Raw genomic sequence first — 54,352 nt, forward strand, 5'->3', positions numbered from 1 at the left:
TTCGAGGAAACTTCGCATTGTAGCAGAAATTTTGAGTCAGTCAACTAACCTCAAACCATCTGCCACCGCAACCACCCAACAGAGCAGCTGCAATCAAGCGAAGGCGTGACTATAACATAAGTTTTTCAACGCACGCAAGTGGTCTGATGTTTTGCAAGAAAAGCTCTGTGCCCAACACCGCAAAGCACATTGCAAGATAGGGGTGTATTCCCTACGGGCTTTCTCTCTTAGTCCTCGCTCAGTGCGGCCCCGTGGCTACAGGCCTACTGGGATCGCTGGCCCATTCACTCCAGCTTCCGGCGTACAGGCTGCTGCCTGTCAGGCCGGCAACTTCCATTGCCAACATGTTGACGGCGGCTGACACTCCACTGCCGCACTGATGCACCAGATGCGTGGCTGGTCGCCCTTGGAGCAGCGCTTCGAATTCACGTTTCAGTTGTAGCGCTGGCTTGAACTTGCCGTCAGGCAGAAGGTTCTGCATAAATGGGCGATTCATCGCACCTGGGATGTGTCCGGCCACCGGGTCCAACGGCTCGACTTCACCCCGAAAACGCTCTTCTGCGCGAGCATCAAGAAGAATTTGATCGTCTCGATCCAATGCTTGCAGAACTTGATCGGCAGAGCGCAACATGTCTGGCTGCAGGCTCGGCTCGAATGGTTCAGCTTCTGCTGATTTCTGCGCTTTTGCTAAATCGCTACCTGAGTCTGAAAGCGGGAGGCCTGCAGCCTGCCATGCGGCCAGCCCGCCATCCAGCACCCGCACGTTGCGGCAGCCAACCCAGCGCAGCATCCACCACAGCCTCGCTGCCATCATTGCTACGCCCTGATCGTACGCCACCACCAGACTTTCATTGCTGACCCCAATGCGTGTCAACGTGGCAGCAAAGTGCTGTGGCGATGGCAGGGGATGCCGGCCATTGCTGCCAGTCAATGGGGCAGACAAGTCGGTATCCAGTGACAGATATATGGCGCCTGGCAGGTGCTCTCGCTGGTAGGCTTCATGGCCCCACTCGGGTTGGGCCAGGTCAAACCGGCAATCAATCAGCACAAGGCGGCTTGGGGGCTGGGTCTTGGCCAACAGCGCGCTCAGCTCTGAAACATCGATGAGGTGGCTTTGCGACATGAAAATTCCTACAAGTCATCACTTGAACAAAGCGTATTGTGCGCGACGCCCATCCAGCAAAGCCTCTTCGGTTGCTGCTGCGGGCTGTCCTGCTGCGACGCGCGCCCACATTGCCGCAAAGCAAAGCACATACACTGAAGAATTCGAGTTTGAGCTGCGCTGACAGCCACCCACTCAACGCCAGCGCCCTCCTCCGCAAGCTCCGATCCGCTCACCAACCACCTTTTGCACATGCATGCTTTTCATCAAGATTCGGACGAGGCCTTGATGCTGGCTTACGCAGCAGGCGATTCAAAAAGTTTCGACACCTTGTACAGCCGCCACGAAGCAGGCATGCTGCGTTTCATTACTCGCACATTAGGCAAGGCGCAAGAAGCGCATGTGGAAGAGGTCTTTCAAGAAACTTGGCTACGCATCATCAATGGGCGTAACAGCTTTCGTCCACAAGGGGCCCAGTGGCGCACTTGGGCATTTGCCATCGCACACCACACGGCCATGGATCACATGCGCCACATGAAGCGCCAGCCTGCCGCAGAGGCTTCGCTTCAAGTGCTGGGGGAAGCAAACTCCGAAGCCAACGCACCTGAAATTTGTGCGCTGTCGATTCATCCCCATACAGCGCACCCCCCTAGCTCAATCTCTACTGAAGAGCAGGTTTTCTGGCGTGCCGCAGGCCAGCAACTGTTGCGCTGTCTTGAAGAGTTGCCCGTCGAGCAGCGTGCCGCCTTCTTGCTCAAGCATGAAGAAGACTGCTCCCTTCAAGAGCTTGCCGCCCACCTTGGGATAGGCTTCGAGACGCTGCGCAGCCGCTTGCGCTACAGCCTGCAAAAGCTTCGCCAATGCATGGGCAGTTATTTGAACGCCTTTCAAAGCCAGCCATGAGAGTCAAAGCCGCCAATATCGCTTGGGGGCCAAGGGCCTGCTCAGAGCCCCTGTGGAGGAAATCGCATGACTGAATCCCCCCCTCCAAGCCCCGCCGCTGCTAGCCAAGCCGATATGCTTTCGGAACAAGGGGTTCATGACGCCAGGCTTCAAGCCTTCTGGAAACAGGCTCTTGCATCAGCCCCGGCGACGGGCCTCTCGCCCGAGCGCCTCGCGGCCTTGCGCCAGCGCGTCCTGGCCGATGCCGCGCATGCATTGACAGCACCTGGGCCTGTTCAGCCCGCAGTTCTCCCACCATCGGCATGGCTGCGGCTGCGCCACACCTTACAGAAGCTGATGCAGCCTCAATGGACTGCTAGCCTGGCCTCCGTATGCATAGCCTGTCTGATACTGGTGATTTGGCATGGTCGCTGGCCGGAAGCCGCTTTGGAGGACAGCCGCCTTGCGCACCAGGCGCCACCGGCCAACAGCGCGCCCGCGCCTGTGCAGACGACCGACCAGCGCAGCGCAGCACGCGAACCCCAAATACCTCCACAGCCTGAGCCTCTGCCAGCCCCTGCCCACGCCCCTAGCGCACCTGCATCAACAGCGGCCACGCAATCCGAAGACGCCATGCAGGCACAACCGGCACAGACCGAAGCCATTATGGCTGACGCCATCACAGCCAACACACAGCCGCATCGGCAGCGCGACGCTTTCAGCGCACCGATGGAAACTGCGGCATTGGCTCAACCGCTGGCACAAGCAACGCATTGGCGCTGGGCTGGCGCCAATGGACAAGACCAGGCTGCAACCACAACACTTTCAGAAACCGCGCGCGCTGCCTTGCAGCAGATCCTGCTCATCACACAGCCGCTCGCCGCCCCTGCCTCTGCGCCGGAACAAGCCCAGCGCATGTTGCTGCTGCATGAACAGCAGGTGCTGCTCCAGCTTTGGATCGCTCCTGGGCACATCCAATGGCAGCAGGCCGCTGGCGATGGGCTGATCTGGCTGGCCCAGCCCAGTGCCCATGCCTACAATCAGCTCATGCGTGCCTTAGCCACCGATGCCTCGCAGCCAAAGTCACAGTAATAGCCTGCCCTCAAACTCGCCGCCAATAGCGCTCGCCCCAGGTCAAGACGGACTGCAAACGACAAGGCGCAGTCAAGATCCCGTGCCATTGGCCGCGCTCTGCAACGCCGCAGACTTTCGATCCTGGGGATAAGTAGCGGCGTGAGAATCTCAGGCAAGAGACCATGAACGCGCCGACCTGCTGAAACACCTTCTTGGCTGGATGTGAAGTTTTGCCCGTCTGCAGGATGGCAAACTTTTTGGCCGCCCAAAGCACCATCATGACCATCGAGCAAAGCGACTCCCCCGACGCACCGTCTGCCGATACCCGCCCAACGCCAGCCAGCCCTGACAAGGCTTGCGCTACCCAAGTCGGCATGGACGAAACGACAACGCAGCCACCGAACACCAGCCAGCTCGACACCCCACCGGCCTCAAAGCCCTTGCGCCCACTGGCGCCAATCGCGCGGGCGTTGCTGTATTTGCTGGCCATGTGCTCGCTGCTGCTGGGCATCATCGGAGCATTCACGCCCGGCATGCCGACGACGGTGTTCATCCTCATTTCGGCCTGGGCTGCAGCTCGCAGCTCGCCACGCCTGCATCAGTGGCTGCGCATGCACCGCATGTTCGGCCCCATGCTGCGCAACTGGGAGGACGGCGGCTACGTGCATCGCCGCGCCAAACGCGCTGCCAGCCTGACCATGCTGGCCAGTGCGCTGCTGATGCTGCTTGTGGGCGTGCCCACGGGCGTATTCTGGATTGCCTCAGCCTGCATGGCTGCAGTGGCTGCATGGCTGTGGCTGCGTCCAGAGCCCCCCGAAAACCGCGAATGATGGTCGTACAGGCCAGCGGCGGCACCATCAGGAGCTAAACGCCCCAAGCCCTGGCACGCCATTGCAGCGCGCTAACTGTAGTTTCTCAACACATTGTTCCCGTCAAAGCCCAGGCGAGTAGCGGGAGGTTTGTGCGCAGTAGCTGAGTGAGGGCGATAGAAGTTGTAATGATGCATCCAAGGTGCCAGCTCCTTGGCGCGATGCTCTGAAGTGGGATAGCGATAAGCGCAGGCCCCCTCGCGCAGCAAGGTCTGGATGAAGCGCTCGGCCTTGCCATTGGTTCTGGGCGTGTAAGGCCGGGTTCGCAGGTGCTTGATCTTCAGCCTTTGCAGCAGCTTGGCAAAGCGCCTGGATTTGTAGGCCGAGCCGTTGTCAGTCATCACCCGTTGAACCTTGACACCCAGCGCCTTGTAGTAGCGCAGTGCCGCCAGCAGGTGCTGACAGGCGCTTTTGGCCGTCTGATCGGGCAACACAAGACTGAACCCCACGCGCGAATGGTCATCGATGGCCACGTGCAGCGCCTGCCAGCCGGCGCCGGATGTGTAGCCGGTTCGATCGCCTGTCACCCGATGGCCGGGTTGATCAAAACGTGCGAACTTTTTGGTATCCAGGTACAGCAGCTGGCCTGCTGACGGGCGCTCGTAGCGCCGCACGGGCGGCGCTTCTTGCAGCGGTGGCAGACGCGCCACACCAGCGTGCTGGCAGGCTCGTGCCACGGAGCTGCGAGAGGCGAGAGATATGCCCACCCGCTGGGCGATCTGCGCGTAATTCAAGCGCTGGGTGCGCCGCAAGGCCACGGCGCACTCGATCTTGTTCGGATCGCTGCGCAGAGGGCTGCGCCTGGGTCTTGAGCTGCGGTCAAGCAAGCCGCAAGTGCCTTCGCGTTATGAAAGCGGCGCTGCCACTTGCGGGCGGTACGGGTGCTGATGCCGGCGGCCTGGGCTGCCGGCTTCAAGCCGATCAAGGCAATTTGAGCAATCAAATGGGCTCGCCCTTTGGGCGTCAATGAGGCATTCTTATGGGTGTTCATCTGGGGATCTCTGAAGTTGATGTGGCTTGAGAACCCCATCTTGCTTCACCTCGGGTGAACAACCTATTGGGAAACGACAGCACAGACTGAGCTTTGCAGAATACGATGTATTGGGAACTGCACTTAATTCACAGAAGCACCGGACTGCTTGACCGCTTGGCTCCACTGCTGAATTTCACTGGCGACGAAGGCATCCATTTCCTTTGGAGATGTCGGCACAGCCTCCGCACCTCGCTCTTCGATAAATCGACGTAGCTTTGCAGTGTTCAAGGCTTCAACAGCAGCTTGATTGAGCTTCTCAATGACTAACGTTGGGGTCGCCTTAGGGGCCATCAACCCTAACCACCCCACAGCCTCAAACCCTTGCAACTCAGGGATGCCAGACTCGGCAATAGTGGGCACTTGCGGCAATTGCGCTGAGCGCTTCAGCGATGTCACACCCAAAGGGATGGCCTTGCCAGCCTGGACATTGGCCAAAGCCGCGGTGACCGAATCCACCATCAGTGGCACTTGACCACTCAAAAAGTCGGACTGGGCAGGCCCACTTCCTTTATAGGGAATGTGCTCAATTTGGATTTTGGTGCGTGCTTTGATCATTTCAGCACTTAAGTGCTGCGTGCCGCCAATGCCCGCACTGGCGTAATTGAGCTTGCCTGGCTCGGCACGTGCCTTCCCTAAAAGATCCTGCATGGATGCAATCTGCGCGTCTGGATGGGCCAAAAAAATCAGAGGCACCTTGGCGATCATGGTGATGCCTGCCAGGTCTTTGGTGGGATCGAAGCCGACGTTTTTATAGAGCGTCTGATTGACAGCCATGGCACTGCCGGCCACCAACAGCGTGTAGCCATCAGCCGGGCTACGAACCACCAGTTCTGAACCAATATTGCTGCCAGCACCCGCTTTGTTTTCCACTACGAATGCTTGCCCGAGACGCTTGGACATCTCTTCAGCCAAGGCCCGAGCAAAGATGTCTGTGGCTTGGCCAGGAGGAAATGGCACAACCAATCTGACTGGACGGCTCGGATAGTCGGCCCGAGCCGGGGACGAGACTGCGAAGAAACAAGCCAAAACAGCGACAAAAATGCTTGGTTTCATGGATTTCCTGCAATGACAAACAAACAATAGTAAGGGCAGCCCAAGCTACCCATGCTTTGCGCAAGCCACGGAAGCTGGTGCCTAAGAACACCGAAAGCGCTAACAATTTCGCCTTGGACTCCTCCTCCCCGATACCCCCTGTTGCAGCAATAGAAGATCACTGAGACCCCGAGAAAAGGCACTCCTCTAGCAATATCAATGCGCGTGCTCTTCAGCCTCCTGCTTGCAGTTGATGCACAGCGTCGATTCGGGCCGTGCCAGCAGACGCTGCTCGGAGATGGACTGACCGCATTGCGCGCACTGGCCGTATTCGCCGGCATCGATGCGTGCCAGCGCACGGCCGATGGAGGCGTGCTCGGCCTGATCGCGCGCCAGCTCAGCCTGGCGCACTTCCTTGGCCTCCAGGCGCTGGGCAGCATCGCCTGGCTCCTCGGGGCTGTTTTGCGCGTCCTGCTCAATTTCTGCGCGAGCGGCGCTGATTTCACGTTCGAGCTCCTCCTGGCGCTGCAGCAGCTTGGCCTTGATGGCCTGCCAGCGCTGGGAGTCTTGGGGGGCGGGATGTGTCATGTTCAATTCCTTTTTGATGGGTCAAAACCAATGGCGCGGATGATGCATGAAACCGCGCGGCGCTGGGCAATGTCCTACGAATGGCATCGGATGCCGTAGGGCCGCCGCCTCGGCGGTACGCACTTTGCATGGCCTGCCCCATTGCAGACGGCGTGCCCGCACCAAGACACCGAACAGGCTCTAAGATGCAGGGCATCGCACAATCAGCTGCCTGCGGCTGACGCTGCGGTCTTTTTTTCATCCCCGCCCTCACGGAGTCATACATGAGCCAAAAACCCGTCGTTCAAGACATCGGCCCTCAACCCAACGCCTTCGATCTTGAAAACGCCACCAAGGACAACAGCAACTACCGCACCGTCGTCTGGAGCGGCAAGTACCTGCAGGTCACGCTGATGTCCATCGAGCCAGGCCAGTCCATCGGCCTGGAGGCCCACCCCGATACCGACCAGTTCCTGCGCCTGGATGCCGGCCAGGGCAAGTGCAAGATGGGCCCGTCCAAGGACAACCTGAATTTCGAGCAGGACGTGGAAGACGGCTGGTGCATTCTCGTGCCCGCTGGCATGTGGCACGACGTCATCAACACTGGCGACAGCCCGATGCGCCTGTATGCCATCTACGCGCCGGTGCACCACGCCGCTGGCAAAGTCCACGCCACTTTCGAAGAGTCCGAACACGATGAGGACAGCGGCAATGACGAGCCGCCCAGCTGGTCGGTGCAACCGCCCAGCACTCAGGCGGACAAGCACGCCTGATTCTTGATCCTTGGCACAGCACTTGTGCCCGCCAAGCCGCCCATGGTCGCCGCCATGTGGCGGCTTTTGCATCACACGCTCTACACCCGCCAGGCGCCGAGCCCATCCTCATGCCAGTGACTTTGCGGCGGCGATAGAATCGCGCCCCTGAAAATCCCCACGAACTTTGCTTTTTTGCTTTTTCCTGCGGCCAGCGCCATGACCCACGTCGTCACCGAAAACTGTATCAAGTGCAAGTACACCGATTGCGTGGATGTGTGCCCGGTCGACTGCTTCAAGGAAGGCCCGAACTTTCTGATCATCGACCCTGAAGAGTGCATCGACTGCGCCGTGTGCGTGCCCGAATGCCCGGCAGAAGCCATCTTCGCCGAAGAAGACGTGCCAGCCGATCAGCAGGAGTTCATCCAGATCAACGCCGAGCTGTGCGCCAGCGAGAACTACAAGACCATCACCAAGCGCAAGGCCGCCTTGGAGGACGCTGACGAATGGAACGGCCAGAGCGACAAGCTGCAATACCTGGTGCGCTGAGGCCCGCGCCGCCGCCGGCCGCCCCAGATGATGGCCAGCCGGTGTGCGATGCCGTGGTCGTCGGCGCTGGGCCAGCCGGCCTGTACCAACTGTTCCAACTGGGCCTGCAAGGGCTGCGCTGCCATGCCGTTGAGGCCCTGCCCCAGCCTGGCGGCCAGTGCGCCCAGCTCTACCCGCAAAAGCCCATTTACGACATTCCGGCGCTGCAACAAGTCAGCGGCACGGAGCTGAGCGAGCGCCTATGGCAGCAGCTCTCGCCCTTTGCCATCGACTGGCATTGGGGGCAAACCGTCACCGCCATCGAGCCGCATGCGCCCCCCACTGCAGACAGCAGCGCGCCGCTGTGGTGCGTGCGTACCGACGCTGGCGAGCAGATCCTCACCCGTGCCGTTGTGTTGGCCTTGGGGGTAGGCGCCTTCGCGCCCCGCAGCCTGCGCCTGGAAGGGCTGGAAGCCCTGCTGGCCCAAGGAGAGCAGGTGTTTTTGCAAACCCGTGATGGCTCTGCCACCGTGGCAGGCCGGCATGTGGTGCTGCATGGCGGCGGCGAGGATGCCGTGCGCAAAGCCTTGCAGCTGGCTGCCCTGCCAGCTGCGCAGGCCCCCAGCCGCCTGACGCTGCTGCACCGGCGTGACGTGTTCACTGCCGAGGCCGACGAGTTACAGCAGTTGCGAGCGCTGCAGGCGCAAGGCTGCATCCACATCGCCACTGGCCAGCTGCAGGCATTGACGCTGACCGAAGCCCCCGGCGCGGCCCCCAGGCTGCAAGCCCTGCAGCTGCTCAATGCACAGGGCCAACGCGAAGAGCTGGCCTTGGATGTTTTGTTGCTCTACCAAGGCATTGCACCCAAGCTGGGGGCAGCGCTGGAGTGGGACGTAGGCTGGGATGCCAAGCACATCCGCGTCGATCCAGCCACGATGCGCAGCTGCCGCGCCGGCATTTACGCCATTGGCGACATCGCCAGCTACCCCGGCAAGCGCAAACTCATCGCCTGCAGCTTTCACGAGGCCACGCTGGCGGCTTTTGCCATTGCCGAACAGCACCACCAGCAGGCCTTGCCCACGCCCTACACCACCACCAGCAAGCAGTTGCTGGCCCGCCTGGGGCGGCTGGATGCGGCATAGCGCGCGATTGCACCAACGAAGGAGCCGCGCACGCTGTGCGCCAAGGGCGCGCAAGGCACGGGGCACGGCGGCGCCAACGGCTGGGGCTTGAAGCAGGATTTCGAGGCCAGGCGCTTACTTCTGCGACGGCTGTGCTGCTGGCCCAGGGGGCTCGGGCGAGTCGGGTAAATCGGGCGTCTGCAGCGCCTGGCGGTAAGCGCCCAGGATGTCGTCCAACGCCGCATCGTTGCGCGCGAAATCCCGGCAGTGGCGACACACCAGCCGATGCAAAGCGGCTTGCGCCCGCTCGCTGGCCGGGGCATCTTCGCCCAGCTGGCCCGAGGTGAGCTTGAAGATGTACTGCGCGCATTTCATGGCTGGCGTCCCTCTTGTGGTTGCTCGAACCAGTGCTGGCTCAGGCACAGCTGCAATTGCTTGCGAGCACGGCTCATACACTGCCAGTAATCGCTCTTGCTCAGCCCCAGGGTGTCGCACACCTCGGCGGCATCGCATTCGAGCAGCTCTTTCATGCTGAACACGCGGGCAATCTTGGGCGGCAGGCGGTGCACGCAGGCATCGACCACGGCCAGAAATTGCTGATTTTGCAGCTGGCCCTCTGGGCTGCTCCACAGAGCCGGCGCTACACCATCGTGCCAATGGTCGCGCGCATCGAACAGCGCCTGGTCCAAATCGTCTTCCTCGAAAGCATCCTGATAGGCCACCTCGGGCCGATACTTGGCGCGCAGGCGGTCGGTAATCTTGTGTTTGAGGATGCCAAACAGATAATGCCGCGCGTCACCTTGCGTGAGTGTGGCGGGCTTCGCGCCCAGCAGGGCGAGCAAGGCGTCCTGCACCGCGTCCTCGGCTTCTTCAGGCGGCTGCAGATGCAGCAGCGCAAAGCGCAGCATGGGCTGGCGCCAAGTCTGCGCCAGGGCCTGCACGTCCAGCGCCGCAGGGTTTAAAGGGGAAGGAGCAGTCATAGGGCGGGCATGATAGTCGGCGCGGTCAACACCCTACTGCGCGGCCACTCAACACTACCTGAGCTGCACCGACTATGCGCTGCGGCAATGGCGGCGCAGCAGCAGCCGATCCAGCGCCCAGCGCCCGCCGCCCTGGGTGAGCACGGCAAACAGCATCAGGCCCAGCATCAGCGGCACCTTGAAGCCCTGGCCCGCGTCGGTGTCGATCTGGTTCCAGCCGGCCCAGCCCAAGTCGAAATGCACGGTGTACACGGCCACCCAGGTGATGTAGAGCAGGCCCAGCGCGGCCAGGCGGCTACCCAGGCCCAGCGCCAGGGCCGCGCCCAGCAGCAGCTCGCCCCATCCGGCGGCCAGCCAGTTGAAGTCGGCGCTCAGCAGGCTGTTGGGAAAGGGGAAGTCCAGCCCGGCAAACCATTCGGGCGCGCCGCCGCTGCCTTGCAGCTTGGTCAGGCCGGCGCGGATGAATTCCTGCCCGGCCCACAGGCGCAGGCCCAGCAGGCCGGCGTCTTGCAGCAGGCAGCGCAGGCCGCCGAGCACGGCGCAGCCTTGGCAGGCCAAGGTATTACTGGCTGGCGCGGGCGAGAAAGTCGGTGAATGCATCGTTGAGGTCTTCATAGAAATTCGATTGCCATTGCGAGTCACGCACGAAGGCTTCGATCAGGGTGCGCCAGTCTTGCTCGCCCAATTGCGCGCGCAGCGCGGGGTGGTGGGCTTCGATCATCTGGCTGGCGCCCAGGTACACGAGGTAGCGGTACACGCGCAGGCCCGCTTCGGTGTAGCCGGGCGGCACGGTGTCCGTGCGGCCGCGCACGTAGTCGTAGAAGGCGGCGGTGCTGGCTTCGGTCTGGTTTTGTTGGGCCTGGGGCGGCAGCGGCAGGGTGGCGGCGGCGTTCATGCCAGCTCCTTGGTGCGGCGGCGGGCAGGGGTGTTGCGAGCCGTGCCAGGCGCAGCGGCGGGGGCAGAAACCACAGGGGCCACAGGGGCCACAGGGGCCGCCGGCAGCGGCTGGCGCAGGCTGGCCAGTTCGCGGTTGAGCGTGGCGGCGTCAGGAATATCGTTGTCCCACTCCAGCAGGATGGGCAGGCCGTGGGCGGCGTGCAGCGCGCGCGCCTTGCGCGCGGTGTGCGGCTCCACGGGCTGGCTGTGGGTGTCCACATGCATGCCAAAGCGTTCGTCGAACTCGTGCCCGGCCACGTGCATGTAGCTCACGCGCGAGAGATCCACCTGCGCCACGTAGGCATCCAGGTCGGGGCCGCCGTGGTTCTTGCGGTTGACGTCGATGTTGTTCAGATCGAGCAGGATGCGGCAGTCGGCGCGGCGCACCACTTCCATCAGAAATTCCGGCTCGCTCATCTCGCCCACGTTGGTGTACCAACTGCTGTTTTCGATGGCCATGCGCTGGCCCAGCAGGTCTTGCACGCGGCTGATGCGCTCGGCCACGCGCCTCGCCTCGCCCAGCGTGAAGGGGATGGGAAACAGGTCGTAGAGCTGGTGCGCGTCGCCGCTGGCGGCCAGGTGGTCGGAATAGCGGTCGGTGCCCAGCTCAGCCAGCAGGTCGCGCACGCCACGCACGAAGTCGGCAGAAATCTCCGAAGTGCCGCCCAGATTGAGCGACACGCCATGCAAAAACACGGGCCGGCCCAGCGCCAGCAATTGGTGCAGCGGCTCGCGCGAGCGGCGCAGCCAGTTCTCCGGCGCCACTTCAAAGAAGTCAGCGTCCAAGGCGGCGATGTCCCAATCGCGCATTTCGCGCCGGTAGCCCAGTCCAATCATGGTGATTCCTGCCTGTGTGACTTGCGTGCGTGGTGATGCGATGCGGCGATTACTTCTTGGAGCAGGCCGCTTCTTTCTTGGAGCAAGCAGCTTCCTTTTTCGAGCAAGCCGCTTCCTTGCCTTCCTTCTTGGAGCAAGCTGCTTCTTTCTTGGAGCAGGCTGCTTCCTTGCCCTCTTCCTTCTTCGCGCAGGCTGCATCCTTGGCGGGGGCCGAGCTTTCCTTCTTGCCGCAGGTGCCAGCGCCGCACTTTTGCTCGGCAGCCTGGGCGGTGGCAAAGGTCGAGGCAGCAATCAGCGAAGCGGCCAGGGCAGCGATGTTTTTCAGTTGGCTCATGGGGTTCTCCCGATCAAAAAAAGTTGAAAAAACATGCGGCAAACACGCCGCACACCTGCCATGTCGGGCCAGGCGAAAAAACCTGACACGGGCGACGAAAAAAATTTCAAATTTTTTGGGAGCCTGTTCAAAGTCGCGGCGCAAGTGGGCAACAAGCGGTTTGGGGTGGGGCCGTGATCGAGCCCATGGCCGGGGCTGTTACCCGGCCTCGGCCCCATCCAACTCGGCCAAGGACTGGGCCAGATTGGCACGGGCGCGCCCCTCCAGCCGTGCGTGGAACCAGGGCGTGCCATAAATGGCCGCGCGCTGGGCGAAGCCTTGCAGCACGGCACGGCGGCCCTGGCGGTACTGCGCCTCGGGCACCCAGCCGTATTCCTGCCGCACCTGCCGTTGGTACTGCGCAAAGCGCGCCGGCGCAGCGCCGAGGATGGCCAGGTCAATGTCCACCACCAGCTGCGCATCGCCTGGCGCGGGCTGCGCGGTGTGGCAGGTGGCCATGATCAGCGCCTGAACTTGCTCGGCCATCGCCGCCGGAGAGCCCGCCGCCTGCAAGGCCTGCATTGCCCATTGCGCACTGCGCAGCTCGTTGTCTTTGGCCTGGGGGTCGTACACCGCGTCGTGAAACCACAGGGCCAGCGCCACCAGCGTCGGGCGGTCTGCCAGGTGTTGCACCTGCTGCCAGTGCCACAGGCATTCATGCAAGTGCTGCAAACCGTGGTAGTGGCGCTGCGGCTGGCCATAGGCGGCCAGCAACTGAGGCAGCAAGTCGGCCTCGGGCTGCAAACCCAGCCCCGCCCAGCTTTGCTGCCAAAGGGCTTGCCACGGCGCAGGCCCAGTCTGCTGTAGCCATAGCTCTTGGCCTGGGGGGATGGATGTCGATGGGGATAGCATGCTGCGCTCTCTCATCAAAACTGTGCGTGAAGGCTGTGCATGGGAAGTCGCCTGGGCGTCACATCCCGCGCCTGACGGCACCGTGAATTGGGGAAAACCAGAGGCGTCCAATATCGGCATTGGCAGCCGATCTCGCCCACAATAACTGCCGCTTGGCGCAGCCGTTGTACCACCACCAGCGGCGCGCCGCACACCAGTGCAGCTTGCCCAGCCCTGCTGCCAGCGGTCCACGGGGGTGATGTGCTGCCCCCTGGGCCGCTGAATGTTTCGACCACCATCGCGGTGGCCGGCCCATGCGCACCGCCTGCGCAGCGCCAGGCCGCCCCAGCCCCTAAGGAGACACCCCATGAGCACTTCTCGCCGCCCGCGCCACGCTCTGCGCATCACCGCCCTGGCCGCCGGCCTGCTGGGCCTTGGCAGCCTGCTGCCGGCCCATGCCCAATCGAGCGTGCAGCTCTACGGCATCATCGATGCCGCCGTGCGCTACACCACCAACGAAGGCCCGGCTGGCGATCACAAGCAATCGCAGACCAAGATGATCGGCGGCGGCATGTCGCAAAGCCGCCTGGGCATCAACGTCACCGAACAGCTGGGCGATGGCTTCAAAGTGCTGGCCAATCTGGAGCAGCGCATTGACAGCACCAGCGGCAACATTGTCGGCGCAGGCTACCAGCAGGCCTGGGTCGGCCTGCAGCACAAGCGCTTTGGCCGCCTGACAGCCGGGCGCCAGTACAACGCCCTGTTCGATCTGTACACCAGCACTTTTGCCTCCTATCCATACTCGCCCTACATGGAGGCCTTCAAGCCCGAGATTGGCATGTCGCTGGGCGCGCGCAACAATGAGCTGCTCAAATACCTGGCCGAGTTCGGCAAGGTGCGCGTGAGCCTTCAGGCCACGCTCGACGGCGAAGGCAGCACCAGCGTGCCCGGCGTGCCCGGCACCTACTCCACCGGCGGCAAATCGCGCGGCGGCTACGTGCGCTATGCCGATGGCGGCCTGGCCATCGGTGCTGGCTACATGGAGCGCAGCTTCGGCAGCAGTGGCAAGAAGATCAAGGCCTATGCCGTGGGCGGCTCCTACCGCACCGGCCCCTGGTATCTGAATGCAGCTTACGCGCAGAACAAGCACAACCTCGACGGCCAGGCCAACTGCGGCGCCAACATCCAGTGCAACGTCGACTACGCCACGCTCAGCTCGCTGTGGACTGGCACCAGCAACGGCGGCTTCAGCGGCCCGGCCTTCACCGTGGCCAACAAGCGCCAGATGATCACTGCCGGCGTGGGCTATCAGATCACGCCGCAGCTGAATTGGGGCACGCACTACTGGTATGCCAAGCAGTCCGGGCGCAGTGCAGTGGCCGACGGCACGGCACACTTTCTCTCCACCGTGCTGGACTACGCCTTCTCCAAGCGCACCGACGCCTACATCGGGCTCGATCACATCAAGATCAGCAGCGATCACGCCTCGCTCACCGACAGCCGCGGCGCCGTCAATGGCGCCAAGAGCCGCACCGGCTTGACCGTCGGCATCCGCCATCGCTTCTAAGGCAGGGCCCAACACGGCCGTGCACCACAGGGCGCCAGCTGGCGCCCTTTTTCATGTTCACGCTGAACCCGCAAGAGCAGCCTCGCCGTCTGTGCCTGCGAATTGGGGCAGGTTACAGCCCACCACCCGCCCCAACCCACAGCATTCGCGCCAAGCCCAATTAATACTCAAATTGAGTATTACAATCTCGCAAATTTTCCACCCACTGCCCTGCACACAGCACCTGGCCATGTCACTCAAGTCCTTTCTCCAGTCCCGCAACATCGAGTTCTCGCTGCGCCGCTATGGCATCGAGGCGCTCAACTACATGACCCTGGGCCTGTTCGGCTCGCTGATCATCGGGCTGATCCTCAAGACCGTGGGCGGCTGGACAGGCCAGCCCTGGCTGATCGAGGCCGGCACCATGGCCCAGCAAAGCATGGGCGCGGCCATTGGCGTGGCTGTGGCCTATGGGCTGCAAGGCCCGCCCATCGTCGTCTTTGCCAGCGCCGCCATCGGCGCATTGGGGGCCAAGCTCGGCGGGCCGGTGGGCTGCTTCGTGGCCGTGGCTGCCGCCACCGAGGCCAGCAAACTGGTGAGCAAGACCACCCCCATCGACATCATCGTCACCCCGGCCACAGCGCTGGCTGTGGGCTTTCTGACGGCCAAGGGCCTGGCCCCCTTCATCGGCAACGTGCTGGAGGTCACCGGCAACACCATCCAGTGGGCCATGACGCTGCAACCCCTGCTGATGAGCATCATCCTGGCCGTGGTCATGGGCATGATCCTCACAGGCCCCACCTCCAGCGCCGCGCTGGCCATCTCGCTGAACCTCGGCGGCCTGGCAGGCGGCGCAGCCACAGTCGGCTGCGCTGCGCAAATGATCGGTTTTGCCGCCATGAGCTACCGCGAAAACGGCGTCTCCGGCCTGCTCAGCCAGGGCCTGGGCACCAGCATGCTGCAACTGCCCAACATCGTGCGCAACCCGCGCATCTGGATCCCGCCCATCCTCAGCGCCGCCATCCTCGGGCCTGTGGCCACGCTGGGCTTTGGCATGCAGAACATCCCCACCGGCTCAGGCATGGGCACCAGCGGTTTCGTCGGCCAGGTCGGCACCCTGGCCGCCATGGGCGAGAGCGGTCAAGTCTGGCTGTCCATCGCCTTGCTGCACTTCATCCTGCCGGCCGCTCTGGCCCTGCTGTTTGCCAGCGTGCTGCGCCGCTGGGGCTGGATTCGCCCGGGCGATCTGAAGATCGATCCGCGGATGTAAAAAGCTGCGCAAGGCCGCCGATGGCTGGCTCACTGCCCCTGCGCATCCAGCCACTGCACCGCCCCCTGCGTGGCATCGGCAATGGCTTGGCGCAGATCCTGGGCCTGGTTTTCCTGCACCTGGGCGGTGATGGTGACGCGCTCGCCGTGCGCCACTTCCAACTGCTGCACGCCGTGCTGGGCTAGCAGGTGGCGCAACAGGCCTTCCTGTGGGTAGTGCACACTGAAAGCCAGTGTGGCCAGGGCTTGCAGCGGTACGCGCTCGGCCTGCAGCAGGGCCTGGGCCACGGCATCGGTGTAGGCGCGCACCAGGCCGCCAGCGCCCAGCTTGACGCCGCCAAAGTAGCGCACCACGGTGGCCAGCACGCCTTCGAGCTGCTGGTGGCGCAGCACTTCCAGCATGGGGCGGCCGGCCGTGCCGCTGGGCTCGCCATCATCCACCGCCGCAGATTGCCCGCCGGCCATCAGCGCCCAACAAACGTGGCGCGCGCCAGGATGCTGCTGCCACAGCTGCGCCACGATGCTCTGCGCCTGGGCGCGGTCGGCCACGGGCTGCACGCAGCCAATGAAGCGGCTTTTCTTGATCAAAAGTTCGCTGTGTACGGAATGTTTGAGCGTCTGGCGCATGCAGAAGATCGGCACTTGCGCCCTGGCACGGCATGAGCGCATTGAAAAGAAATTTTGCAATTAGGATAGCGCACCTGGCCTTGCCCAGGCCCGTGTTGGCCCTGGGCCCTTCCATTGGACCACCATGCATTCTTCCACCCCTTCCGATTTGACCGCCTGCGTTGCAGCCATTGCCGATTTGCACGATGCGCAGCTGGCCAGCCAGCTGCAAACGGTGCTGGACAACAAGACCAAGCCGCTGGGCTCGCTGGGCCGGTTGGAGGCCCTGGCCCACCAGATCGGCATGCTGCAAGGCAGCACCACGCCCGTGCTGCGCCAGCCCCATGCGCTGATCTTCGCTGGCGATCACGGCCTGGCGCAGCAGGGCGTCTCGGCCTTCCCGCAGGAGGTCACCTGGCAGATGGTGGCCAATATGCTCAGCGGCGGCGCGGCCATCAGCGTGCTCACGCGCCAGCATGGCATCGCGCTGAAGCTGGTGGACTGTGGCGTGGCCCGGCTGTTGCCGCCCCACCCGGATCTGCTCGATTACAAGGTAGCGCCCGGCACAGCCGATGCCAGCGAGCACCCAGCCATGAGCGCCGAGCAATGCCAGGCAGCCATCGCCGCCGGGCGGCGCGCCGTGCAGGCCGTGCCTGGCAATGCCATCCTGTTGGGCGAGATGGGCATTGGCAACACCTCGTCTGCCGCCCTGCTGCTGGCGCGGCTGAGCGGCCAACCCATCGAGGCCTGCGCCGGCGCAGGCAGCGGCGTGCATGGCGCTGCCATGGCGCACAAGCTCAACGTGCTGCAGCGCACGCTGCAACGCCATGCCGATGCCCAAAGCCCCTTGCAGGCGCTCAGCGCCCTGGGCGGGCTGGAGATTGCCGGCATGGTCGGCGCCGTATTGCAAGCCGCGCAGGAGCAGCGCCTGATCGTGGTGGACGGCTTCGTCACCAGCGCCGCCGTGCTGGTGGCGGCGCGGCTGGCGCCGCACGTGTTGCAGCGCTGTGTGTTCTCGCACCGCTCGCATGAGCAAGGCCATCGCCTGATGCTCGAAGAACTGGGGGCCACCCCCTTGCTGCAGCTGGACATGCGCCTGGGCGAGGGCTCGGGCGCGGCGTTGGCCTGGCCGCTGCTGGAGTCGGCCTGCCGCATCCTGCGCGACATGGCCAGCTTCGATTCGGCACAGGTCTCGGGCCAGCTGCCGGGCTGAGTCCAAGCAGCGCCACATGCCACATCAGCCACACCAGCCCCGCGCGCAGCCCAGCGACCACGTCCGGCAGCCCCTATGGCAAGGGCTGCGCCACTTCCTGCTGGCGTTGCAGTATTTCACGCGCATTCCGGTCACAGGCGCGCTGGCGCGCTGGGTTGGCTATCACCCACAGATGCTGCGCCATGCGCTGGGCCACCTGCCTGGCATCGGCCTGCTCATCGGCTTGTTGAGCGCCGCCGCCATGCTGCTGGCGCTGACCCTGCTGCCCAGCATGCAACAGGCCCCGGCGCTGGCCTGGGTGGCCGCGCTGCTCTCCACCGTGGCCAGCCTGTGGCTGACCGGGGCCTTCCATGAGGACGGCCTGGCCGACCTGGCCGATGGCCTGGGCGGCGGCAGCGACCGCGAGCGCATCCTGCTCATCATGAAGGACTCGCGCATTGGCTCCTTTGCCGCCGTCACGCTGATCGTGGCGCTGCTGCTGAAAACCGCGCTGCTGGCCGCATTGCTGCAACTGGGCCCTGCGCTGCTGGCCGCCAGCGCCCTGCCCGCCGCGCACGTGTGCTCGCGGCTGATGCCCCTGCTGCTCACAGCCTGGCTGCCGCACGTGGGCGACAGCGCGCAATCCAAATCCAAGCCCATTGCCACGGGCCTGCAGACCAGCGCGCTGCGCACGGCGCTGCTCTGGCTGGCTGTGAGCGCCCTGGCCGTGGGCGCGCTGCTGCGCAGCGGGCCTGTGGCCGCGCCGGCCAGCGCCTGGCTGTGGGCGGGCCTGGGCGCCTTGATCTGCGGCGGTCTGGTCGGCTGGCGCTTGCGCGTGCGCCTGGGCGGTTTTACCGGCGATGGCCTGGGCGCCGCCCAGCAAGTGGGCGAGTTGGGCTTTTACCTGGCGCTGCTGATGGCCCTGGCCCCGCACAGCGCAGCCCTTGCGGCCAGCGCCGCCAGCGCATGAGTGCCAGCGCGCCACTGCCGCCCGCGCCGCTGTGGCTGGCGCGCCACCCTCGCGTGCAACTGCCCGAGCCCCTGTGCTATGGCGCCAGCGAGGTGCCCTTGGAGCCGGCGCACCTGGCGCAATCGGCCCTGGCGCTGGCGGCGTTGCTGCCCACAGGCTGCCAGCTGCTGACCTCCGAGCGCCAGCGCACCCAGGCCCTGGCGCAGGCCTTGTGCGTACTGCGCCCCGACCTGCCCGCCTGGCAGGTCGAGCCACTGCTCAATGAAATGGATTTCGGCTGCTGGGAACAACAGCCCTGGCGCAGCATCCCCCGCGCCGCCATTGACGCCTGGACACAGGACTTCGCGCAGCACCGCTTCGGCGGCAGGGAGTGCGTGGCCGACGTGCTGGCGCGAGCCCAGGCGCTGCGCCTGCGCTGGGCCCAAACGCCTTCGCCCACGGCGCAACTGTGGATCACCCATGCTGGGCTGTTCAATGCCTGGGCCTATCTGCAGCGCGCCGGCGTGCCCTGTACGCCTCAAGCGCCCATCCCCATGCCCCAGGCCGCGCAATGGCCGGCCACGCGCATCGGCTTTGGCCAGTGGTTGCAGGCCCAGGCACTGGGCTGGTAGCGTCCGCTTGTCACGTCGGGGGGGGGGCACGTCGGGGAACAGCGTAAAAAGCACAGGCAAAAGAAAAGGCGCGATCTGCATCGCGCCTTGTTCTGTGCCTGCGGGCATGGCCTGTTGGCCTGTCTCATTTGGCTCCCCGACCTGGGCTCGAACCAGGGACCTGCGGATTAACAGTCCGTCGCTCTACCGACTGAGCTATCGGGGAAAACTGGTGCGCAGCTGCCGCTGCCTACTGTTGTGCGCCAACGGGCACGCCAACTGCGCTTGGAATCGGTGGCTCCCCGACCTGGGCTCGAACCAGGGACCTGCGGATTAACAGTCCGTCGCTCTACCGACTGAGCTATCGGGGAATAAGCGCGAGATTATATAGCGAAAAAACCGCACCAAAAAAACGTCGTGCAGTCCAAAGCCGCAAGTCTGCGGGTTCATCTCTATCGACAAGCCCGCCCAGCGGCCCGAAAGTGCCCGCCAGCACTGCCCGGCGCGCCCGGCCCGCTGGTGGCAGGCCCACGCAGAGGATTTGGCATGACAGAGTCTCCCCCCGCCACAGATGCGGCCGCTGGCCAGCGCGCCGTGGCCCAGAACGTGCAGGCGCTGGCGGCGTTCCTGCAGCAGCACGCGCCTTTTGACGCCATGGAGCCAGCCCATGTGTTGCATTTGCTGCAGCACAGCGCGCTGGTTTTTTTCGCTGCGGGCCAGCAAATCCTGGGCCCCGAGGCGCCGCGCGTGGCGCATTGGTACATCGTGCGCCAGGGCCACGTGGTCGGCCAGCGCGCTGAGCTGGCGCAGCCGGTGCAGCAGCAGGAGCCCGACACCCCGGTGCAGCTGTTGCCCGGCGACGCCTTTCCGTTTGCCGCCATTCTGGGCGAGCGCCCCACGCGCCGCCGCTATACCGCCGCCGAGGACAGCTTCTGCCTACAGCTGCCGGTGGCGCAGTTCGTGCAATTGCTGGAGATCTCGCCCGTGTTCCGGCAGTTTGCGCTGCGCGGCGTCAGCGGGCTGCTGGCGCGCGTGGGCCAGCACATGCAGCTGGGCGCACTGCAAACCCTGCACGAGGCCGATGCGCTCAACACCCCGCTGCGCAGCCTGGCCACGCGCGCGCCGCTGACCTGCAGCCCAGCCACCAGCGTGCGCGAAGCCGTCGGCCTGATGCACGGCCAGCGCACCAGCAGTATTGCCATCACCGATGCCGATCTGCACCTGCAGGGCATCTTCACGTTGCGCGACCTGCGCGCGCTGGTCATCGCCCCGCACGCCGACCTGGATGCGCCCATCGGCCAGGTCATGACCGCCGCGCCCATGTCCCTGCACCCGGACGACAGCGCTTTTGACGCCACCATGCTGATGGCGCGCCACCACTTCGGCCACCTGTGCCTGGTCGAAGACGGCGTGCTGCGCGGCGTGATCTCCGAGCGCGACCTGTTCGCGCTGCAGCGCGTCGATCTGGTGCACCTGGCGCGCGCCATTCGCAGCGCCGCCTCGGTGGCCGATCTGGCCACGCTGCGCGCCGACATCGGCCGCCTGGTGGCCAACATGCTGGCGCATGGGGCCAGCGCGGAGCAGGTGCTGCGCATCGTCACCCAGCTCAACGACCACAGCGTTGAGCGCGTGATCGAGCTGATGCTGGCCGAGCATGGCGACCCTGGCTTGCCCTTTGCCTGGCTGGCCTTTGGCAGCGAGGCGCGCGGCGAGCAAACCCTGCTGAGCGACCAGGACAACGGCCTGCTGTTCCTGGCCGACGAGCCGGCCCAGGCGCAACAGGCTCAGGCCCGGCTGCTGCCGCTGGCCAAGGCCATCAACCAGACGCTGGACGCCTGCGGCCTGCACTGGTGCCCGGGCGAGATCATGGCCAGCAACCCGGCGCTGTGCCTGGCCGACTTCCAGTGGCGCGACTTTTTCGACCGCATGCTGCTGCAGGCCCAGCCGCAGGACGTGCTCAACGCCACCATCTTCTTTGACATGCGGCTGGCCTGGGCCTCGCCCAGCGCCCATGCGCGGCTGGAGCAGGCCGTGCAGCAGCTGCGCGCCTACAGCCTGGAGCGCTTCCAGCAGGAAAGCGCTTTCCAGCGCCTCATGGCCAGCTTCGCGCTGCAGCGCACGCCGCCGGCCATCGGCGGCGCGCAGGGCCTCAAGCACCGCCTGATCCAAGCCCTGGGCGCGGCCCAGGGCGGCGCCACGCTGGACATCAAAAAGCAGGCCCTGGCCATCTGCGTCGATGCCGTGCGCATCCTGGCGCTGGCCCAGGGCTGCAGCGCAGCCTCCACCGTACAGCGGCTGCGCTGGCTGGGCGAGCGCGGCCATTTGCGCCCAGAGCGCGTCAAGACCTATGAGGACGCCTTCAACTTCCTGCAGCAGCTGCGCCTGCGCCACCACCAGCGCCAGCAGCAACAAGGCCAGCCGCTGGACAACCTGATCGCGCTGCAGCAGTGCAATACGCTGGAGCTGCGCGTGCTGCGCGCCGCGCTGGCCGAGGCCGCCCGCCTGCAGGACGCGCTGCGCCTGAACTACCGCCTATGAGCTCTTCCATGTGGCAAACCCTGCGCCAATGGCTGGGCGCGCGCCAGGCCGCCCCGCTGCCCCCTCTGCTACCGCCGCAGCGCCATGAACTGCAGCAGCGCCTGGCCCAGCTGCAGCCCTTCGCCCAACCCGGCGCGCAGCCGCTGGCCACGCAGGCGCTGGTGGTGTTCGATCTGGAAACCACCGGGCTGGACCGCCAGCGCGACAGCGTGCTGTCCATCGGCGCGGTGCGCATCCAAGCCTGCGGCGCCCAGCCCGGCATCGCCCTGGGCCGCAGCTTTGCGCGCGTGCTCAAGGTGCCGGTGCCCATCAGCCCGCTGGGCCAACTGTTTCACGGCCTGACCCAGGGCGACCTGAGCCAGGGCCAGGACCCGCGCCTGGCCCTGCTGGAGCTGCTCGAATGGGGCCAGGACGCGCTGTGGCTGGCCTGGCACGCCTGGTTCGACCAGGCCATGCTGCACCGCGCCGCGCAGCAATGGCTGGGCGAGCACGCACCCAGCAGCCGCACCGGCAAGCTGCTGCTGCCCCTGCCTGGCGTGTGCGATCTGGCGCAACTGTTGCCAGCCCTGCTCGGCCCCTGCCCAACGGCGCTGCAAGCCGATATGCCGGACAAGGCACCCGTCATCTCCGGCGATCACGACCTGGACGCCTGGCTGCAAGCCCTGGGCCTGGCGCACAGCGCCCGCCACGACGCCGTGGCCGACGCCATGGCCACAGCCGAGCTGGCCCTGATCGCCCTGGCCCATGCCCAGGCCCAAGGGCTGCAGACCTGGGGCCAGCTGGCCAGCCTGGCCTCGCAACGCGAACGCGAGCAACAGCAGCCAGGGTTTTGAGCACCCGTTCGTACGCTTGCCCCGCTGGCGCCCCGCGCAGCTTGCGCCTGGCTGCATCGCCCTGCCCTGCCTTGCCTTCTGGGCGCGCTACCATAGCCGCCGCCCGCGCCCTGAGCGCCTGTTCAAAGTGAGCCTGTTCAAAGCGCCACTGCAACGCACGGCACGGGCTTTCGATGGCCACGCACTCACTCCCCTCATGAACGCTTCCACCCGCCCCCCCGCCGCCTGCGTCATTGCCACGCGCGAAAGCCGCCTGGCACTCTGGCAGGCCCAACATATCCAGCAACGCCTGCAGGCCCAGGGGCTGCAGGCCACGCTGCTGGGCATGACCACCCGCGGCGATCAGATCCTCGACCGCAGCCTGAGCAAGGTCGGCGGCAAAGGCCTGTTCGTCAAGGAGCTGGAAGCCGCGCTGGCCGATGGCCGCGCGCACCTGGCCGTGCACTCGCTCAAAGATGTGCCCATGGAGCTGCCCGCAGGCTTCGCACTGGCCTGCGTGCCCGAGCGCGGCAATCCGCACGATGCCTTCGTCTCCAACCACTACGCGCGGCTGGAAGACCTGCCCGAAGGCGCCGTGGTCGGCACCTCTAGCCTGCGCCGCCAGGTGCTGCTGCAGCACCTGCGCCCGGATCTGCGCATCGAGCCGCTGCGCGGCAACCTGGACACGCGTCTGCGCAAGCTCGACGAAGGCCAGTTCAGCGCCATCGTCCTGGCCGCCGCCGGGCTGGAACGCCTGCAACTGGCCAGGCGCATCCGCATGCAGTTCACGCCCGAACAAATGCTGCCCGCCGCAGGCCAGGGCGCGCTGGGCATCGAAGTGCTGGCCGCCCAGCCGCACACGCCCCAGGCCCAGCAGCTGCAGACCGCCTTGCAAGCCTTGTCGCACCTGCCCACTTGGCTGGCCACTGCCGCCGAGCGCGCCGTCAGCCGCGCCCTGGGCGGCAGCTGCTCCGTACCGCTGGCGGCCCATGCTGTTTGGGCCGAGGCGCCAGACACGCTGTGGCTGCGCGCGGCCTGGGGCGACCCACAAGGCCAGCGCCCCCTGGTGCAGGTGCAGGCCAGCGCAGCCATTGCCACGCTGGCCCAGGCCCAGGCGCTGGGCGAGCAGGTGGCGCAGCTGCTGCGCCAGGCCGGGGCCCAGGTTTAAGAGCCTGTTCAAAATCTCGGCGCGAGTGGGCAAGAAGCGGTTTGGGGTGGGCTGCAAGGCGCAAAACGCAGCCATAGCTGGGGCTATGGCGAGGCTTTGCAACGCAGCAGAGCGCCAAAATCCGCTCTCTTGACCGCCGTGCAAAGATTTTGAACAGGCTCTCAGAACCTGCCTCTCAACTGCTGCGGGATTGACCGGAGGCCCGGGCGGCAGCGCCGGCGGTATGATGCGCGCCGCACTCCGGGGTGCGCGCCTTGGGTGTCGGCTCTGAACACCGGCTCCAAAGGCGCGCTGAGATGGCCCAGCGCCAAACCCGTCAACTTGATCCGGTTAGTACCGGCGTAAGGATGAGCTGGCGGCCGCCAATGCGGCCCATGCAGCCCAGGCCCTTGGAACACAGCTTCCTGGGCCTGGCGACCGCAGTGGGCCGGGCCTCCGGGGTGAAAAAGCGACTTTCCCCCCTGATTGCGAGGCCCCATGAACGCACCTGAAAAACTCTCTTCCCTCAAGCAACTGCTGGCGCTCACGCGCGAGCCGCTGCCCGCCTCCAGCAAAGCCTATCTGCAAGGCTCGCGCGCGGACATCCGCGTGCCCGTGCGCGACATCCAGCTCACCAACGGCGCGCAGGCCAGCGTGTACGACACCAGCGGCCCCTATACCGACCCGCAGGCGCAAATCGATGTGCGCCGTGGCCTGCCCGCGCTGCGCCAGGCGTGGATCGAGGAACGCGGCGACACCGAAACCTACGCCGGCCGCCTGGCCCACATCCTGGACGATGGCGGCAAGCACGAAGGGCGCGATGCCGAGCGCATCGTCCAACTGCGGCAGGAAGCGGCCGGCCTGCAACGCCAGCCGCGCCGCGCCAAGGCTGGAGCCAACGTCACGCAAATGCACTACGCGCGCCAAGGCATCATCACGCCCGAGATGGAATACATCGCCCTGCGCGAAAACGGCCGCATGGAGTGGCTACGCGAGCACCTGGGCGATGCCACGCGCGAGGCGCGCCGCCGGGGCAACCCGATGGGCGCGGTGATCCCCGACGTCATCACGCCCGAATTCGTGCGCGACGAAGTGGCGCGCGGGCGCGCCATCATCCCAGCCAACATCAACCACCCGGAGATCGAGCCGATGATCATCGGCCGCAACTTCCGCGTGAAGATCAACGCCAACATCGGCAACTCGGCTGTGACCAGCAGCATCGAGGAGGAGGTGGAAAAGCTCGTCTGGTCCATCCGCTGGGGCGGCGACACGGTGATGGATCTGTCCACCGGCAAGAACATCCACACCACGCGCGACTGGATCATCCGCAACAGCCCCGTGCCCATCGGCACCGTGCCCATTTACCAGGCGCTGGAAAAAGTGGGCGGCATCGCCGAAGACCTGACCTGGGAAATCTTCCGCGACACGCTGATCGAGCAGGCCGAGCAGGGCGTGGACTACTTCACCATCCACGCTGGCGTGCGCCTGCCCTTCATCCACCTCACCGCCAATCGGGTGACGGGCATCGTCAGCCGCGGCGGCTCCATCATGGCCAAGTGGTGCATCGCGCATCACAAGGAGAGCTTCCTCTACACCCACTTCGAGGAAATCTGCGAAATCATGAAGGCGTATGACGTGAGCTTCAGCCTGGGCGACGGCCTGCGCCCCGGCTGCGCGTCCGATGCCAATGACGAAGCCCAGTTTGCCGAGCTGCGCACCCTGGGCGAGCTGACGCAAATCGCCTGGAAGCACGACGTGCAAACCATGATCGAAGGCCCCGGCCACGTGCCCATGCACATGATCCAGGAGAACATGACCGAGCAGCTCAAGCACTGCCACGAAGCGCCGTTCTACACCCTGGGCCCGCTGACCATCGACATCGCCCCCGGCTACGACCACATCGCCTCGGCAATAGGCGCGGCCATGATCGGCTGGATGGGCACGGCCATGCTGTGCTACGTCACGCCCAAGGAGCACCTGGGCCTGCCCGACCGCGATGATGTGAAGCAAGGCATCATCGCCTACAAGATCGCCGCCCACGCCGCCGACGTGGCCAAGGGCCACCCGGCCGCCCGCGCGCGCGACGACGCCATCAGCAAGGCGCGCTTCGAATTCCGCTGGGAAGACCAGTTCAACCTCGGCCTGGACCCGGACACCGCGCGCGACTTCCACGACGAAACCCTGCCCAAGGACAGCAGCAAGACCGCGCACTTTTGCAGCATGTGCGGCCCCAAGTTCTGCTCCATGAAGATCACGCAGGAAGTGCGCGACTTCGCCGCCGCCAAGGGCTTGAGCGAGCAAGAGGCGCTCAAGGCCGGCATGGATGAAAAATCCAAAGAATTCGCCGCCGGCGGTGGGGAGGTCTATATCCCGATCCAGAAGGCTTGAGCGGGTCTTGGTCGGGCCTTGATCGAACCTACTGACAAAGCCGCACCCGCATGGTCATCCTCGCCACCACCCGCCAGGGCTTTGAATCGCTGCGCGCCCTGATCGACACCGGAGCGCATCCGGTGTGGGTTGGCGCCAGCGTGCTCACGGCAGGCGAAATCCAAGCCTGGCGCGCGCAGGGGCTGGATTTGACCGTCTTCGGCCACGACATCGACCCGCGCCACCCAGGCCAGCTGGCCGCCGCGCTGGACACCGTGGCCGAGCACTACCCTGGCGAAGTGGTCTGGGTCGATGCCCGGTGAATGCAAGCGCCCATCACGCAACAAGTCAGAACAGCTTAGCTTGCCAAGGCGAAACCTTGCCTCTGCACACGGCGTGCCGCCCAGAGCCGTGCAGGCAAGGTCAGTGCCGTGGCGTCAGAGCCTGTTCAAAGTCTCGGCGCGAGCGGGCAAAAAGTGGTTTGGGATGGGCTGCAAGGCGCAAAACACAGCCATAAAACACAGCCATAAAACGCAGCCATAGCTGGGGCTATGGCGAGGCTTTGCGGGCGCAGCAGACCGCCCAAATCCACTTTCTTGCCAGCCGTGCAGAGACTTTGAACAGGCTCTCAGAGTAATCCCCAGGGGATGTGCGCACTGCCGGCGCTGATAATGGGCGCTTCCGGCTGGACGCCGCTTTTTTTGATTTTTGAGGGAGTGATTGATGAATACAGCTCCTGTTGCACCATTGGGCGAGACCCAGGCAAGCCAACCATCCACCCGACAGGCTTCCTGGCACGCCAGCCACCGGCGCTTGCATGCCTTGGCGGCGCTGTTCGCCTCTGCGGCGATGACGGCTTGTGGCGGCGGCGGAGGCGATGAGCAAACGCCAGCGCCCACTCCCGCCCCAGCGCCTGCTCCAACCCCGGCGCCAGTCCCCACTCCAGGGCCGACGCCAACACCTGCCCCAGCGCCTACGCCTGCTCCTGCGCCAACCCCTGCCCCGACACCAGCGCCCACTCCGGCGCCAGCGCCGACGCCACCTGCACCGGCTCCAGCTCCAACGCCGGCTCCAGCTCCAACGCCCGCACCAGCACCAGCACCAGCACCAGCACCAGCACCAGCACCAGCACCAGCACCAGCACCAGCACCAACGCCCGCTCCGGCACCAACGCCTGCGGCCAACCCATGGCGCGCCAGCCAGATGTATGCCCCGGGCGAGGTCCTGGGCGATAACCTGCGGGCGCGCCCCGTGCGGCCTGGCGGGATCGGCGTGGCGGTGGACAACGACAACAACGCCCTGATGCTGGCAGTCAAGCCGCTGCCGCTGCGCGGCCAGACGCCCGTTGCAGGCGAGGCGCAATCGGCCATCCACATCGTGCGCGGCAAGGTGGATGCAACAGGCCAGGTCAGCTGGGACCCTTCTCAAATCCTGGGCAGCAGCACCCTGCCCACGCACGAAGTGCACATTCACGAGCGCGCCGCCTATACCCGCGTGGCCATGTCGCCCGCCAATGGCCATGCCGCCGTGGCCTGGGCCAGCAGCGATGTGTGCAGCGCCACGGCCTACGACAAGGCGCCCAACCGGTGCTACTACCTGTACCTGTCGCAATACGACCCCGCCACCAGCACCTGGAGCGCGCCGCAGGTGGTGACCGACCTGCCGCTCAAGGCCGATATCCGGGCCGCCTACTTGACCGACCCCGTGCAGCTGCGCGTGGACAACGCCGGCAACGTGGCCATCATGCACACCTACTGGATGCAGCGCCGCGGCACCCCGCCCCTGATTGACCCCACCGTGGCGCACACCGCCGTGAGCTGGCGCCTGGCCAGCGCCCCCGTCTGGCGGCGCCACATCTTTGCCGAGCACAGCAGAGAGACCTTCAACGTGCGCGCCAGCTTTGACCTGGACAACAACGGCAACATGGTCTGGGCCGGCACCGTGCCGCGCGACAGCAAGCACAGTCAGGTCGTAGTGGCGCGCGGCACGCTCAGCGCAGGCTTTGGAGTGGCGCAGCGCATCGATACGGCGGGCCCCTCCGCCAGCGCCCTGCTGGGCCGCGTGCGCGTGCACCGCGGCCTGGCGGCGGTGGACTGGGCGCAGTCCGTCTCGGACGGCCCGGTGTACCGCTTCGACCGCCACCTGGCCGTCTCCCCCGCCGCTGGCCAGCCCTGGCAGGCCAGTCAGGTCCGGCAGCAAATCCATGGCAAAACCGACTCCGACATCCGCAGCAGCTTCCACCGCGACGCCCTCTACCTGCTGGGCATCACCAACGCGGGCGAAGTGCTGGCCTACGACTTCATTCGCTACGCCCTGGAGCCCAGCCAGACCTGCGGCGTGTACGTGCGCACACCCGACGGCGCCATCAACCGCAAGGATCTGCCACAGCCGCTGTGCAGCGCCACGCGGCTGTCCAGCCTCGACCGCCGCACCATCAACCGACGCGGCGACGTGCTGTACCTGAGGGAAGATGGTTTGTGGCGCCACTACACCGCGGCCACCCACAGCCTCGTCAGCAGCGGCGACCGGGCGCTGACCGGCAGCCACAACCTGCTGGGCCCCACGCTGGTGTATGACGTGCAGGCCGCGCTGAACAACAACGGCGGCGCAGCCGCCATCTACTGGACGAACTACAGCGAGCTGCCCACCGACGCCAATGGCCAGGGCACGGAAAACGGCCAGCGCAACCTTTGGGGCTTCATCCGCTGAGAATCTCGGCGCCGAGCCTCCTCTTTAGGCGGCAGGGGTAAGACCGAAGAAGTGAGAACGCCATGAACGTCCTGGGCACGCTGCGTCAGCGATGGCACTGGCTGCCGAGTCAGGCGCGTCGATTCGTCATGGTGATCTTCGTGTGTGGCATGGTCACTACCGTCGGCTACAGCGTCTTTCCACTGGGCACTGGTTGTACGGGATGCGCGTTGATACCCGCTGATGAAGGGGGGCGGCGTGGTCTGACCTGGCCTTATATCGGCGGTGGCGTGCTGCTGATGTGGATTGCCCTTGCCGTGCTGTGGGGGTGGGCCTGCTTGCGCTGGGCCGTGCTGTTTTGGTATCCCGTGATTTTTGGGCTGGCCTATCAAAACGGCGTATGGCGAGGCGCGTGGTCAAGCCGGCCCGTGGATTGGATGATGTTGGCGTTCATCAGCATCATCCTCTTCGCCGTGGTGTTCAAGCCCGTTCGAGATTTCCCAGATACACCTGACTCATCCACGCACGCCCGGCGAAGAAACAAACCTGCAAGCGACAGCGATAGCGCCGAACCGTAAACATCTGCGGTGCCGATTACCCCCGAACGCAGCGATCCAGCTTGGCCAGCAAGGCAGCAGGCTCCCATCCGTATCCACAATACCCCGCCCCCCGGCACAGAAAGCCTGAACAGGATGGCATGGCTCTCCTTGGCGCTGCGGCGCTCACTGGCGCTGCAGCCCCTGGGCCGCAGGGGCCTGGCTCTATGGCCAGGACGCGGCCTTGCGGCACGCAGACCCAGCAGGCATTGCTGTAGGTCTGCCGGTAACGGCGCCCGTTGTGTTCGATGCTGGCGCAAACGGGGGCGTACTGCTCGGTGCAGGCGTGTGCGCAAGGCCCCTGGATGGGGTGCTGCGGCGATGCGGGCGACGCCACTACCACCGCAGCACCAGCAGCCGGGGGCGAAGCGCCCGGCCCTGGGCTGCTGCAGGCGGCCATGGCCAAGCCAAGGGCCAGCAAACAGGGATGCCATGAACGAAACATGCGCTGCTCCTTTCTCAGAGCCTGTTCAAAATCTCGGCGTGAGTGGGCAAGAAGCGGTTTGGGATGGGCTGCAAGGCGCAAAACGCAGCAGGCCGCCCGATCCTGAGGATGAGCGCGGCGCGTAGATTTTGAGGACAGGGCCAGAACCTGTTCAAAACCCACCGGGGGCTTTGCCTGCCACGACCCGGCAGCGCAGCGGATCGCGCTATGCTGCGGCCTGTTTTCAAGCCCGCCCCACAGGCATTGCATCCATCATTCCCCCATGCGTCGCTATTGGCTTTTCTTCTCGCAAACCGTCACGGTCATGCTGGCCGGTTATTTCATCGTTGCCACGCTCAGGCCGCAATGGCTGGCCGATGCGCCGGCCACTGCGCCAGCAGCCGTTCAGGGCACGCGGGTTCCACCCGCGCCCAGCGGAGCATTGGGGCAGGCGCCTGCCCCTAGCCCAGCCCCAACGGGCAGCCTGCGCCAGGCGGCCGAGCGCGCTGCGCCTTCGGTGGTCAGCATCGACACCCGCACCACGGTGCGCCATCCCTACGCCAACGATCCGTTCTTCCGGTACTTTTTCGGCGAGGTGCCCAATAGTTCGCGCAGCGGGTTGGGCAGCGGCGTGATCGTCAGCGCCGATGGCCATTTGCTCACCAACCACCATGTGGTCGAGGGGGCAGACACGATTTCCGTCACGCTGCACGATGGCCGCGAGTTCAGCGCCAAGGTCATCGGCAGCGACCCCGACTCCGACCTGGCAGTGCTCAAAATCCAGGCCAGCGGCCTGCCCGCCATCCGCATGGGCGATGTCAACGCCATGGCCATTGGCGACACGGTGCTGGCCATTGGCAATCCGTTCGGTGTGGGGCAGACCGTCACCAGCGGCATCATCAGCGCCCTGGGCCGCAACCACCTGGGGCTCAACATCTTCGAAAACTTCATTCAGACCGATGCGGCCATCAACCCCGGTAACTCCGGCGGGGCGCTGGTCAACACTGCTGGCGAGCTGGTGGGCATCAACACGGTGATCTTCTCCAAGTCGGGCGGCAATATGGGCATTGGCTTTGCCATCCCGACCGATTCGGCGCAGTTCGTGCTCGACAGCGTGCTGCGCAACGGGCGCGTGGTGCGCGGCTGGCTGGGCCTGGTCTCTGACCCGCTGACGCCGGAGCTGGCCCAGGCCACGGGCGCGCGCAGCACCAGTGGCGTCATCGTCACGGGCGTGCTGCAGCACAGCCCTGCGGCACAAGCGGGCATCCGCCCAGGCGATGTCATCACCGCCGTGGGCGATCAGCCGGTACACGGCGTGCCGCAGCTGCTGGCCAGCGTGGCCATGCTCCAGCCCCAGGTGCCCACGCACCTCACGGTGGAGCGCGGCGGACAATCGCAGCGCATCAGCGTCACCCCCAGCGAGCGCCCGGCCACCACCGGCCGGCAGCGCCGCCGCTGAACGCGGCTCAAACGCACGGCGCGCGCATCAATGGGGCGGGCCGGCTGACTCAGCCCTGCTCGCCCGGATCCGCACTGGGCCTCACGAACCAGCGCGATGCCCAGATACCAACCTCATACAGCAGGCACATGGGCACGGCCAAGGTGATCTGCGACAGCACATCCGGCGGCGTGACGATGGCGGCGATCACGAAGGCCAATACCGCGAAATAGCCCCGGAAAGAGCGCAGCTTGGCCACGGTCACCAGCTCAAAACGCACCAGCAGCAAAACGACGATGGGCACCTGAAAGGCCAGCGCAAAGGCAATGTAGAGCGAGAGAATGACGCTGACGTAGGAGGCCACGTCGGGCGTGGCGGCCACACTTTCGGGCGAGAAGCGCTGAATGAAGCCAAACATTTTGTCCAGCACGAACAGCTGCACGAAGGCAATGCCCACGTAGGCCAGAACACTGCCCATCAAGATCAGCGGCAGTGCAAAACGCTTTTCATGGCTATAAAGGCCAGGAGCCACGAACGCCCAGGCCTGATAGACCAGCCAGGGCAGGGTCACCAGCACCGCCGTCATGAACAGCACCTTCAGCGGCACCAGAAACGGGGTCAGCACCCCAACGGCAATGAGCTTGGCATCGGGCGGCATGTGTGCCCGAATGGGCATGGCAATCAAGTCGATCAGCGCGCTGGGGCCGGGCCAGGCCATCAGCACGGCAATGGCGCCCGCCAAGCCCAGGATGCAGTAGATCAGGCGGTTGCGCAGCTCCATCAAGTGCTGGACAAAGGGCTGCTCGGTGCCTGCGAGTTCGTCGTGGTCGTGGGATGGGGAAGCCATGGGGGAAGAGACGCCGCCGCCGCATGGCCATGGCGCATGGCCTGCGGGCGGCTCTATCGGTCAGGGGAAACTAGGGCCTGTGCACACTATGGGAGGATTTGCCGCCACCGGCCTGACCCGCCGAGCCGGCATGGCCGCGCGCGGCGCTGGAGCGCAGGCGGCGGCGCACCTGCTGGCGCGCCTTGTACCACTGCGGCACGGCCTGGCGGCGCAAGCGCCAGTTCTTGCGCGCCACAGGCACCGACACGGGCGCTACGGCCGTGACAAAGGCGCGTTTGCTGGCATCCTCCAGCCCATCGTCGGGCGCTGGCATGGCGGCATCGCTCTGCTGCATCGAGCCCTCCTCCCAGGATTGCAGATCGTGCAAGTCCTGCGAGATGGTGTCGACTTCTTTCTGGAAGTCGCTGGCGTGCGTACGCACCGAGTGCTCCAGATCGCGTGCAGCCTCTTCGACACTGGTTTTGACCTTGCGCAGCTCATCAAGCTCCATGGCCTGATTGACCTCGCGCTTGACCTCGTTGACGTAGCGCTGCGCCTTGCCCAGCAAGGCGCCCACTGTACGAGCCACGCGCGGCAGGCGCTCAGGCCCGATCACGATCAGCGCGACCACGCCGATCATCACCATTTTGGAAATACCCAGATCAAACATGCAGTGCCGTCATGGTCGCCGCAACAGCACACTGCACAACGCCCTTGGGCTTCAAGGCCCATGGCGCGCGCATGGCCATGCGGCAGGCCGGTGCTTCAGCTTTTTTCCTTGGCCGAGACCTCGATGGTCTCGCGGGCCACCGGGTGCTGGCTCTGGTCCTTCACCTGCTGGGCGCCTGCGACCGTGCCATTGGCGGGCGCATCCTGCCCGCCCTCACGCATGCCTTCCTTGAAGCCCTTGACGGCCCCACCCAGGTCACTGCCGATATTGCGCAGCTTCTTGGTGCCAAACACCAGCACTACCACCAGCAACACCACCAGCCAATGCCAAATGGAAAAACTGCCCATGTCGTTTCCTTTCATTCATGAGGTTCATGCGTACACGGCGGGGGCGCTGCTGCGCCTGCCACCGCTGTGCCAGGCCACTGCTTTGCCCTCACCACGGCACAGCCGGCCATTGTATGCCGCCATGCCAGGACCATTGCCGCCACGGGGCATGGCGTCGCCATGTGGCTGCGTGTGTGCACGCTTCAGGGAAGATCGCAGCCGCTGCGCAAAGCTGCGCCCTGCAGGCTCTTACTTGCGCCAGGGGCGCGGCCCGCCCATGACGTGCACGTGCAAGTGGTGCACCTCTTGCCCGCCTTCCTCGCCGGTGTTGATGACCACGCGAAAGCCCCCTTGGGGGTAAGGATTGCAGCCGCGCTGCAAGGCCAGCTCTGGCGCCTTGGCCAGTATTTTGCCCAGCAGCGGGGCATCAGCCGGGCTGGCGTGGGCCAGCGATGGCAGGTGGCGCTTGGGGATGATGAGAAAGTGCACCGGCGCAGCCGGGTTGATGTCGTCGAAGGCGACGAGGTCTTCGTCCTCGTACAGCTTCTTCGCAGGGATTTGCCCGGCCGCGATCTTGCAGAAGATGCAGTCCGGCGCGTGGCTCTGGTGGGCATCGGGGGAGGAAGTCATGGGCACGGTTCTGATGGAGTGATGAGTAACCTAGAGCGCTAGAGCGTGTTCACAAAGTGGCGCGCACGCCAACATCGGCATAGTGCGTTTGCAGCCACTGCTGAGCGGCCGTTCGGCCCAGGGAGAACAAGTCTTGCAGAAAGCGGATGTCGGCACGCAGCTTGCTATCACTGCCAAAGGGCTCGAGCAGCGAGCCGCCATCAATGCGGTGCATGCGCATGGCCTTGTAGCGGCCAGGCTCAAGTCGGCCTTCTTCCAGCAAGCGTCGCACAAACTCAATGGCGCGCAGCTCAGCCAGCAGGCTGGCATTGAAGGTAACCTCGTTAACGCGCTCTTGAATCTCAGTCATGGTGCGCGGCACGGCGTTGGTTTCGATGGGGTTGATTTGCACCAGCAGCACGTCGTCGGCCTGGGCATGGTAGATCAGCGGGTAAATGGCCGGGTTGCCCGAGTAGCCGCCATCCCAGTAATGCTCACCATCGATTTCCACGGCGTTGAACAACTGCGGCAAACAGGCCGAGGCCATCAACGCATCCAGGCTGACTTGCTCGCCTTCGAATACCTTGCTACGCCCCGTGCGCACATTGGTTGCGCCAATGAACAACTGTGGCACCAGGCCTTGGCCTTGATGACGCTGAATGGCCTCGAAATCAATCAGCCGGCGCAGCAGCGTACGCAGCGGATTGATGTCCATTGGGTTGGTCTGCGCTGGCGAGAGGGGTGACACCATCAACGGCTTGAGCCAGGGCATCCACTGCGCGGCCATGCTCGACGGCGAGGCATTGAGAAATACCCCCATCGTGCCCACGGCTTCCCAGAAAGTGCGCAGCGTCTGACGCGCCAGCTCGCAGCCGCGCGCATGGGCCTCGCGGGCATCGGTCAGGCCCAGCTCGGCGGCCTGGGCAAAGCCTGCGGCCAGCACAGTGGCATTCATGGCCCCGGCGCTGGTGCCGCTGATACCGTCGAAGCGGCAATTGCCCGCTTCCAGCAGCGCATCGAGCACGCCCCAGGTAAAAGCCCCGTGCGAGCCTCCGCCCTGCAAGGCCAGGTTGAACACTTTGATGGATCGGTCTTTTTTGGGCACAGGCGTCATGGCGCAGCGTCCGTGAAAAATTAGCCTGCACTCAGGCAGTGGTAATGGCCCGGTTCTGGTTCATGGCCACCATGCCGCGCACGATGCGCACCAAAAACCACAGCGAGACGAAGAACCACGCCACCAGGCCCGGGATGTAGAGCAGCAGGAACAGCGGCCAAGTCAGCACATACCAGAACAGCGACCAGCCCACGCTGCGGATGCGCCACTCGAAGTGGCTTTGCTGCCAGCTGCCCCTGGCATCCGGGCTCTTGACCACATCCAGAATCAGCGCCAGCAGCAGCAACAGCAGGCTGGGCTGCAGCCCCGGCAGCACGGCGCAAATGGCCACCACCAGGTGCATGCCATAGCTGATCCAGCCCAACAGCTTGAGATCACTGAGCTCCTTGGCGTCCAGCTGGCGCGCCTGCACCTCGATCACTTCATTGTCATTGGCGTTCTGCATGCCCGGCTCCTGAAAACAAAACGCAAGGCGCTCTCTACGCCTCGCGGCTGGCTATTGTGCCGCATCCCAGCCGCCGCGCCTGCTGCCGATACAATCGGGGGCTTTTTTCCGCCCTCCCTGGGCAAGGCCTGCACAATTGCAGCAGCCAAAGCGTGCGCTGCGGCTTGTGCAAGCCTTGCCTTAGCCGCAGCGCCCCTGCGCAGCGGCGCCAGCCAGCCAGCCGTTCTTTTGCCATGCCCAGTGCCGCCCCTGCCCCCATTTCCCCCATCGAGGACATCATCGCCGACATCCGCGCCGGCAAGATGGTGGTGCTGATCGACGAGGAAGACCGCGAAAACGAAGGCGACCTGGTGCTGGCCGCCGAGCACGTCAGCGCTGAGGCCATCAACTTCATGGCCCGCCATGCGCGCGGCCTGGTGTGCCTGACGCTCACGCGCGAGCGCTGCGCACTGCTGAACCTGCCGCCCATGGCCAAGCGCAATGGCACGCAGTTCGACACTGCCTTCACCGTCTCGATCGAGGCGGCCGAGGGCGTGACCACCGGCATCTCCGCTGCCGACCGCGCCCGCACCATCGCCGTGGCCGTGGCACCCAATGCCCAGGCCAGTGATCTGGTGCAACCCGGCCACATCTTCCCGGTGCAAGCCGTTGACGGCGGCGTGCTGGTGCGCGCTGGCCACACCGAGGCAGGTTGTGATCTGGCGCGGCTGGCCGGCTTGATGCCCGCCAGCGTGATCTGCGAAATCATGAAGGACGACGGCACCATGGCGCGCCTGCCCGACCTGCAAGTCTTTGCCGCCGAGCACGGACTGAAGATCGGCACCATCGCGGACCTGATCCAATACCGCAGCAGCAACGAATCGCTGATCGAGCGTGTCAGCTCGCGACCGCTGGTGACGCACTGGGGCGAATTCACCGTCCACGCCTACCAAGACCGGCTGGATCGCGCGCTGCACCTGGCGCTGGTCAAGGGCAGCTGGGATGAGCAGGAGGAAATCGCCGTGCGCGTGCACGAGCCGCTGTCCGTGCTGGATGTGCTCGACGCCCAGCGCGGCCTGCACTCCTGGAGCCTGGACGCCAGCCTGCGCTACATCCAGGCGCAGGGCAAGGGCGCGATGGTGCTGCTCAACTGTGGCGAAAGCGGCGCGCAGCTGCTCGATCAGCTCGAGGGCCGCGCCCAACCCAGCCATGCCCCGGCGCGCGGCCGCATGGACTTGCGCACCTACGGCATCGGCGCGCAAATCCTGCGCCACCTGGGCGTGGGCCGCATGCGCCTGATGGGCCAGCCACGGCGCCTGCCCAGCATCGCCGCAGGCTACAAACTCGAAATCACCGGATTCATCAACAAGGACTGACCCATGCTCGGTGCCAACAAAGGCCAAGGCGCTGCCCCATTGCTCGACGGCAGCCAACTGCGCATTGCCATCGTGCAGGCGCGCTTCAACGAAGACATTACCCAGGCGCTGTTCGACGCCGCCCATGCCGAGCTGCTCGCGCTGGGCGTGGCGGCTGAGGACATCACGCACCTGCGCGTGCCAGGCGCGCTGGAAGTGCCGGTGGCGCTGCAAGCCCTGGCCGAGACAGATGGCTACGACGCCATGATCGCGCTGGGCTGCATCATCCGCGGCGAAACCTACCATTTCGAGCTCGTGGCCAATGAATCGGGCGCCGGCGTCACGCGCGTGGGCCTGGATTACGGCATCCCCATCGCCAACGCCATCCTGACCGTGGAGAACATGGCCCAGGCCGTGGCGCGGCAAACGGAAAAAGGCGTGGATGCCGCACGCACCGCCGTCGAAATGGCCAACCTGATCGGCCTGGTCGCCATGGGGGACGAATGAACCCCTCCGCCCAGCCCCCCACCCCCAGCAGCAAGAAAAGCGCCCGTAGCCGCGCGCGCGAATTCGCACTGCAGGCCCTGTACCAGCGCCTGGTGGGCAAGAACGAAGCGCGCGACATCGACCAGTTCACACGCGGCCTCAGCGGTTTTCACAAAGCCGACTCGGCGCTGTACGACGCCCTGCTCTACGGCTGCACCGAGCAGGCCGCGGCGCTGGACGCCACCATCACCCCAGTGCTGGATCGCCCACTGAGCGAGCTATCGCCCATTGAGCACGCCATCATGTGGATGGGCGTTTACGAATTCCGGCACGCGCCGGACGTGCCCTGGAAAGTTGTCATCAACGAATATGTCGAGCTGGCCAAGGCCTTTGGCGGCACCGACGGGCATAAATACGTCAACGCCGTGCTGCACGCGCTGGCCGCCCAGCTGCGCCCGTTGGAGCTGGGCCAGCAGCCCAATCGCTGAGGGCTTGCCCCTCCAACCCCGAAATGGGCTGAAAAAGCAACGGCCTGCGGAGATTGTGAACAAGCTCCCCCCAAAGCGCAGTCCGCCGCCAGCCGCGCCCCATGCCACACACTCCCCCGCCACCCGATGCCCGGCCTGCTTGGTTTTCGCGCCAGGAGCTGGCGCTGATCCTCATCACCATGGTCTGGGGCACGACCTTCGTCGTCGTGCATGCGGCCATGCGCCACAGTGGGCCGATGTTCTTCGTCGGCCTGCGCTTCGTCACCGCCGCGCTGCTGGGCGCTCTGGTCTTCTGGCGCGCCATGCGCGGCCTGACGCGCCAAGAGCTGCTCGCTGGCAGCGCCATCGGTAGCAGCATCTTCATCGGCTACGGCCTGCAAACCTATGGCCTGCAAACCATCAGCAGCAGCCAATCGGCCTTCATCACTGCCATGTACGTGCCACTGGTGCCGCTGCTGCAATGGCTGGTGCTGCGCCGCCCGCCCCACGCCATGAGCCTGCTGGGCGTGGCCTTTGCCTTCACAGGTTTGGTGCTGCTGGCCGGGCCTGAGGCCGGCCTGGGCCTGCAAATGGAAGTGGGCGAGTGGGCCACCCTGGTGGGCGCGCTGGGCATTGCGGGCGAAGTCATCCTGATTGGCTTTTTTGCTGGCAAGGTGGACGTGCGGCGCGTGACCGTAGTGCAGCTGCTGGTAGCAGGGCTGCTTGCCTGGCTGGCCATGCCTTTGGCGGGCGAGGCCGTGCCGGCCTTCTCCTGGGTCTGGCTGCTGGCGGCCGTGGGCATGGCCTGCTCCAGCATCGTCATCCAGCTGGTCATGAACTGGGCGCAAAAAACCGTCTCGCCCACTCGCGCCACGCTGATTTACGCCGGCGAGCCCGTCTGGGGCGGCGTGGCCGGCCGCATCGCTGGTGACCGCCTGCCGCCGCTGGCCATTGCCGGCGCGGTGCTGATCGTCATCGGCGTGCTCGTCAGCGAATGGCGCCCGCGCCGGCGGCGGCCGCAGAACGTGTGATGCCCCTTGCGCTCTCGCCAGGGGTGTAAGTGCATCACCCGCTCTAGGGGGGCGTTGAGATTGGGTTTGCAAAGCGGCTTTTCGAGGCAAAAGCCGCAGATGCAAGGAAAAAATGCTTGCAAGACCTGAACACCTTGCAAGCGTTTTCAACACGGCAGTTGCGGTTTTTTGACCGGAAGCACCGCTGCAACCGCCAGTCTCAATGCTCCTCCCCCCCCGCTGGGCGCAAAAGCAACAGCCGCCCGGCCTCTCCCGGCCCCTCAGCGCCAGCGGCCCTTGCCCTAGTCCCGCAGGGCTTGGCACAATGCGCGCCTTCTTGGCCCCCGCACCCCCTTCCATCCACAAGAGCTGCCCCCATGCTCTGTTCATCCTTTCACTGACTTGTGCGCTCCACACCGCCCTGGCTGGATGCGCACTGCCGCACCCAGCCAGGGGAAAACCCTGGCCGGCCTGCCAGGGTTTTGATTTTTTGGAGCAGCACATGCGTGCCAAACCCACTGCGGGCGCCGCCCGCGCCCGAACATCCCGCCCGCCACAGCGCCCCCTGCCTGCAGCCAGCCTGCCGGTGCGCAACCCCTACGCCCGGGCGCTGGCCGCCAAGGCCAGCACAGGCGCTGGCGGCAAGCACATGCGCAGCCAGGGCGCACAGCGCCGGGCCGAGCGCATGGCCTTGCAGCACAGCCTGCGCACGCGCGACTGGGCCAGCGCCGAGTGACGGCCTCGCCCCAAAGACCAGACTTCCCCGGCCAGGTGGCGACAGCCCGCTGGCCTGCCCCTTCACGCCCATGACATCGCAGACCCAACCACCCAAAGGCAAAGACACAGGCAGCGCGGCTGAGCCACCCGCGCCACCGACCAAGCACCCCGCCAGCGCGGCGCGGCCAGGCACAGCGCCCCTGCCCGCCGCAAGCGGCGCCGAACACCAGCAGCTGATGCAGCGCCTGATGGCGCGCAGCCACGCATTGCACCAGGTCGCCCAGCAGCTCAAGCAGGAGCTGTTCGGCATTGACGCCATCATCGACCGCGTGATCGACACCATCCGCGCCTGGTACGTCATGCCCGAGTTGATCCAGCGCCCGGTGATCGTCTGCCTGTGGGGGTTGACCGGCACCGGCAAAACCCAGCTCACGCGCTCGCTGGCGCGCAAGCTGGGCTTTTACGATCGCTTCGTGGAGGTGCAGATGGACGGCTTCTCCCACGGCACCAGCAGCTGGCATGGCGCAGGCAGCATCTCGCGCATTTTGGAGAGTTCGGGCATCGACGAGGGCGAGCCGGGCATTCTGGTGCTGGACGAATTCCAGCGCTACCGCACCCTCAACGAGCAGCGCCAGGAAGTCGAAGTGCAGCGCTACCAGGATGTCTGGGCCTTGCTCTCGGACGGGCGCCTGCCGCCCTCGGTCTCCTTCCTGGGAGAGCTGGAATCGACCCTGGCCGAAGCGCGTTACGACGAGCAGCAACGCAGCCCTGGCGAGCGCCGCGCTCTGACCAAGAAGCCGCTGCGCGTGAGCGCCTACGAGGCCCAGTCACTCAAGCGTGCGCTCAAACTCAAGGAGCCGCTGCTGGAGATCATGGCCTGGTCGCCCGAGCGCGTTGAGCAGGAGCTGGCGCGCGTGCGCGGCAGCGAACAAAGCTGGGAGACGGACTACAGCCGCCTGCTGATCTTCGTCTGCGGCAACCTGGACGAGATGTACGAATCGCTGGCGCGGCGCGTGGAGGACTGCGACACCGACGCCGACGTGTTTCACAGCCACAGCCTGCGACTCTCGCTCATCGACGTCAAACGCGCCCTGGCGCAGCGCTTCAAGCCCGAGCAGGTCGCGCGCCTGGGCAATCAGCACCTGATCTACCCCTCGCTCAACCGCGCCGCCTACACGCGCATCATCGACGAGCACTGCGCACAGTACACAGAGCAAATGCAGCACAGCACCGGGCTGCGCTTTGTGATCACGCCTGAAGTGCGCCGCGAGATTTACGCCAATGGCGTCTTCCCCGCTCAGGGCACGCGGCCGCTGTTCTCCACCCTGCATGCCGTGCTGGGCACACCGCTGGTCAATGCCGCCGTCTGGGCCCTTGGTCTGGGTGCGCCAGCGGGCAGCACCGTCGAAGTGCGCCTGGGCGCAGACGGCCAGAGCCTGTGCGCACACGCGCTGGGCCAGCAACTGCACTGCCCCGTGGCCTTCGAAGTGCGCACGCTGCGCCAGCGCACGCTGACCGACTTTCGCGCCCTGCTGGCCGTGCATGAGGCCGGTCATGGCCTGGTGCATGCGCTGCTGTTTGGCAGCGCGCCGCAGGAAATCCGCATCAACGTCGCCAGCTTTGAGGGCGGCTACGCCATGTTCAGCGACCTGCAATCGTGGTCGCGCAGCAACTGGCTTGATCGCATCGCTGTTTGCCTGGCCGGGCGCGCAGCTGAAATCGTGGTCTTCGGCGCCGATGCCTGCTCCAGCGGCGCTGAGCAAGACATCCAGCACGCCACCGAATACGCCAGCCGCTTCGTGCGATTCCTCGGCTACGGCGAGCGCCTGGCGCGCACCGACGTGACCAGCGAAACGAACGAGCACCTCAACACCGACGTGCAACCCAGCAACCTGGCCATTGAAGCCATCCTGCAGGCGCAGATGGAGCGCAGCACGGCGCTCATCGCCGCGCACAGCCAGCAACTGCTGGCCCTGGTGGATGAGCTCATGCGCCACGGCGAGCTTGGCCGCCAACGACTGGCCGAACTGCTGGGCGTGCCCATGGCGCCACAGGACCCGATGGTGCTGACCGACTACGCCCAGCGACTGCAAACCTTTGCCCAGCGCGACCTGGCGCACGACACGCCCAACTCTTGAGGCGGCACAGGCAAGGCCTGCGCACACCACCGCGCCGTGCTCCCCTGTGTCGGACTCAGGCAGACCCTCCATGGCGGCGCAGCAACAGCGCCAGGCTGCCAGATCGGGCGCAAACCCAGGCTGGCCTTATGATGCGCCTCGCAGTCATCCCAGCCTCTGGCGCCTGCGCCAAGGCTGCAATACAAGGCAAGAGCCCAAGGAGTGAGGAACATGGTCAGCACTTTCGTGCCACCGCCAATCGCGGCCGTCGACGCCGAGCAGCACGCCCTGCTGGAGCGCAAGCTGCACGCCGTCGAGGCCCTGTGCGCCCAGGCGCCGCAGAACGCCGAGCTGCACTGGCAACGCGCCTGCCTGCTGGAGCAGCTGGGCCGACTCGATGCACTGCGCGACGCGCTGCAGGCCACGCTCAAGCACCGGCCCGACCATGTGCAGGCAGCGCTGCTGCAAGTGCGCGTTGGTCAGCGCGGCGACCGGCTGGACATCGACGCCAGCGCCTTGGACCCCACCGAGGCCGCAGCCCTGCAAGAGCGCCAGCAAGAGCTCGACCGCCACGTGGCGCGCCGCAACGAGGCGCTGCTGCGCCGCCTGCGCGCACTGGAGCCCGACAACACCGACGTGCTGGCGCTGCTGGCCCAAACCCTGACGCAGCAGCCCTCGCCGCCAGCGGAAAAACTGCGCGAGGCCCAGCTGCTGCTCGACCGCGCCATTGACCTCGCGCCTGAGCGCATCGACCTGCTCAAACAGCGCGCGCACCGCCTGCGCCAGCAGGCCTTGCTCGATCCGGCACAGGCCGCGCAACTGCCGCCCGAGCAAGTGGTGCGCACCTCGCACGGGCACTACTATGAGCGCGCCGGCCTGGAGCACGCCTGCGCCGACTGGCAGCGCTGCCTGGCGCTGAGCGCGCAGCCCAGCATCACCACCCGCGTGGGCATGTGCCTGCACGAGCTGGGCCATTTCGAGCAAGCCGTGGCCACTTACGACCGCGTACTGGCCCGGATGGACCCCCGCCACCCTGGCTACACCCACGTGCAAAGGCTGCGCCGCCGCTCACAAGAAGGCGGCTGCGGCGGCAGCAGCGAGACCTGCTCTTGCGAGGGCATGAGCACGGCGCTGGCCGATAGCCTGGACGAAGGGCCTCACAGCCAGGCTCAACAAGCCCAGCCCGCCCCGGTGGCCGCCCAGGCCAACGCCGCCCAGGCTGAGCTGACGCAGGACGCCAATGCAGCGCACCATGCCAGTACAGCCGACGCGGCCAGTGCGACCAGCGCCCCGGCGCAGCCCCAGCCAGACGCCCCCACGCCCCAGCAAGCAATCGTGCAGCATGTCCAACTGCCCACGGAAAAGGAAAAAAAGCGCCGCGGCAGCCGCAAACGCAGCGAAGCTGCGCCCGCCAACCAAAGCGCGGCCAGCACCGAGGCCGGCGATGCCCGCACGCAGCAGGCCATCTCCATCGCCCAGCTGTTCCTCAACGAGGCCTACAAGGACGCCTCCGGCCTGCGCGCCGTACAGCCCGGCGACTATCCGGCCGGGCAGCGCCGCCTCATCGACAAGATTGGCGCGGCCCTGAGCGCCACAGGCCTGCGCCACCTGGCCGATGCCGAAGCCAGCGGCCTGTCCAAGCTGCTCGGCCAGCCCACCTTGGTACGCATCTACACCGATGCGCGCGGTGAAACCGGCGTGGCCGCCTTCGTCATCAGGCCCCAATGGCCGGGCCTGCTGGGCTTTGCACTGCGGGCCTTGCGCGGGCAATGGAAAGCCCAGGCCATGCTCAGTTGTGAAACCCTGCTCGAATCGGGCAGCCTCATCATCACGCAGTGGGACAGCCCTTCGCCCTTCCAGTACGAGCCGCCGGTCTATCTGGAACGCCTGCCCGCCCGCACCCCAGTGCACAAAGTGCTGCAGCGCCACCAGCAAAAGATTGCCGCACACATGCTGATGCACCCGGAAGACGCCATCGTTTGCGCCCAGGATCTGGCAGCCATCGAGGCCCGTTGGCATCGCAGCCAGCACATCCGCCGCGCCCAGCGCAAGGCCGTGGGCTACGCCACGCAGGCTGAGCTCAAGCAGCTACTGGGCCCCAAGCATTACTTGTCCATGGCCGCCAGCGTGCGCCTGCAACTGCAGCGCCTGGCGCGCGATTACGAGGCCGGCTGGGACAGTGCACCGCAGACCCAGCTGTAAAAGCCTGTTCAAAATCTCGGCGCGAGTGGGCAAGAAGCGGTTTGGGGTGGGCTGCAAGGCGCAAAACGCAGCCATAGCTGCTGGGGCTATGGCGAAGCTTTGCAACGCAGCAGAGCGCCCAAATCCGCGCTCTTGACCGCCGTGCAAAGATTTTGAACAGGCTCTAAGAAGAGCCCCTGCCCTTGCAGGCCCAATCCAGGCTTTGGGAAGACGGCGCACATTGCTGCACCATGGAGAGCATCCACAGCGCGAGGGTGCGGAAACTGCACCACAATGGCGGCCCACTGATTTGTTAGAGCGCATGACAACCCCTGGCGCCGCCATCACCTGCTGTTCGTAGCCCCATGTCCAACGTCTTCAACTTCACCTTTGTTCCCTGGTTCCGCTCGGTCGCGCCTTACATCCACAAGTTCCGGCACCAGACCTTCGTCGTCGGCATCTGCGGCGAGGCCATCGCCGCAGGCAAGCTGCAGAACCTGGTGCAGGATCTGGCGCTGGTGCACAGCATGGGGGTGAAGATCGTGCTGGTGCATGGTTTTCGCCCGCAGGTCAACGAGCAGCTGCTGGCCAAGGGCCACCAGCCGCAGTACTACAAGGGCCATCGCATCACCGATCCGGTGACGCTGGACTGCGCGCAGGAGGCCGCCGGGCAGCTGCGCTTTGAGATCGAAGCCTGCTTCAGCCAAGGCCTGCCCAATACCCCGATGGCCGGCTCCAAGGTGCGCGTGATCTCGGGCAACTTCATCACTGCGCGGCCCATGGGCATCCTCGACGGGGTGGATTTCCAGCACACTGGCAAGGTGCGCAAGGTCGACGCCGACGGCATCCGCCACGCGCTGGAGATGGACTCCATCGTGCTGCTCTCGCCGTTTGGCTCCTCGCCCACGGGCGAGGCCTTCAACCTGGGCATGGAGGAGGTGGCCAGCTCCATCGCCATTGCGCTCAAGGCCGACAAGCTGCTGTACGTCTGCGAGCTGCCAGGCATCCGCCAGCAGCCCGACCAGCCGCCTGCCGAGGACAACCCCATCGTCACCGAAATGACGCTGGCCGATGCGCGCGCGCTGCTGCAGCGCTCGCCACAGGCCGAGCAGCCCACGGATACGGGCTTTTACCTCAGCTACTGCATCAAGGCCTGCGAAGGCGGCGTGGAACGCAGCCACATCATCCCTTATGCGGTCGATGGCTCGATGCTGTTGGAAATCTACGTGCACGACGGCATTGGCACCATGGTGGTGGACGAGCGCCTGGAGGAAGTGCGCCAGGCCACAGCCGACGACGTGGCCGGCATCCTGCAGCTGATCGAACCATTCGAGAACGACGGCACGCTGGTCAAGCGCAGCCGCACCGACATCGAGCGCGACATCAACAACTACACCATCGTCGAGCACGACGGCGTGATCTTCGGCTGCGCGGCGCTCTACCCTTACCCCGAGGAGCGCACCGGCGAAATGGCCTCGGTCACCGTCTCACCGCACGCCCAGGGCCAGGGCGATGGCGAGAAGCTGCTCAAGCGCATCGAGCAGCGCGCCCGTGCGCAAGGCCTCAAAAGCATCTTTGTGCTGACCACGCGCACCATGCACTGGTTCATCAAGCGCGGCTTCGAGACCGTGGATCCGGACTGGCTGCCGCAGGCGCGCAAGGAAAAGTACAACTGGAGTCGCAAAAGCCGCGTGCTGGTCAAGCATTTGTGATGCGGCAAGCGGCGCGGAGAACAAGCCGCCGCTGCGCCTGCGGGCCGCAGACATTCGGCCTTGGGCTGTACGCAGGCACCCCCGTCAGGACGCTGGCTGGGGCTGGCGGGCGTGGTAATCCTTGATGGCCTGTGCCACCTGCGGCACAAGCGCCGGACCCTGGTAGATCAAACCGCTGTAGATCTGCACCAAGTCGGCTCCGGCCTTGACTTTTTCCAGGGCGTCCTCGGCGTCCATGATGCCGCCCACGCCGATGATGGGCACCTGCGGGCCCAGCGCCTGGCGCAGCTGGCCAATCACCGCCGTGCTGGCCTGGCGCACCGGCGCGCCGCTGACGCCGCCGACCTCACTGCCGTGGGTGAAGGCTTGCACCTCGTCGTGGTTGACGGTGGTGTTGGTGGCGATCAACCCATCGACCTGGTGGCGCTGCACGATGGCGGCGATCAGGGCCACCTGCTCCTCGCTCAAATCCGGCGCGATCTTCAGGAACATCGGCTTGTGCGGCTGCGATTGCTTGAGCTGCTCGCGCCGCTCGGTCAGCGCGTGCAGCAGCGCATCGAGCGAGGCGTTGGACTGCAGATCGCGCAGATTCTTGGTGTTGGGCGAGCTGATGTTGATGGTGACGTAGTCCGCATGGGGGTAAACCGCCTCCAGACAGGCCAGGTAATCATCGGCCGCACGCTCAATCGGCGTGGCCGCGTTCTTGCCGATGTTCAGCCCCAGGCGCAGCGCCGGCTGGCCTTCAGGTTGCACCTGGCGACGCACCACCGAGCGCTGCACGTTGCGCAGAAACGCCTCCAGCCCCTGGTTGTTGAAGCCCATGCGATTGATGATGGCGCCGGCTTCGCGCACGCGGAACATGCGCGGCTTGGAATTGCCCTTTTGCCCCAGCGGCGTGACGGTGCCGACCTCGACAAAGCCAAAGCCCATGGCCGCCAGGCCATCGATGCAGCGGGCATTCTTGTCCAGCCCGGCCGCCAGCCCCACTCGATTGGGGAACTCCAGGCCGGCAACAGTGACCGGGTCAAGCACGGTCTTCTGGGCATATAAGCGCCGCAGCAGCGGGCGCGACTGGGTTTTCTTGATCCAGTCCAGGGCAAAGTCATGGGCCTTTTCTGCATCCAGCGCAAACAGAAAAGGCCGAATCAGCGGGTACAAATCCATGCCGGCGAGTGTAAATGAAGGCAGGGCCCACTTTGCCGCTGGGCTCGTACAGGACATCCCCAGGAAAAGGCCGCAAGGCGGCCTGCGAAAAGTAATAATGCGCCCCCGCGCACGGCCGGGCAGGCTGGCGCTTTTTGCAGCAAACCCGCACACCCCATGGATCAAGACACCCTCAAGGCCCGCGTGGCCCAGGCCGCGCTGGATTACGTGCCCGCGCACGGCATCCTCGGCGTCGGCACCGGCTCGACCGTCAACCACTTCATTGCTGCGCTGGCGCAGGCAGCCATCCCCTTGCGGGGCGCAGTCTCCAGCTCCGAGGCCAGCACCGCGCTGCTGCGCCAGGCGGGCATCCCCGTGCTCGAAGCCAGCGCCGTCGAGCGCCTGCAGTGCTACATCGACGGCGCCGACGAGATCGACCCGCAAGGCTGCATGATCAAGGGCGGCGGCGCGGCGCTCACGCGCGAGAAAATCGTCGCCGACCTGGCCGAGCGCTTCATCTGCATTGCTGATGCCAGCAAGCAAGTGCCGGTGCTGGGGCGCTTTCCGCTGCCGGTCGAAGTCGTGCCCATGGCCAGCGCCCAGCTGGCGCGCCGCTTTACCCCACTGGGCGGCCAGGCCAGCCTGCGCCTGCGCGCGGACGGCCAGCCGCTGGTGACCGACAACGGCATGCACATCCTGGACGTGCGCGGCCTGCAAATCCACCAGCCACTGGCGCTGGAGCAGGAAATCTCGGCCTGGCCGGGCGTGGTCACCGTCGGCATCTTCGCGCGCCACAAGGCCAGCATTTGCCTGCTGGGCAGCGCCGACGGCGTGCAGACGCTGCGCTTTGACTAGAGCGTGTTATGCACGACAAGGCCCATGGCCGCACCCGTGCGAAAATCCCCCCTTTTTTGCGTGGCAGGCTTGGCCAGCCCGCCTGCCCGCGCCGTCTTTTTGAATGAGAGAGAGCAAGCACCATGGAAGCAGAACGCATCAACCAAATCAAAGCCAGCCTGGAAGACCTGAGCGCGCGCACCCAGGACTTACGGAGGTATCTTTGACTTCGATGCCAAGTTCGAACGCCTGAGGACGGTCAATGCCGGCCTGGAAGACCCGGCCGTCTGGAACGATCCGAAGAAAGCCCAGGAACTGGGCAAAGAAAAAAAGCTGCTCGACGGCGTAGTGCTCACGCTCGAGCGCCTGACGCAGGAGCTGAGCGACAACAGCGAGCTGTTCGACATGGCCCGCGAGGAAGGCGATGACGCCAGCCTGGAGGCCATCGAGGCGCTGGTCGAGGCGCTGCGCCCGGATGTGGAGGAGCTGGAGTTCCGCCGCATGTTCAGCCAGGAGGCCGACCCGCTGAACTGCTTCATCGACATCCAGGCCGGCGCCGGCGGCACCGAGGCCTGCGACTGGGCCAGCATGCTGCTGCGCCAGTACCTCAAGTACGCCGAACGCAAGGGCTTCAAGACCAGCATGGAAGACGAAACCCCAGGCGACGTGGCCGGCATCAAGGGCGCGACCATCAAGGTCGAGGGCGAATACGCCTACGGCCTGCTGCGCACCGAAAGCGGCGTGCACCGACTGGTGCGCAAGTCGCCGTTCGACTCCTCGGGCGGGCGCCACACCAGCTTTGCCTCGATCTTCGTCTACCCGGAAATCGACGACTCCATCGAGATCGAGATCAACCCGGCCGACGTGCGCGTGGACACCTACCGCGCCAGCGGCGCCGGTGGCCAGCACATCAACAAGACCGACTCGGCCGTGCGCCTGACGCACATCCCCACCGGCATCGTCGTGCAATCTCAGGACAGCCGCAGCCAGCACAGCAACCGCGACATGGCCTGGCAGCGCCTGCGCTCCAAGCTCTACGACTTCGAGATGCGCAAGCGCCTGGAAGACCAGCAAAAGCTCGAAGACAGCAAGACCGACGTGGGCTGGGGACACCAGATCCGCAGCTACGTGCTGGACAACAGCCGCATCAAGGACCTGCGCACCGGCGTGGAAATCTCCAACACGCAAAAAGTGCTGGACGGCGACCTGGACGCCTTCATCGAGGCCTCGCTCAAGCAAGGCGTGTAAAGCGCCGGCCGTGCGGGCATCCTGCCCCGGCTGCGCCCCATCTTTTCGGTTGTGTTTTTGGGGCGTTTTGGGGCATTTCCTGAGTGCGCGCACTCCGGAAGACGGCTGAACAGACCATAAAATCAAGCCCATGTCTTCCCCTTCTGCCATGGATTTGACCGGCCACTTCCTCATCGCCATGCCTGGCCTTGAGGATGAGCTGTTCGGCGGCAGCGTGGTGTATGTCTGTGAGCACAACGACAAGGGTGCGCTGGGGTTGATCGTCAACAAGACCACGGACATCAGCGTGCGCCACCTGTTCTCGCGGCTGGAACTGGCGCTGCCGCGCGATGACCTGGCCGACATGCCGGTGTTGCTCGGCGGCCCGCTGCACCAGGATCGCGGTTTCGTGCTGCACGATGCCGACCCCGGCGCCGATGGGCAGGATGCCTGGCCTTATGCCTCCACCCTGCCGGTAGGCGACGGCTTGGCCATGACCTCCTCGCGCGATGTGATGGACGCGCTGAGCCAGGGCGGCGGCCCGCGCAAGGCGCTGCTGGCGTTGGGCTGCGCCTCGTGGGACGAGGGCCAACTCGAAAGCGAGCTGGCCGCCAATGCCTGGCTGACCGTCAAAGCCGATCAGCAACTGCTGTTCGAGCTCGCGCCGCAGCAGCGCTATGCCAGGGCCTTCGAGCTGCTGGGCATCGACCCGCAGCGCATCGTGCCGATGGTGGGCCATGCCTGAGAGCTTGCCCACAGCCTCCACAGAATCCTGGTTGCGCCGCGCACTGGCACCGACATTGGCATTGAGCTGACCTACCCATGGAATCGTTGCCGCCCAATTACCCCGCCCCGGCCGGCCAGGCCGCGCTGCAAACCTTTCTGGCCTTTGATTACGGCACCCAGCGCACTGGCGTGGCCGTGGGCACACGCCTGTTGGGCACGGCCCGGCCGCTGACGGCGCTGCAGGCGCAAGGCAAGGCTGTCTTTGCGCTGGTCGAGCCGCTGCTGGCCCAGTGGCAACCCGATGCGCTGGTCGTTGGCCTGCCTTTTCACCCCGATGGCGCGCCCCATGCCAACACCGAGTTGGCGCGCCGCTTCATGCGCGGGCTGCACGGGCGCTTTGGCCTGCCGGTGTTCGGCGTCGATGAGCGCTACAGCACCACCGAGGCGCTGTCGCAGGGCGCCGATCAGGCCCATGTCGACGCCGTATCTGCCGCTATCATCCTGACCCAATTTCTGAGGAACCTGGAATGAACCACACCGCATCGCCAGGGCTGCTGGCCCTGGATGCCGAAAGCCTGTATGCCGATCTGCGCCAAGGTGTTCGGGCGCTGCTGGAGCCGCAGACGCGGCTGGCGGGCATCACCTCCGGCGGCGTCTGGCTGCTCGAGCGCCTGATCGACGATTTGCAACTGCGTCAGGGCCTGAACACCTTGTCTTCAGCACTGCATCGCGATGACTTCGCCCAGCGCGGCATGGCCAGCGCTGCGGCCAGCGCCCAGACTGCGCTGGATTTTGACGTCAACGGCGCAGACATTCTGGTGCTCGACGACGTGCTCTACACCGGCCGCACCATCCGCGCCGTGCTCAATGAGCTGTTCGACTATGGCCGCCCGGCGCGCGTGCGCCTGGCGGTGTTGGTCGATCGCGGCGGGCGCCAACTGCCCATCGAGGCCACCTACGCCGCCGCGCGCCTGTCGCTGCCGGCCAGTCAGAAGCTGGCGCTGGCGCGTCAGGATGTGCAAGGCCGGCAGCGCCTGCACTTTGCGATTGAGGAGGTCTGAGGCCATGCGCGCGTCCCGCAACCCGCAACTGAACCAGCACGGCGAGCTGATCCACCTGCTCTCCACCGAGGGCCTGCCGCGCGAGATCATCACGCACATCCTCGACACGGCCAGCAACTTCGTCTCCGTCAGCGACCGCGAAGTCAAAAAAGTGCCGCTGCTGCGCGGCAAAAGCGTCTTCAACCTGTTCTTCGAGAACAGCACGCGCACGCGCACCACGTTCGACATTGCCGCCAAGCGGCTTTCGGCCGACGTGTTCACGCTGGACATCGGCCGCTCCTCCACCGCCAAGGGCGAGACCCTGCTGGACACGATCGCCAACCTCTCGGCCATGGCCGCGGACATCTTCGTCGTGCGCCACAGCGAATCGGGCGCGCCCTACCTCATCGCCCAGCACGTGGCGCCGCACGTGCACGTGGTCAACGCCGGCGATGGCCGCCATGCCCACCCTACGCAGGGTCTGCTGGACATGTACACCATCCGCCACTACAAAAAGGATTTCAGCCAACTGTCGGTGGCCATCGTGGGCGACGTGCTGCACTCGCGCGTGGCGCGCTCGGACATCCACGCACTGACCACGCTGGGCTGCCCGGACGTGCGCGTGGTCGGCCCGCGCACCCTGGTGCCCGAGCACTTCTCGGCCATGGGCGCGCGCGTCTTCCACCGCCTCGAAGACGGCATTCGCGATGCCGACGTGGTCATCATGCTGCGCCTGCAAAACGAGCGCATGAGCGGCGCGCTGCTGCCCAGCAGCCAAGAGTATTTCAAGAACTTCGGCCTGACGCCGGCCAAGCTGCGCTTGGCCAAGCCCGACGCCATCGTCATGCACCCCGGCCCCATCAACCGTGGCGTGGAGATCGACTCCGACGTTGCCGATGGCGCGCACAGCGTGATCCTGCCGCAGGTGAGCTTTGGCATCGCCGTGCGCATGGCCGTCATGTCCATCGTCGCCGGCAACGAAGCCTGATCCACCCCTTCAGACCCTTGTCATTGCACGCATGAAAACACTCATCCAAGGCGGCCGCCTGCTGGATCCGGCCAGCGGGCTGGATGTCGCCGGCGACATCGCCATTGCCTCCGGGCGCATCGTCGCCATCGGCCAGGTGCCGGCCGAGTTCCAGCCCGAGCGCCGCATCGACGCCAGCGGCCTGTGGGTGCTGCCCGGGCTGGTCGATCTGTGCGCGCGCATGCGCGAGCCCGGCTTCGAGCACGCCGGCATGCTCGAATCGGAAATGCACGCTGCTGTGGCTGGCGGCGTGAGCAGCCTGGTCTGCCCGCCCGACACCGACCCGGTGCTGGACGAATCCGGCCTGGTCGAAATGCTCAAGCTGCGCGCGGGCAACCTGCGCCAGGCGCGGCTGTTCCCGCTGGGCGCGCTCACGCGCGGCCTGCACGGCGAGGTGCTGACCGAAATGTCGCACCTGACCCAGGCCGGCTGCGTGGGCTTCGGCCAGGCCGAGGCGCCGCTGAAAAACAACCTGGTGCTGCAGCGCGCGCTGCAGTACGCCGCCACCTTCGGCTACACCGTCTGGCTGCGCCCGCAAGATGCGGCACTGGGTGGCGGCGTGGCCGCCAGCGGCCCGCTGGCGCAGCGCATGGGCCTGTCGGGCGTGCCCGTGGCCGCCGAGACCATTGCCCTGCACACTCTGTTCGAGCTGCTGCGCAGCACCCCCTGCCGCGTGCACCTGTGCCGCCTCAGCAGCGCCCAGGGCGTGGCACTGGTGCGCCAGGCCAAGGCCGAAGGCCTGCCCGTGAGCTGCGACATCAGCATCAACTCCCTGCTGCTGACCGATGCCGACATCGGCTTCTTCGACAGCAATGCGCGCTTGCAGCCGCCGCTGCGCCAGCAGCGCGACCGCGAGGCGCTGGCCCAGGCGCTGGCCGATGGCACCATCGACGCGCTGGTCTCCGACCACACGCCCGTGGCCGATGACGCCAAGGAAATGCCCTTTGCCGAAGCCGAGCCCGGCGCCACCGGCCTGGAGCTGCTGCTGCCGCTGACCCAGCACTGGGCCCAGCAGCAAGGCGTGCCCCTGCTGACGGCGCTCTCGCGCGTGAGCAGCGCCAGCGCCCAGGTGCTGGGCGATGCGCTGGGCACATTGCAGGCCAGCGTTGGCAAGCTGGTGGTCGGCGGCGTGGCCGACCTCTGCCTGTACGATCCGCAAGCGCCCTGGCGCGTCACGCCCCAGGCGCTGCACAGCCAGGGCAAACACACGCCTTTTCTTGGCGAGACTCTGCCCGGCCAGGTGCGCTGCACCATCGTGGCCGGCGACATTGCCTTCGAGCGCCGCGCAGCCAGCGCCGCATCGCCCCTGGCCCAATCAAGCTAGGGCTTGTTGAGATTGAGCATTGCGGCGGTGTTTTCGGTCAACAATCCACAGCTGCAGCGTTGAAAACGCTGGCAAGGTGTTCAACCTTGCGCACGTTTTCGCCTTGCATCTGCGGCTTTTGCCTCGAAAAACCGCTTCGCAAACCCAATCTCAACAACCCCCAGCCCCGCACAAAACTCCAGCGCCCAGCCCACGCCCCGATGTCCCAGACCTCCCCTGCCCCAATTTTCAGCCTGCAACGCATGGCGCAACTGGCTCTGTACGTCATCGTGCGTCCGGCCGAGTATTTCCGCACCATGCCGCGCCAAGGTCCGCTGGCCGAGCCCATGCTGTTCGTGATGGTGATGGCCATTGCCGCAGCGCTGCTGGCCTCGCTGCCCCTGCTGTTGCTGCACGGTCAGGCGCCTGCCTTGCTGGACATTCTGGTGCTCACGCCAGGGCTGAGCCTGGGGGCCGTGTTCATCGCTTCGGCCATCGTCATGCTGCTGTGGAAAGCCCTGGGCTCGCCGCACGGCTACCAGGTGGCCTTTCGCTGCGTGGCCGCCACCATGGCGCTGGCCCCGGTGACGGCGCTGCTGGCCTTTGTTCCTTACGTGGGCGCAGTGCTCAACATCGCCTGGACCATGTACCTGTGGACCATCGCCAGCGTCGAAGTGCATGGCATCTCCCAGCGCAAGGCCGCCGTGGCCTTTACGCTGCTGGGCCTGCTGATGGCCGGCGGCATCTGGCAAATGCAAAGCATGCAGGCCCAGATACTGGCCGAGCGGCTGGAGCCGCTGGGCATCACGCTGGAGCAGTTCGAGGCCATGAGCCTGCAGGAGCAAAACCGCGTGCTGCAGCAAATCCTGCAGGTCCCGCCGGGCGGCGCAGGCGGAGCAACCAGCGGCCCTGCGGCGCAATAAGCCGCCTGGCCTGGCCCGGCTTGGCCTGGGCGTTGCGGCGCTGCCTGCCGCAGGCGGCCGCAACAACTGCAGCGGCCTCTACCACAGCGCGCCGCGCGCATCGATGGGGATGATCTCCTGCACCACGCCGTGCTCCAGCCCGCCCCGAATGCCGACGAAGGCATCGTGCAGATTCACGGTCGGATCGCAATGGCCGGGCACCAGCCACAGCGTTTGCCCCAACGCCGGCACCGGGGCGTGCAGCGCGCCGTGCAGCACGCGCGGCGCCACGATGCCGTGTTCATCGCCGCCATTGCGGAACTCATACAACGGCGGCAGGCCCTGGTTCCAGACCATGGGCAGGCCCGAGTCAATGGCATGGCTTTTGTGGCCGGCATCGACCACGGCGTGCGCGGCGCAGCTGGAAAGCACCTGGGTCTTGATGAACAAAGCATGCTCGAAGTGCGTCGGCCCTGGCAGCGCGGACTGCGGCACCGGCTGCACGCGCGCGTAGTGCGCATCCATGCACAGGAAGGAGCCGGGCTGCAGCTCGGTGTACAAGCCGCTGGCGGCCTCCAGCGCAAAAGTGCCCGTGCCTGCGCCAGTCACCGCCAAATCGGTAAAGCCAGCCGCGTGCAACTGCTCCAAGGTTTGGCGCACCAGCGCATAGGCGGCCTGCATGGCAGCGGCGCGCTGGCTGCCATCCTCGATGTGCTGGGCGCCGCCGTGGTAGGCGTGCAGCCCTGCCAGGCGCAGCTGGCGCTGGCGGACGATGTTCTGCGCCAGCGCCACCGCCGGCGCGCCCGGCGCCACGCCAGCGCGGTGCTGGCCGATGTCAATCTCAATGAACACCTCCACGGCCTGCGGCACGCCTGCGCCCTGCAGCGCCTGGGCCAGCGCGGCCACGCCCTGGGCCCTGTCCACAGCCAGGGCCAGCCGCCCGCCCTGCTGCTGCAAATGGCGCGCCAAGGCCGCCACACGCTGCAGCTTTTGCGGCGCCAGCACCTGATTGCTGATGTAGATGTCGCGCACTCCG

55 protein-coding genes, 2 tRNA genes, 1 pseudogene and 1 riboswitch (1 of these 59 cut by a window edge) are annotated in these 54,352 nt (G+C 65.7%); of the genes and pseudogenes, 34 read left to right on the forward strand and 24 right to left on the reverse strand.

Annotation, left to right across the window (positions count from 1 at the left end):
* Positions 1-238: 238 nt before the first annotated feature.
* Complete coding sequence (locus tag CK620_RS06440) at positions 239-1,123, reverse strand: sulfurtransferase (protein WP_095549639.1); 885 nt, start codon at positions 1,121-1,123, stop codon at positions 239-241.
* A 231-nt stretch (positions 1,124-1,354) separates the two neighbouring features.
* Here CK620_RS06440 and CK620_RS06445 point away from each other — a divergent pair, with 231 nt between their 5' ends.
* The gene (locus tag CK620_RS06445) at positions 1,355-2,005 is read left to right on the forward strand and encodes a sigma-70 family RNA polymerase sigma factor (protein WP_095549640.1); all 651 of its coding nucleotides are present in this window, start codon (positions 1,355-1,357) and stop codon (positions 2,003-2,005) included.
* A gap of 804 nt (positions 2,006-2,809) precedes the next feature.
* Here the strand turns inward: CK620_RS06445 and CK620_RS13805 are convergent.
* The gene (locus tag CK620_RS13805; protein ID WP_143325983.1) at positions 2,810-3,016 is read right to left on the reverse strand and encodes a hypothetical protein; all 207 of its coding nucleotides are present in this window, start codon (positions 3,014-3,016) and stop codon (positions 2,810-2,812) included.
* A 320-nt stretch (positions 3,017-3,336) separates the two neighbouring features.
* Here CK620_RS13805 and CK620_RS06455 point away from each other — a divergent pair, with 320 nt between their 5' ends.
* Positions 3,337-3,888, forward strand: coding sequence for a YbaN family protein (locus tag CK620_RS06455; RefSeq protein ID WP_338062601.1), 552 nt, complete (start codon positions 3,337-3,339; stop codon positions 3,886-3,888).
* A gap of 71 nt (positions 3,889-3,959) precedes the next feature.
* Here CK620_RS06455 and CK620_RS06460 read toward each other — a convergent pair.
* The 3 genes and pseudogenes from CK620_RS06460 to CK620_RS06470 all read right to left on the reverse strand — a co-directional run bounded on the left by CK620_RS06460 (position 3,960) and on the right by CK620_RS06470 (position 6,580).
* A pseudogene (locus CK620_RS06460) lies at positions 3,960-4,918 on the reverse strand (IS481 family transposase).
* Between the two features lie 123 nt (positions 4,919-5,041).
* Positions 5,042-6,013 (reverse strand): tripartite tricarboxylate transporter substrate binding protein, encoded by a 972-nt coding sequence (locus tag CK620_RS06465; RefSeq protein ID WP_095549642.1) that lies wholly within the window; start codon positions 6,011-6,013, stop codon positions 5,042-5,044.
* A 195-nt stretch (positions 6,014-6,208) separates the two neighbouring features.
* A complete protein-coding gene (locus CK620_RS06470; RefSeq protein WP_095543016.1) occupies positions 6,209-6,580 on the reverse strand; it encodes a TraR/DksA family transcriptional regulator in 372 nt (123 codons plus the stop codon).
* A 263-nt stretch (positions 6,581-6,843) separates the two neighbouring features.
* Between CK620_RS06470 and CK620_RS06475 the strand changes: the two genes are divergently transcribed.
* The 3 genes from CK620_RS06475 (at position 6,844) to CK620_RS06485 (ending at position 8,981) form a co-directional block, all read left to right on the forward strand.
* Positions 6,844-7,332 (forward strand): cupin domain-containing protein, encoded by a 489-nt coding sequence (locus tag CK620_RS06475; protein ID WP_095543017.1) that lies wholly within the window; start codon positions 6,844-6,846, stop codon positions 7,330-7,332.
* Between the two features lie 198 nt (positions 7,333-7,530).
* On the forward strand, positions 7,531-7,860 hold the full coding sequence (gene fdxA, locus CK620_RS06480; RefSeq protein WP_095540624.1) for a ferredoxin FdxA: 330 nt from the start codon (positions 7,531-7,533) through the stop codon (positions 7,858-7,860).
* Positions 7,818-8,981: an NAD(P)/FAD-dependent oxidoreductase gene (locus CK620_RS06485; protein ID WP_095549643.1), complete on the forward strand. Its 1,164-nt coding sequence runs from the start codon at positions 7,818-7,820 to the stop codon at positions 8,979-8,981. The genes fdxA and CK620_RS06485 overlap by 43 nt, the downstream gene beginning before the upstream one ends.
* Before the next feature lie 114 nt (positions 8,982-9,095).
* On the opposite strand, the gene CK620_RS06490 is transcribed toward CK620_RS06485, so the two are convergent.
* The 7 genes from CK620_RS06490 to CK620_RS06520 form a co-directional block, all read right to left on the reverse strand.
* Positions 9,096-9,335 (reverse strand): hypothetical protein, encoded by a 240-nt coding sequence (locus tag CK620_RS06490; protein WP_095549644.1) that lies wholly within the window; start codon positions 9,333-9,335, stop codon positions 9,096-9,098.
* The gene (locus tag CK620_RS06495; protein WP_095549645.1) at positions 9,332-9,940 is read right to left on the reverse strand and encodes a sigma-70 family RNA polymerase sigma factor; all 609 of its coding nucleotides are present in this window, start codon (positions 9,938-9,940) and stop codon (positions 9,332-9,334) included. The genes CK620_RS06490 and CK620_RS06495 overlap by 4 nt, the downstream gene beginning before the upstream one ends.
* A gap of 72 nt (positions 9,941-10,012) precedes the next feature.
* A complete protein-coding gene (locus CK620_RS06500; RefSeq protein WP_095549646.1) occupies positions 10,013-10,540 on the reverse strand; it encodes a DoxX family protein in 528 nt (175 codons plus the stop codon).
* Positions 10,503-10,835, reverse strand: a complete 333-nt coding sequence (locus tag CK620_RS06505; protein ID WP_095549647.1) for an HvfC/BufC family peptide modification chaperone — start codon at positions 10,833-10,835, stop codon at positions 10,503-10,505. The genes CK620_RS06500 and CK620_RS06505 overlap by 38 nt, the downstream gene beginning before the upstream one ends.
* Entirely contained in the window at positions 10,832-11,713 is an 882-nt protein-coding gene (locus tag CK620_RS06510) for an MbnB/TglH/ChrH family RiPP precursor modification enzyme (protein WP_095549648.1), read from the reverse strand. The genes CK620_RS06505 and CK620_RS06510 overlap by 4 nt, the downstream gene beginning before the upstream one ends.
* A 49-nt stretch (positions 11,714-11,762) precedes the next feature.
* Positions 11,763-12,191 carry a hypothetical protein gene (locus CK620_RS06515; protein WP_238946050.1) on the reverse strand — a complete coding sequence of 143 codons (429 nt, stop codon included), beginning with the start codon at positions 12,189-12,191 and terminating at the stop codon, positions 11,763-11,765.
* Positions 12,192-12,245: 54 nt separating this feature from the next.
* Entirely contained in the window at positions 12,246-12,938 is a 693-nt protein-coding gene (locus CK620_RS06520; RefSeq protein WP_238946051.1) for an HD domain-containing protein, read from the reverse strand.
* A gap of 346 nt (positions 12,939-13,284) precedes the next feature.
* Here CK620_RS06520 and CK620_RS06525 point away from each other — a divergent pair, with 346 nt between their 5' ends.
* Together CK620_RS06525 and CK620_RS06530 are read left to right on the forward strand one after the other, a co-directional pair.
* Positions 13,285-14,484 carry a porin gene (locus CK620_RS06525; RefSeq protein WP_095543025.1) on the forward strand — a complete coding sequence of 400 codons (1,200 nt, stop codon included), beginning with the start codon at positions 13,285-13,287 and terminating at the stop codon, positions 14,482-14,484.
* Between the two features lie 229 nt (positions 14,485-14,713).
* Positions 14,714-15,733 (forward strand): PTS sugar transporter subunit IIC, encoded by a 1,020-nt coding sequence (locus CK620_RS06530; RefSeq protein WP_095543026.1) that lies wholly within the window; start codon positions 14,714-14,716, stop codon positions 15,731-15,733.
* A 29-nt stretch (positions 15,734-15,762) separates the two neighbouring features.
* Here CK620_RS06530 and CK620_RS06535 read toward each other — a convergent pair whose 3' ends face one another.
* Positions 15,763-16,359: an IMPACT family protein gene (locus CK620_RS06535; protein ID WP_095549894.1), complete on the reverse strand. Its 597-nt coding sequence runs from the start codon at positions 16,357-16,359 to the stop codon at positions 15,763-15,765.
* 124 nt (positions 16,360-16,483) lie between these two features.
* Here CK620_RS06535 and cobT point away from each other — a divergent pair, with 124 nt between their 5' ends.
* Genes cobT through CK620_RS06550 form a run of 3 tightly spaced genes read left to right on the forward strand, consistent with a single transcriptional unit; the run spans position 16,484 to position 19,111 of the window.
* The gene (gene cobT, locus CK620_RS06540; RefSeq protein WP_095543027.1) at positions 16,484-17,551 is read left to right on the forward strand and encodes a nicotinate-nucleotide--dimethylbenzimidazole phosphoribosyltransferase; all 1,068 of its coding nucleotides are present in this window, start codon (positions 16,484-16,486) and stop codon (positions 17,549-17,551) included.
* Positions 17,552-17,567: 16 nt separating this feature from the next.
* Complete coding sequence (locus tag CK620_RS06545; protein WP_095549650.1) at positions 17,568-18,500, forward strand: adenosylcobinamide-GDP ribazoletransferase; 933 nt, start codon at positions 17,568-17,570, stop codon at positions 18,498-18,500.
* The gene (locus CK620_RS06550; protein WP_095549651.1) at positions 18,497-19,111 is read left to right on the forward strand and encodes a histidine phosphatase family protein; all 615 of its coding nucleotides are present in this window, start codon (positions 18,497-18,499) and stop codon (positions 19,109-19,111) included. The genes CK620_RS06545 and CK620_RS06550 overlap by 4 nt, the downstream gene beginning before the upstream one ends.
* 129 nt (positions 19,112-19,240) lie before the next feature.
* Here the strand turns inward: CK620_RS06550 and CK620_RS06555 are convergent.
* Positions 19,241-19,316, reverse strand: a tRNA-Asn gene (locus CK620_RS06555).
* A gap of 69 nt (positions 19,317-19,385) precedes the next feature.
* Positions 19,386-19,461 (reverse strand) — tRNA-Asn (locus CK620_RS06560).
* A 175-nt stretch (positions 19,462-19,636) separates the two neighbouring features.
* Here CK620_RS06560 and CK620_RS06565 point away from each other — a divergent pair.
* From CK620_RS06565 to CK620_RS06585, 5 genes are all read left to right on the forward strand, one after another.
* Positions 19,637-21,628, forward strand: a complete 1,992-nt coding sequence (locus CK620_RS06565) for a DUF294 nucleotidyltransferase-like domain-containing protein (protein WP_095549652.1) — start codon at positions 19,637-19,639, stop codon at positions 21,626-21,628.
* A gap of 8 nt (positions 21,629-21,636) precedes the next feature.
* Positions 21,637-22,461 (forward strand): 3'-5' exonuclease, encoded by an 825-nt coding sequence (locus CK620_RS06570; protein ID WP_179290592.1) that lies wholly within the window; start codon positions 21,637-21,639, stop codon positions 22,459-22,461.
* 196 nt (positions 22,462-22,657) lie between these two features.
* Positions 22,658-23,608 (forward strand): hydroxymethylbilane synthase, encoded by a 951-nt coding sequence (gene hemC, locus CK620_RS06575; protein WP_095549895.1) that lies wholly within the window; start codon positions 22,658-22,660, stop codon positions 23,606-23,608.
* A gap of 231 nt (positions 23,609-23,839) precedes the next feature.
* Positions 23,840-23,974: riboswitch (TPP riboswitch) on the forward strand.
* Positions 23,975-24,085: 111 nt separating this feature from the next.
* Positions 24,086-25,975 (forward strand): phosphomethylpyrimidine synthase ThiC, encoded by a 1,890-nt coding sequence (gene thiC / locus CK620_RS06580; protein WP_095549654.1) that lies wholly within the window; start codon positions 24,086-24,088, stop codon positions 25,973-25,975.
* Between the two features lie 50 nt (positions 25,976-26,025).
* The gene (locus tag CK620_RS06585; protein ID WP_095549655.1) at positions 26,026-26,277 is read left to right on the forward strand and encodes a hypothetical protein; all 252 of its coding nucleotides are present in this window, start codon (positions 26,026-26,028) and stop codon (positions 26,275-26,277) included.
* A 650-nt stretch (positions 26,278-26,927) separates the two neighbouring features.
* On the opposite strand, the gene CK620_RS14395 is transcribed toward CK620_RS06585, so the two are convergent.
* Positions 26,928-27,143: a hypothetical protein gene (locus CK620_RS14395; protein ID WP_179290593.1), complete on the reverse strand. Its 216-nt coding sequence runs from the start codon at positions 27,141-27,143 to the stop codon at positions 26,928-26,930.
* A gap of 14 nt (positions 27,144-27,157) precedes the next feature.
* Here CK620_RS14395 and CK620_RS14040 point away from each other — a divergent pair, with 14 nt between their 5' ends.
* The 3 genes from CK620_RS14040 (at position 27,158) to CK620_RS06600 (ending at position 31,121) form a co-directional block, all read left to right on the forward strand.
* Entirely contained in the window at positions 27,158-28,663 is a 1,506-nt protein-coding gene (locus tag CK620_RS14040) for a hypothetical protein (protein ID WP_179290594.1), read from the forward strand.
* A gap of 62 nt (positions 28,664-28,725) precedes the next feature.
* On the forward strand, positions 28,726-29,220 hold the full coding sequence (locus CK620_RS06595) for a hypothetical protein (RefSeq protein ID WP_095549656.1): 495 nt from the start codon (positions 28,726-28,728) through the stop codon (positions 29,218-29,220).
* A gap of 725 nt (positions 29,221-29,945) precedes the next feature.
* Positions 29,946-31,121, forward strand: coding sequence for a trypsin-like peptidase domain-containing protein (locus tag CK620_RS06600; protein WP_095549657.1), 1,176 nt, complete (start codon positions 29,946-29,948; stop codon positions 31,119-31,121).
* Between the two features lie 49 nt (positions 31,122-31,170).
* Here the strand turns inward: CK620_RS06600 and tatC are convergent, their stop codons facing one another.
* The 6 genes from tatC to CK620_RS06630 all read right to left on the reverse strand — a co-directional run bounded on the left by tatC (position 31,171) and on the right by CK620_RS06630 (position 35,090).
* Positions 31,171-31,947: a twin-arginine translocase subunit TatC gene (tatC, locus tag CK620_RS06605; protein ID WP_095549658.1), complete on the reverse strand. Its 777-nt coding sequence runs from the start codon at positions 31,945-31,947 to the stop codon at positions 31,171-31,173.
* Between the two features lie 70 nt (positions 31,948-32,017).
* Positions 32,018-32,596: a Sec-independent protein translocase protein TatB gene (gene tatB / locus CK620_RS06610; protein WP_095549659.1), complete on the reverse strand. Its 579-nt coding sequence runs from the start codon at positions 32,594-32,596 to the stop codon at positions 32,018-32,020.
* A 95-nt stretch (positions 32,597-32,691) separates the two neighbouring features.
* Positions 32,692-32,943, reverse strand: a complete 252-nt coding sequence (gene tatA / locus CK620_RS06615; RefSeq protein WP_095549896.1) for a Sec-independent protein translocase subunit TatA — start codon at positions 32,941-32,943, stop codon at positions 32,692-32,694.
* Between the two features lie 228 nt (positions 32,944-33,171).
* Complete coding sequence (locus CK620_RS06620) at positions 33,172-33,552, reverse strand: histidine triad nucleotide-binding protein (RefSeq protein WP_095549660.1); 381 nt, start codon at positions 33,550-33,552, stop codon at positions 33,172-33,174.
* 49 nt (positions 33,553-33,601) lie between these two features.
* Positions 33,602-34,645, reverse strand: coding sequence for a patatin-like phospholipase family protein (locus tag CK620_RS06625; protein ID WP_095549661.1), 1,044 nt, complete (start codon positions 34,643-34,645; stop codon positions 33,602-33,604).
* Between the two features lie 31 nt (positions 34,646-34,676).
* A complete protein-coding gene (locus tag CK620_RS06630) occupies positions 34,677-35,090 on the reverse strand; it encodes a DUF4870 family protein (protein ID WP_095549662.1) in 414 nt (137 codons plus the stop codon).
* A gap of 233 nt (positions 35,091-35,323) precedes the next feature.
* On the opposite strand from CK620_RS06630, the gene ribBA reads away from it, so the two are divergent.
* The 8 genes from ribBA (at position 35,324) to argA (ending at position 45,114) form a co-directional block, all read left to right on the forward strand.
* On the forward strand, positions 35,324-36,445 hold the full coding sequence (gene ribBA, locus CK620_RS06635) for a bifunctional 3,4-dihydroxy-2-butanone-4-phosphate synthase/GTP cyclohydrolase II (protein WP_095543041.1): 1,122 nt from the start codon (positions 35,324-35,326) through the stop codon (positions 36,443-36,445).
* A 3-nt stretch (positions 36,446-36,448) separates the two neighbouring features.
* A complete protein-coding gene (gene ribH / locus CK620_RS06640; protein WP_095543042.1) occupies positions 36,449-36,931 on the forward strand; it encodes a 6,7-dimethyl-8-ribityllumazine synthase in 483 nt (160 codons plus the stop codon).
* On the forward strand, positions 36,928-37,398 hold the full coding sequence (gene nusB / locus CK620_RS06645) for a transcription antitermination factor NusB (protein WP_095549663.1): 471 nt from the start codon (positions 36,928-36,930) through the stop codon (positions 37,396-37,398). The genes ribH and nusB overlap by 4 nt, the downstream gene beginning before the upstream one ends.
* Positions 37,399-37,499: 101 nt before the next feature.
* Positions 37,500-38,408 carry a DMT family transporter gene (locus CK620_RS06650; protein ID WP_095549664.1) on the forward strand — a complete coding sequence of 303 codons (909 nt, stop codon included), beginning with the start codon at positions 37,500-37,502 and terminating at the stop codon, positions 38,406-38,408.
* A 481-nt stretch (positions 38,409-38,889) separates the two neighbouring features.
* Positions 38,890-39,123 carry a hypothetical protein gene (locus tag CK620_RS06655; RefSeq protein ID WP_143325984.1) on the forward strand — a complete coding sequence of 78 codons (234 nt, stop codon included), beginning with the start codon at positions 38,890-38,892 and terminating at the stop codon, positions 39,121-39,123.
* Positions 39,124-39,193: 70 nt separating this feature from the next.
* Entirely contained in the window at positions 39,194-41,242 is a 2,049-nt protein-coding gene (locus tag CK620_RS06660; RefSeq protein WP_095549666.1) for an AAA family ATPase, read from the forward strand.
* A gap of 210 nt (positions 41,243-41,452) precedes the next feature.
* Positions 41,453-43,423 (forward strand): tetratricopeptide repeat protein, encoded by a 1,971-nt coding sequence (locus CK620_RS06665; protein ID WP_095549667.1) that lies wholly within the window; start codon positions 41,453-41,455, stop codon positions 43,421-43,423.
* Between the two features lie 344 nt (positions 43,424-43,767).
* Entirely contained in the window at positions 43,768-45,114 is a 1,347-nt protein-coding gene (argA, locus tag CK620_RS06670) for an amino-acid N-acetyltransferase (protein WP_095549668.1), read from the forward strand.
* A gap of 84 nt (positions 45,115-45,198) precedes the next feature.
* Here argA and CK620_RS06675 read toward each other — a convergent pair whose 3' ends face one another.
* On the reverse strand, positions 45,199-46,278 hold the full coding sequence (locus CK620_RS06675; protein WP_095549669.1) for a quinone-dependent dihydroorotate dehydrogenase: 1,080 nt from the start codon (positions 46,276-46,278) through the stop codon (positions 45,199-45,201).
* A 156-nt stretch (positions 46,279-46,434) separates the two neighbouring features.
* On the opposite strand from CK620_RS06675, the gene rpiA reads away from it, so the two are divergent.
* The 8 genes from rpiA to CK620_RS06715 all read left to right on the forward strand — a co-directional run bounded on the left by rpiA (position 46,435) and on the right by CK620_RS06715 (position 53,337).
* Positions 46,435-47,112 carry a ribose-5-phosphate isomerase RpiA gene (rpiA, locus tag CK620_RS06680; RefSeq protein ID WP_095543050.1) on the forward strand — a complete coding sequence of 226 codons (678 nt, stop codon included), beginning with the start codon at positions 46,435-46,437 and terminating at the stop codon, positions 47,110-47,112.
* 122 nt (positions 47,113-47,234) lie between these two features.
* Positions 47,235-48,339, forward strand: a protein-coding gene (gene prfB / locus CK620_RS06685) for a peptide chain release factor 2 (RefSeq protein WP_143325986.1) whose coding sequence is annotated in 2 segments (ribosomal slippage) — positions 47,235-47,315 and positions 47,317-48,339 — 1,104 coding nt in all. Because the reading frame shifts where the segments join, the coding sequence is not laid out codon by codon here.
* A gap of 130 nt (positions 48,340-48,469) precedes the next feature.
* Positions 48,470-49,063, forward strand: a complete 594-nt coding sequence (locus CK620_RS06690; protein WP_095549670.1) for a YqgE/AlgH family protein — start codon at positions 48,470-48,472, stop codon at positions 49,061-49,063.
* A 77-nt stretch (positions 49,064-49,140) separates the two neighbouring features.
* Entirely contained in the window at positions 49,141-49,575 is a 435-nt protein-coding gene (ruvX, locus tag CK620_RS06695) for a Holliday junction resolvase RuvX (RefSeq protein ID WP_095549671.1), read from the forward strand.
* Complete coding sequence (gene pyrR / locus CK620_RS06700; protein WP_095549672.1) at positions 49,572-50,105, forward strand: bifunctional pyr operon transcriptional regulator/uracil phosphoribosyltransferase PyrR; 534 nt, start codon at positions 49,572-49,574, stop codon at positions 50,103-50,105. The genes ruvX and pyrR overlap by 4 nt, the downstream gene beginning before the upstream one ends.
* 4 nt (positions 50,106-50,109) lie before the next feature.
* Positions 50,110-51,072, forward strand: coding sequence for an aspartate carbamoyltransferase catalytic subunit (locus CK620_RS06705; RefSeq protein ID WP_095549673.1), 963 nt, complete (start codon positions 50,110-50,112; stop codon positions 51,070-51,072).
* 31 nt (positions 51,073-51,103) lie between these two features.
* Positions 51,104-52,435: a dihydroorotase gene (locus CK620_RS06710; protein ID WP_095549674.1), complete on the forward strand. Its 1,332-nt coding sequence runs from the start codon at positions 51,104-51,106 to the stop codon at positions 52,433-52,435.
* A 200-nt stretch (positions 52,436-52,635) separates the two neighbouring features.
* Positions 52,636-53,337 carry a YIP1 family protein gene (locus tag CK620_RS06715; protein WP_095549675.1) on the forward strand — a complete coding sequence of 234 codons (702 nt, stop codon included), beginning with the start codon at positions 52,636-52,638 and terminating at the stop codon, positions 53,335-53,337.
* Positions 53,338-53,415: 78 nt separating this feature from the next.
* On the opposite strand, the gene CK620_RS06720 is transcribed toward CK620_RS06715, so the two are convergent.
* On the reverse strand, positions 53,416-54,352 hold the 3' portion of the coding sequence (locus CK620_RS06720; protein ID WP_095549676.1) for a DSD1 family PLP-dependent enzyme. The gene runs 266 nt beyond the window's last position; only the last 937 of its 1,203 coding nucleotides appear in the window; the start codon falls outside the window, past its right edge; it ends in the stop codon at positions 53,416-53,418.

The organism is Vandammella animalimorsus, from assembly GCF_002285285.1.
GTDB lineage: Bacteria > Pseudomonadota > Gammaproteobacteria > Burkholderiales > Burkholderiaceae_C > Lampropedia > Lampropedia animalimorsus.

What these genes read in the sequence shown, in the direction of transcription:
- CK620_RS06440 (WP_095549639.1), bottom strand. Translation starts at nt 1,123, where the DNA reads ATGTCGCAAAGCCACCTCATCGATGTTTCAGAGCTGAGCGCGCTGTTG.
- CK620_RS06445 (WP_095549640.1), top strand. Translation starts at nt 1,355, where the DNA reads ATGCATGCTTTTCATCAAGATTCGGACGAGGCCTTGATGCTGGCTTAC.
- CK620_RS13805 (WP_143325983.1), bottom strand. Translation starts at nt 3,016, where the DNA reads ATGGGCACTGGGCTGGGCCAGCCAGATCAGCCCATCGCCAGCGGCCTG.
- CK620_RS06455 (WP_338062601.1), top strand. Translation starts at nt 3,337, where the DNA reads ATGACCATCGAGCAAAGCGACTCCCCCGACGCACCGTCTGCCGATACC.
- CK620_RS06465 (WP_095549642.1), bottom strand. Translation starts at nt 6,013, where the DNA reads ATGAAACCAAGCATTTTTGTCGCTGTTTTGGCTTGTTTCTTCGCAGTC.
- CK620_RS06470 (WP_095543016.1), bottom strand. Translation starts at nt 6,580, where the DNA reads ATGACACATCCCGCCCCCCAAGACTCCCAGCGCTGGCAGGCCATCAAG.
- CK620_RS06475 (WP_095543017.1), top strand. Translation starts at nt 6,844, where the DNA reads ATGAGCCAAAAACCCGTCGTTCAAGACATCGGCCCTCAACCCAACGCC.
- fdxA (WP_095540624.1), top strand. Translation starts at nt 7,531, where the DNA reads ATGACCCACGTCGTCACCGAAAACTGTATCAAGTGCAAGTACACCGAT.
- CK620_RS06485 (WP_095549643.1), top strand. Translation starts at nt 7,818, where the DNA reads ATGGAACGGCCAGAGCGACAAGCTGCAATACCTGGTGCGCTGAGGCCC.
- CK620_RS06490 (WP_095549644.1), bottom strand. Translation starts at nt 9,335, where the DNA reads ATGAAATGCGCGCAGTACATCTTCAAGCTCACCTCGGGCCAGCTGGGC.
- CK620_RS06495 (WP_095549645.1), bottom strand. Translation starts at nt 9,940, where the DNA reads ATGACTGCTCCTTCCCCTTTAAACCCTGCGGCGCTGGACGTGCAGGCC.
- CK620_RS06500 (WP_095549646.1), bottom strand. Translation starts at nt 10,540, where the DNA reads ATGCATTCACCGACTTTCTCGCCCGCGCCAGCCAGTAATACCTTGGCC.
- CK620_RS06505 (WP_095549647.1), bottom strand. Translation starts at nt 10,835, where the DNA reads ATGAACGCCGCCGCCACCCTGCCGCTGCCGCCCCAGGCCCAACAAAAC.
- CK620_RS06510 (WP_095549648.1), bottom strand. Translation starts at nt 11,713, where the DNA reads ATGATTGGACTGGGCTACCGGCGCGAAATGCGCGATTGGGACATCGCC.
- CK620_RS06520 (WP_238946051.1), bottom strand. Translation starts at nt 12,938, where the DNA reads ATGCTATCCCCATCGACATCCATCCCCCCAGGCCAAGAGCTATGGCTA.
- CK620_RS06525 (WP_095543025.1), top strand. Translation starts at nt 13,285, where the DNA reads ATGAGCACTTCTCGCCGCCCGCGCCACGCTCTGCGCATCACCGCCCTG.
- CK620_RS06530 (WP_095543026.1), top strand. Translation starts at nt 14,714, where the DNA reads ATGTCACTCAAGTCCTTTCTCCAGTCCCGCAACATCGAGTTCTCGCTG.
- CK620_RS06535 (WP_095549894.1), bottom strand. Translation starts at nt 16,359, where the DNA reads ATGCGCCAGACGCTCAAACATTCCGTACACAGCGAACTTTTGATCAAG.
- cobT (WP_095543027.1), top strand. Translation starts at nt 16,484, where the DNA reads ATGCATTCTTCCACCCCTTCCGATTTGACCGCCTGCGTTGCAGCCATT.
- CK620_RS06545 (WP_095549650.1), top strand. Translation starts at nt 17,568, where the DNA reads ATGCCACATCAGCCACACCAGCCCCGCGCGCAGCCCAGCGACCACGTC.
- CK620_RS06550 (WP_095549651.1), top strand. Translation starts at nt 18,497, where the DNA reads ATGAGTGCCAGCGCGCCACTGCCGCCCGCGCCGCTGTGGCTGGCGCGC.
- CK620_RS06565 (WP_095549652.1), top strand. Translation starts at nt 19,637, where the DNA reads ATGACAGAGTCTCCCCCCGCCACAGATGCGGCCGCTGGCCAGCGCGCC.
- CK620_RS06570 (WP_179290592.1), top strand. Translation starts at nt 21,637, where the DNA reads ATGTGGCAAACCCTGCGCCAATGGCTGGGCGCGCGCCAGGCCGCCCCG.
- hemC (WP_095549895.1), top strand. Translation starts at nt 22,658, where the DNA reads ATGAACGCTTCCACCCGCCCCCCCGCCGCCTGCGTCATTGCCACGCGC.
- thiC (WP_095549654.1), top strand. Translation starts at nt 24,086, where the DNA reads ATGAACGCACCTGAAAAACTCTCTTCCCTCAAGCAACTGCTGGCGCTC.
- CK620_RS06585 (WP_095549655.1), top strand. Translation starts at nt 26,026, where the DNA reads ATGGTCATCCTCGCCACCACCCGCCAGGGCTTTGAATCGCTGCGCGCC.
- CK620_RS14395 (WP_179290593.1), bottom strand. Translation starts at nt 27,143, where the DNA reads ATGGGTTGGCCGCAGGCGTTGGTGCCGGAGCGGGCGTTGGTGCTGGTG.
- CK620_RS14040 (WP_179290594.1), top strand. Translation starts at nt 27,158, where the DNA reads ATGTATGCCCCGGGCGAGGTCCTGGGCGATAACCTGCGGGCGCGCCCC.
- CK620_RS06595 (WP_095549656.1), top strand. Translation starts at nt 28,726, where the DNA reads ATGAACGTCCTGGGCACGCTGCGTCAGCGATGGCACTGGCTGCCGAGT.
- CK620_RS06600 (WP_095549657.1), top strand. Translation starts at nt 29,946, where the DNA reads ATGCGTCGCTATTGGCTTTTCTTCTCGCAAACCGTCACGGTCATGCTG.
- tatC (WP_095549658.1), bottom strand. Translation starts at nt 31,947, where the DNA reads ATGGCTTCCCCATCCCACGACCACGACGAACTCGCAGGCACCGAGCAG.
- tatB (WP_095549659.1), bottom strand. Translation starts at nt 32,596, where the DNA reads ATGTTTGATCTGGGTATTTCCAAAATGGTGATGATCGGCGTGGTCGCG.
- tatA (WP_095549896.1), bottom strand. Translation starts at nt 32,943, where the DNA reads ATGGGCAGTTTTTCCATTTGGCATTGGCTGGTGGTGTTGCTGGTGGTA.
- CK620_RS06620 (WP_095549660.1), bottom strand. Translation starts at nt 33,552, where the DNA reads ATGACTTCCTCCCCCGATGCCCACCAGAGCCACGCGCCGGACTGCATC.
- CK620_RS06625 (WP_095549661.1), bottom strand. Translation starts at nt 34,645, where the DNA reads ATGACGCCTGTGCCCAAAAAAGACCGATCCATCAAAGTGTTCAACCTG.
- CK620_RS06630 (WP_095549662.1), bottom strand. Translation starts at nt 35,090, where the DNA reads ATGCAGAACGCCAATGACAATGAAGTGATCGAGGTGCAGGCGCGCCAG.
- ribBA (WP_095543041.1), top strand. Translation starts at nt 35,324, where the DNA reads ATGCCCAGTGCCGCCCCTGCCCCCATTTCCCCCATCGAGGACATCATC.
- ribH (WP_095543042.1), top strand. Translation starts at nt 36,449, where the DNA reads ATGCTCGGTGCCAACAAAGGCCAAGGCGCTGCCCCATTGCTCGACGGC.
- nusB (WP_095549663.1), top strand. Translation starts at nt 36,928, where the DNA reads ATGAACCCCTCCGCCCAGCCCCCCACCCCCAGCAGCAAGAAAAGCGCC.
- CK620_RS06650 (WP_095549664.1), top strand. Translation starts at nt 37,500, where the DNA reads ATGCCACACACTCCCCCGCCACCCGATGCCCGGCCTGCTTGGTTTTCG.
- CK620_RS06655 (WP_143325984.1), top strand. Translation starts at nt 38,890, where the DNA reads ATGCGTGCCAAACCCACTGCGGGCGCCGCCCGCGCCCGAACATCCCGC.
- CK620_RS06660 (WP_095549666.1), top strand. Translation starts at nt 39,194, where the DNA reads ATGACATCGCAGACCCAACCACCCAAAGGCAAAGACACAGGCAGCGCG.
- CK620_RS06665 (WP_095549667.1), top strand. Translation starts at nt 41,453, where the DNA reads ATGGTCAGCACTTTCGTGCCACCGCCAATCGCGGCCGTCGACGCCGAG.
- argA (WP_095549668.1), top strand. Translation starts at nt 43,768, where the DNA reads ATGTCCAACGTCTTCAACTTCACCTTTGTTCCCTGGTTCCGCTCGGTC.
- CK620_RS06675 (WP_095549669.1), bottom strand. Translation starts at nt 46,278, where the DNA reads ATGGATTTGTACCCGCTGATTCGGCCTTTTCTGTTTGCGCTGGATGCA.
- rpiA (WP_095543050.1), top strand. Translation starts at nt 46,435, where the DNA reads ATGGATCAAGACACCCTCAAGGCCCGCGTGGCCCAGGCCGCGCTGGAT.
- CK620_RS06690 (WP_095549670.1), top strand. Translation starts at nt 48,470, where the DNA reads ATGTCTTCCCCTTCTGCCATGGATTTGACCGGCCACTTCCTCATCGCC.
- ruvX (WP_095549671.1), top strand. Translation starts at nt 49,141, where the DNA reads ATGGAATCGTTGCCGCCCAATTACCCCGCCCCGGCCGGCCAGGCCGCG.
- pyrR (WP_095549672.1), top strand. Translation starts at nt 49,572, where the DNA reads ATGAACCACACCGCATCGCCAGGGCTGCTGGCCCTGGATGCCGAAAGC.
- CK620_RS06705 (WP_095549673.1), top strand. Translation starts at nt 50,110, where the DNA reads ATGCGCGCGTCCCGCAACCCGCAACTGAACCAGCACGGCGAGCTGATC.
- CK620_RS06710 (WP_095549674.1), top strand. Translation starts at nt 51,104, where the DNA reads ATGAAAACACTCATCCAAGGCGGCCGCCTGCTGGATCCGGCCAGCGGG.
- CK620_RS06715 (WP_095549675.1), top strand. Translation starts at nt 52,636, where the DNA reads ATGTCCCAGACCTCCCCTGCCCCAATTTTCAGCCTGCAACGCATGGCG.